At 37.9% G+C, this 57,412-nt stretch carries 60 protein-coding genes, 1 pseudogene, 1 riboswitch and 1 other annotated feature (2 of these 63 cut by a window edge); of the genes and pseudogenes, 40 read left to right on the top strand and 21 right to left on the bottom strand.

The annotated features are described in order from the left end of the window. From BMZ31_RS01190 to BMZ31_RS01180, 3 genes are all read left to right on the top strand, one after another. Positions 1–1,046 carry the 3' portion of a CotH kinase family protein gene (locus tag BMZ31_RS01190; protein WP_090829902.1) on the top strand. 46 nt of this gene lie to the left of the window's left edge, so the window shows 1,046 of its 1,092 coding nt (coding positions 47–1,092); its start codon lies off the left edge, out of view; the stop codon is at positions 1,044–1,046. A gap of 129 nt (positions 1,047–1,175) precedes the next feature. Further along, entirely contained in the window at positions 1,176–2,177 is a 1,002-nt protein-coding gene (locus BMZ31_RS01185; RefSeq protein ID WP_090829901.1) for a hypothetical protein, read from the top strand. An 82-nt stretch (positions 2,178–2,259) separates the two neighbouring features. After that, positions 2,260–2,925, top strand: coding sequence for a DUF2642 domain-containing protein (locus tag BMZ31_RS01180; protein ID WP_090829900.1), 666 nt, complete (start codon positions 2,260–2,262; stop codon positions 2,923–2,925). A gap of 112 nt (positions 2,926–3,037) precedes the next feature. Here the strand turns inward: BMZ31_RS01180 and BMZ31_RS01175 are convergent, their stop codons facing one another. Then, positions 3,038–4,351: an arsenic transporter gene (locus tag BMZ31_RS01175; protein WP_090829899.1), complete on the bottom strand. Its 1,314-nt coding sequence runs from the start codon at positions 4,349–4,351 to the stop codon at positions 3,038–3,040. 470 nt (positions 4,352–4,821) lie between these two features. On the opposite strand from BMZ31_RS01175, the gene BMZ31_RS01170 reads away from it, so the two are divergent. Continuing rightward, positions 4,822–5,967 (top strand): exonuclease SbcCD subunit D, encoded by a 1,146-nt coding sequence (locus tag BMZ31_RS01170; protein WP_090829898.1) that lies wholly within the window; start codon positions 4,822–4,824, stop codon positions 5,965–5,967. Continuing rightward, complete coding sequence (locus BMZ31_RS01165) at positions 5,964–9,101, top strand: AAA family ATPase (protein WP_090829897.1); 3,138 nt, start codon at positions 5,964–5,966, stop codon at positions 9,099–9,101. The genes BMZ31_RS01170 and BMZ31_RS01165 overlap by 4 nt, the downstream gene beginning before the upstream one ends. A 255-nt stretch (positions 9,102–9,356) precedes the next feature. On the opposite strand, the gene BMZ31_RS01160 is transcribed toward BMZ31_RS01165, so the two are convergent. Further along, positions 9,357–11,039 (bottom strand): GGDEF domain-containing protein, encoded by a 1,683-nt coding sequence (locus tag BMZ31_RS01160; RefSeq protein WP_090829896.1) that lies wholly within the window; start codon positions 11,037–11,039, stop codon positions 9,357–9,359. 211 nt (positions 11,040–11,250) lie between these two features. Here BMZ31_RS01160 and BMZ31_RS01155 point away from each other — a divergent pair, with 211 nt between their 5' ends. Continuing rightward, the gene (locus BMZ31_RS01155; protein ID WP_090829895.1) at positions 11,251–11,562 is read left to right on the top strand and encodes a hypothetical protein; all 312 of its coding nucleotides are present in this window, start codon (positions 11,251–11,253) and stop codon (positions 11,560–11,562) included. Between the two features lie 88 nt (positions 11,563–11,650). Here the strand turns inward: BMZ31_RS01155 and BMZ31_RS01150 are convergent, their stop codons facing one another. Next, on the bottom strand, positions 11,651–12,184 hold the full coding sequence (locus BMZ31_RS01150; protein ID WP_254778543.1) for a DUF3231 family protein: 534 nt from the start codon (positions 12,182–12,184) through the stop codon (positions 11,651–11,653). Between the two features lie 162 nt (positions 12,185–12,346). Here BMZ31_RS01150 and coaW point away from each other — a divergent pair, with 162 nt between their 5' ends. Beyond that, on the top strand, positions 12,347–13,150 hold the full coding sequence (gene coaW, locus BMZ31_RS01145; RefSeq protein ID WP_090829893.1) for a type II pantothenate kinase: 804 nt from the start codon (positions 12,347–12,349) through the stop codon (positions 13,148–13,150). A gap of 71 nt (positions 13,151–13,221) precedes the next feature. Beyond that, the gene (selB, locus tag BMZ31_RS01140) at positions 13,222–15,102 is read left to right on the top strand and encodes a selenocysteine-specific translation elongation factor (protein WP_090829892.1); all 1,881 of its coding nucleotides are present in this window, start codon (positions 13,222–13,224) and stop codon (positions 15,100–15,102) included. A 278-nt stretch (positions 15,103–15,380) separates the two neighbouring features. Here selB and BMZ31_RS01135 read toward each other — a convergent pair whose 3' ends face one another. Together BMZ31_RS01135 and BMZ31_RS01130 are read right to left on the bottom strand one after the other, a co-directional pair. After that, positions 15,381–15,824 carry a cytidine deaminase gene (locus BMZ31_RS01135; RefSeq protein WP_090829891.1) on the bottom strand — a complete coding sequence of 148 codons (444 nt, stop codon included), beginning with the start codon at positions 15,822–15,824 and terminating at the stop codon, positions 15,381–15,383. Positions 15,825–16,301: 477 nt separating this feature from the next. Next, complete coding sequence (locus BMZ31_RS01130) at positions 16,302–17,375, bottom strand: AI-2E family transporter (protein ID WP_090829890.1); 1,074 nt, start codon at positions 17,373–17,375, stop codon at positions 16,302–16,304. A gap of 138 nt (positions 17,376–17,513) precedes the next feature. Between BMZ31_RS01130 and BMZ31_RS01125 the strand changes: the two genes are divergently transcribed. Together BMZ31_RS01125 and BMZ31_RS01120 are read left to right on the top strand one after the other, a co-directional pair. Further along, the gene (locus tag BMZ31_RS01125; RefSeq protein WP_090829889.1) at positions 17,514–18,434 is read left to right on the top strand and encodes a hypothetical protein; all 921 of its coding nucleotides are present in this window, start codon (positions 17,514–17,516) and stop codon (positions 18,432–18,434) included. A gap of 17 nt (positions 18,435–18,451) precedes the next feature. Then, positions 18,452–18,856: a VOC family protein gene (locus BMZ31_RS01120; protein ID WP_090829888.1), complete on the top strand. Its 405-nt coding sequence runs from the start codon at positions 18,452–18,454 to the stop codon at positions 18,854–18,856. A gap of 38 nt (positions 18,857–18,894) precedes the next feature. On the opposite strand, the gene BMZ31_RS01115 is transcribed toward BMZ31_RS01120, so the two are convergent. After that, entirely contained in the window at positions 18,895–19,707 is an 813-nt protein-coding gene (locus BMZ31_RS01115) for a YitT family protein (protein ID WP_090829887.1), read from the bottom strand. 155 nt (positions 19,708–19,862) lie between these two features. On the opposite strand from BMZ31_RS01115, the gene BMZ31_RS01110 reads away from it, so the two are divergent. Then, the gene (locus BMZ31_RS01110) at positions 19,863–20,531 is read left to right on the top strand and encodes an SOS response-associated peptidase (protein ID WP_090829886.1); all 669 of its coding nucleotides are present in this window, start codon (positions 19,863–19,865) and stop codon (positions 20,529–20,531) included. An 89-nt stretch (positions 20,532–20,620) separates the two neighbouring features. Continuing rightward, positions 20,621–21,364 (top strand): alpha/beta fold hydrolase, encoded by a 744-nt coding sequence (locus BMZ31_RS01105; protein ID WP_090829885.1) that lies wholly within the window; start codon positions 20,621–20,623, stop codon positions 21,362–21,364. Positions 21,365–21,710: 346 nt separating this feature from the next. Here BMZ31_RS01105 and BMZ31_RS01100 read toward each other — a convergent pair whose 3' ends face one another. Beyond that, entirely contained in the window at positions 21,711–22,493 is a 783-nt protein-coding gene (locus tag BMZ31_RS01100; RefSeq protein ID WP_090829884.1) for a GNAT family N-acetyltransferase, read from the bottom strand. A gap of 223 nt (positions 22,494–22,716) precedes the next feature. Between BMZ31_RS01100 and BMZ31_RS01095 the strand changes: the two genes are divergently transcribed. The 4 genes from BMZ31_RS01095 to BMZ31_RS20855 all read left to right on the top strand — a co-directional run bounded on the left by BMZ31_RS01095 (position 22,717) and on the right by BMZ31_RS20855 (position 25,585). Beyond that, a complete protein-coding gene (locus BMZ31_RS01095; RefSeq protein WP_368086623.1) occupies positions 22,717–23,430 on the top strand; it encodes an SGNH/GDSL hydrolase family protein in 714 nt (237 codons plus the stop codon). 12 nt (positions 23,431–23,442) lie between these two features. Further along, positions 23,443–24,354: an ABC transporter ATP-binding protein gene (locus tag BMZ31_RS01090; protein WP_090829882.1), complete on the top strand. Its 912-nt coding sequence runs from the start codon at positions 23,443–23,445 to the stop codon at positions 24,352–24,354. Next, on the top strand, positions 24,347–25,327 hold the full coding sequence (locus BMZ31_RS01085) for an ABC transporter permease (RefSeq protein ID WP_090829881.1): 981 nt from the start codon (positions 24,347–24,349) through the stop codon (positions 25,325–25,327). Before BMZ31_RS01090 ends, BMZ31_RS01085 begins: the two co-directional genes overlap by 8 nt. Before the next feature lie 123 nt (positions 25,328–25,450). Beyond that, positions 25,451–25,585: a hypothetical protein gene (locus BMZ31_RS20855; protein ID WP_302846821.1), complete on the top strand. Its 135-nt coding sequence runs from the start codon at positions 25,451–25,453 to the stop codon at positions 25,583–25,585. Between the two features lie 76 nt (positions 25,586–25,661). Here the strand turns inward: BMZ31_RS20855 and BMZ31_RS01080 are convergent, their stop codons facing one another. The 6 genes from BMZ31_RS01080 to BMZ31_RS01055 form a co-directional block, all read right to left on the bottom strand. Continuing rightward, the gene (locus tag BMZ31_RS01080) at positions 25,662–25,877 is read right to left on the bottom strand and encodes a hypothetical protein (RefSeq protein ID WP_090829880.1); all 216 of its coding nucleotides are present in this window, start codon (positions 25,875–25,877) and stop codon (positions 25,662–25,664) included. Positions 25,878–26,110: 233 nt separating this feature from the next. After that, entirely contained in the window at positions 26,111–26,569 is a 459-nt protein-coding gene (locus tag BMZ31_RS01075; protein WP_090829879.1) for a hypothetical protein, read from the bottom strand. Between the two features lie 5 nt (positions 26,570–26,574). Next, positions 26,575–27,363 (bottom strand): hypothetical protein, encoded by a 789-nt coding sequence (locus BMZ31_RS01070; protein ID WP_090829878.1) that lies wholly within the window; start codon positions 27,361–27,363, stop codon positions 26,575–26,577. Between the two features lie 313 nt (positions 27,364–27,676). Further along, the gene (locus tag BMZ31_RS01065) at positions 27,677–28,390 is read right to left on the bottom strand and encodes a CAP domain-containing protein (protein WP_254778605.1); all 714 of its coding nucleotides are present in this window, start codon (positions 28,388–28,390) and stop codon (positions 27,677–27,679) included. Positions 28,391–28,850: 460 nt separating this feature from the next. Next, the gene (locus BMZ31_RS01060) at positions 28,851–29,204 is read right to left on the bottom strand and encodes a hypothetical protein (protein ID WP_090829877.1); all 354 of its coding nucleotides are present in this window, start codon (positions 29,202–29,204) and stop codon (positions 28,851–28,853) included. Between the two features lie 230 nt (positions 29,205–29,434). Further along, positions 29,435–30,022: a VanZ family protein gene (locus BMZ31_RS01055; RefSeq protein WP_175477969.1), complete on the bottom strand. Its 588-nt coding sequence runs from the start codon at positions 30,020–30,022 to the stop codon at positions 29,435–29,437. Positions 30,023–30,108: 86 nt separating this feature from the next. Here BMZ31_RS01055 and BMZ31_RS01050 point away from each other — a divergent pair, with 86 nt between their 5' ends. From BMZ31_RS01050 to BMZ31_RS01030, 6 genes and pseudogenes are all read left to right on the top strand, one after another. After that, positions 30,109–30,723, top strand: coding sequence for a Type 1 glutamine amidotransferase-like domain-containing protein (locus BMZ31_RS01050; RefSeq protein WP_090829875.1), 615 nt, complete (start codon positions 30,109–30,111; stop codon positions 30,721–30,723). Further along, positions 30,720–31,031, top strand: coding sequence for an MGMT family protein (locus BMZ31_RS01045; RefSeq protein ID WP_090829874.1), 312 nt, complete (start codon positions 30,720–30,722; stop codon positions 31,029–31,031). Before BMZ31_RS01050 ends, BMZ31_RS01045 begins: the two co-directional genes overlap by 4 nt. A 93-nt stretch (positions 31,032–31,124) precedes the next feature. Then, positions 31,125–31,493, top strand: coding sequence for a VOC family protein (locus tag BMZ31_RS01040; protein ID WP_090829873.1), 369 nt, complete (start codon positions 31,125–31,127; stop codon positions 31,491–31,493). Positions 31,494–31,799: 306 nt separating this feature from the next. After that, on the top strand, positions 31,800–32,000 hold the full coding sequence (locus BMZ31_RS01035; RefSeq protein ID WP_090829872.1) for a cold-shock protein: 201 nt from the start codon (positions 31,800–31,802) through the stop codon (positions 31,998–32,000). 271 nt (positions 32,001–32,271) lie between these two features. Continuing rightward, positions 32,272–32,532 (top strand): annotated as a pseudogene (locus tag BMZ31_RS20620) (DUF3231 family protein); the annotation flags it as partial. Positions 32,533–32,583: 51 nt separating this feature from the next. Beyond that, positions 32,584–33,177 (top strand): DUF3231 family protein, encoded by a 594-nt coding sequence (locus BMZ31_RS01030; RefSeq protein WP_254778541.1) that lies wholly within the window; start codon positions 32,584–32,586, stop codon positions 33,175–33,177. A 65-nt stretch (positions 33,178–33,242) separates the two neighbouring features. Here the strand turns inward: BMZ31_RS01030 and BMZ31_RS01025 are convergent, their stop codons facing one another. Then, positions 33,243–33,689 carry a Dps family protein gene (locus tag BMZ31_RS01025; protein WP_090829871.1) on the bottom strand — a complete coding sequence of 149 codons (447 nt, stop codon included), beginning with the start codon at positions 33,687–33,689 and terminating at the stop codon, positions 33,243–33,245. Positions 33,690–33,958: 269 nt separating this feature from the next. Between BMZ31_RS01025 and BMZ31_RS01020 the strand changes: the two genes are divergently transcribed. The 7 genes from BMZ31_RS01020 to BMZ31_RS00990 all read left to right on the top strand — a co-directional run bounded on the left by BMZ31_RS01020 (position 33,959) and on the right by BMZ31_RS00990 (position 40,247). Beyond that, a complete protein-coding gene (locus tag BMZ31_RS01020; protein WP_090829870.1) occupies positions 33,959–35,098 on the top strand; it encodes an HAD family hydrolase in 1,140 nt (379 codons plus the stop codon). Positions 35,099–35,415: 317 nt separating this feature from the next. Beyond that, entirely contained in the window at positions 35,416–36,054 is a 639-nt protein-coding gene (locus BMZ31_RS01015) for a hypothetical protein (RefSeq protein ID WP_090829869.1), read from the top strand. Positions 36,055–36,082: 28 nt separating this feature from the next. Further along, the gene (locus BMZ31_RS01010) at positions 36,083–37,000 is read left to right on the top strand and encodes a phosphotransferase (RefSeq protein WP_090829868.1); all 918 of its coding nucleotides are present in this window, start codon (positions 36,083–36,085) and stop codon (positions 36,998–37,000) included. 88 nt (positions 37,001–37,088) lie between these two features. Beyond that, a complete protein-coding gene (locus tag BMZ31_RS01005) occupies positions 37,089–38,276 on the top strand; it encodes an MFS transporter (RefSeq protein WP_090829867.1) in 1,188 nt (395 codons plus the stop codon). Continuing rightward, positions 38,273–38,629, top strand: coding sequence for a hypothetical protein (locus BMZ31_RS01000; RefSeq protein ID WP_090829866.1), 357 nt, complete (start codon positions 38,273–38,275; stop codon positions 38,627–38,629). Before BMZ31_RS01005 ends, BMZ31_RS01000 begins: the two co-directional genes overlap by 4 nt. A 23-nt stretch (positions 38,630–38,652) precedes the next feature. Then, on the top strand, positions 38,653–39,726 hold the full coding sequence (locus BMZ31_RS00995) for an undecaprenyldiphospho-muramoylpentapeptide beta-N-acetylglucosaminyltransferase (RefSeq protein WP_090829865.1): 1,074 nt from the start codon (positions 38,653–38,655) through the stop codon (positions 39,724–39,726). Beyond that, positions 39,723–40,247 carry a GrpB family protein gene (locus BMZ31_RS00990; protein WP_090829864.1) on the top strand — a complete coding sequence of 175 codons (525 nt, stop codon included), beginning with the start codon at positions 39,723–39,725 and terminating at the stop codon, positions 40,245–40,247. The genes BMZ31_RS00995 and BMZ31_RS00990 overlap by 4 nt, the downstream gene beginning before the upstream one ends. A 228-nt stretch (positions 40,248–40,475) precedes the next feature. Here the strand turns inward: BMZ31_RS00990 and serA are convergent, their stop codons facing one another. After that, positions 40,476–42,068: a phosphoglycerate dehydrogenase gene (gene serA / locus BMZ31_RS00985; RefSeq protein WP_090829863.1), complete on the bottom strand. Its 1,593-nt coding sequence runs from the start codon at positions 42,066–42,068 to the stop codon at positions 40,476–40,478. Continuing rightward, positions 42,061–43,218, bottom strand: coding sequence for a pyridoxal-phosphate-dependent aminotransferase family protein (locus BMZ31_RS00980; protein ID WP_090829862.1), 1,158 nt, complete (start codon positions 43,216–43,218; stop codon positions 42,061–42,063). The genes serA and BMZ31_RS00980 overlap by 8 nt, the downstream gene beginning before the upstream one ends. 87 nt (positions 43,219–43,305) lie before the next feature. Next, positions 43,306–43,513 (bottom strand) — a binding site (T-box leader). Between the two features lie 195 nt (positions 43,514–43,708). Here BMZ31_RS00980 and BMZ31_RS20195 point away from each other — a divergent pair. The 4 genes from BMZ31_RS20195 (at position 43,709) to BMZ31_RS20185 (ending at position 44,823) form a co-directional block, all read left to right on the top strand. Next, positions 43,709–43,882 (top strand): hypothetical protein, encoded by a 174-nt coding sequence (locus BMZ31_RS20195; RefSeq protein ID WP_175480285.1) that lies wholly within the window; start codon positions 43,709–43,711, stop codon positions 43,880–43,882. Between the two features lie 4 nt (positions 43,883–43,886). After that, on the top strand, positions 43,887–44,123 hold the full coding sequence (locus BMZ31_RS20190; protein ID WP_090829860.1) for a hypothetical protein: 237 nt from the start codon (positions 43,887–43,889) through the stop codon (positions 44,121–44,123). Between the two features lie 12 nt (positions 44,124–44,135). Next, positions 44,136–44,582, top strand: a complete 447-nt coding sequence (locus BMZ31_RS00965; protein WP_090829859.1) for a GNAT family N-acetyltransferase — start codon at positions 44,136–44,138, stop codon at positions 44,580–44,582. Between the two features lie 67 nt (positions 44,583–44,649). Next, positions 44,650–44,823, top strand: a complete 174-nt coding sequence (locus tag BMZ31_RS20185; RefSeq protein WP_175477968.1) for a hypothetical protein — start codon at positions 44,650–44,652, stop codon at positions 44,821–44,823. 38 nt (positions 44,824–44,861) lie between these two features. Here the strand turns inward: BMZ31_RS20185 and BMZ31_RS00960 are convergent, their stop codons facing one another. Beyond that, positions 44,862–45,194, bottom strand: a complete 333-nt coding sequence (locus tag BMZ31_RS00960; RefSeq protein ID WP_090829858.1) for a hypothetical protein — start codon at positions 45,192–45,194, stop codon at positions 44,862–44,864. 752 nt (positions 45,195–45,946) lie between these two features. Between BMZ31_RS00960 and BMZ31_RS00955 the strand changes: the two genes are divergently transcribed. Then, the gene (locus tag BMZ31_RS00955; RefSeq protein WP_090829857.1) at positions 45,947–46,684 is read left to right on the top strand and encodes a hypothetical protein; all 738 of its coding nucleotides are present in this window, start codon (positions 45,947–45,949) and stop codon (positions 46,682–46,684) included. Between the two features lie 177 nt (positions 46,685–46,861). On the opposite strand, the gene BMZ31_RS00950 is transcribed toward BMZ31_RS00955, so the two are convergent. Beyond that, positions 46,862–47,602 (bottom strand): TPM domain-containing protein, encoded by a 741-nt coding sequence (locus BMZ31_RS00950; protein WP_090829856.1) that lies wholly within the window; start codon positions 47,600–47,602, stop codon positions 46,862–46,864. Continuing rightward, positions 47,602–48,180 (bottom strand): LemA family protein, encoded by a 579-nt coding sequence (locus tag BMZ31_RS00945; RefSeq protein WP_090829855.1) that lies wholly within the window; start codon positions 48,178–48,180, stop codon positions 47,602–47,604. The genes BMZ31_RS00950 and BMZ31_RS00945 overlap by 1 nt, the downstream gene beginning before the upstream one ends. 144 nt (positions 48,181–48,324) lie before the next feature. Here BMZ31_RS00945 and BMZ31_RS00940 point away from each other — a divergent pair, with 144 nt between their 5' ends. Together BMZ31_RS00940 and BMZ31_RS00935 are read left to right on the top strand one after the other, a co-directional pair. After that, a complete protein-coding gene (locus tag BMZ31_RS00940; protein ID WP_090829854.1) occupies positions 48,325–50,511 on the top strand; it encodes a beta-propeller domain-containing protein in 2,187 nt (728 codons plus the stop codon). A gap of 180 nt (positions 50,512–50,691) precedes the next feature. After that, positions 50,692–51,132, top strand: a complete 441-nt coding sequence (locus BMZ31_RS00935; RefSeq protein WP_090829853.1) for a ferritin-like domain-containing protein — start codon at positions 50,692–50,694, stop codon at positions 51,130–51,132. A 118-nt stretch (positions 51,133–51,250) separates the two neighbouring features. On the opposite strand, the gene BMZ31_RS00930 is transcribed toward BMZ31_RS00935, so the two are convergent. Continuing rightward, a complete protein-coding gene (locus tag BMZ31_RS00930) occupies positions 51,251–51,457 on the bottom strand; it encodes a hypothetical protein (RefSeq protein ID WP_090829852.1) in 207 nt (68 codons plus the stop codon). 203 nt (positions 51,458–51,660) lie between these two features. Next, a riboswitch (SAM riboswitch) is annotated at positions 51,661–51,765 on the top strand. Positions 51,766–51,881: 116 nt separating this feature from the next. Here BMZ31_RS00930 and BMZ31_RS00925 point away from each other — a divergent pair. The 3 genes from BMZ31_RS00925 (at position 51,882) to BMZ31_RS00915 (ending at position 55,593) form a co-directional block, all read left to right on the top strand. After that, entirely contained in the window at positions 51,882–52,997 is a 1,116-nt protein-coding gene (locus BMZ31_RS00925) for a sugar ABC transporter substrate-binding protein (protein ID WP_090829851.1), read from the top strand. A gap of 84 nt (positions 52,998–53,081) precedes the next feature. Further along, positions 53,082–54,587: a sugar ABC transporter ATP-binding protein gene (locus BMZ31_RS00920; RefSeq protein WP_090829850.1), complete on the top strand. Its 1,506-nt coding sequence runs from the start codon at positions 53,082–53,084 to the stop codon at positions 54,585–54,587. A 1-nt stretch (position 54,588) separates the two neighbouring features. Continuing rightward, positions 54,589–55,593: an ABC transporter permease gene (locus BMZ31_RS00915; RefSeq protein ID WP_090829849.1), complete on the top strand. Its 1,005-nt coding sequence runs from the start codon at positions 54,589–54,591 to the stop codon at positions 55,591–55,593. Between the two features lie 86 nt (positions 55,594–55,679). Here BMZ31_RS00915 and BMZ31_RS00910 read toward each other — a convergent pair whose 3' ends face one another. After that, positions 55,680–57,041: a methyl-accepting chemotaxis protein gene (locus BMZ31_RS00910; protein ID WP_254778603.1), complete on the bottom strand. Its 1,362-nt coding sequence runs from the start codon at positions 57,039–57,041 to the stop codon at positions 55,680–55,682. A gap of 293 nt (positions 57,042–57,334) precedes the next feature. Between BMZ31_RS00910 and BMZ31_RS00900 the strand changes: the two genes are divergently transcribed. After that, positions 57,335–57,412 carry the start of a hypothetical protein gene (locus BMZ31_RS00900; protein ID WP_090829846.1) on the top strand. It continues 2,007 nt past the right edge of the window, so 78 of the gene's 2,085 nt are visible here — the first part of the coding sequence; its start codon is at positions 57,335–57,337; its stop codon lies off the right edge, out of view.

Here is a 57,412-nt window from a genome sequence, read left to right as displayed (position 1 = left end):
CAATGGATCTAAAGGAATTGAGAAGGGATATCTGGATTGATGACCCAGTTCCGGCGCAGTTAACGTTAGAAGGGAAGAAAGTAGAAATAGATGTAGCCTATCGCGGCTCGCATATCCGTGATTTTTTGAAAAAATCGTATCAAATTGGCTTCTTTCGTCCGACAAAATTTAAAGGTGTAAAACAAGTTCACTTAAATGCAGAATTCAAAGATCCTTCCATGATAAGAAATAAACTTTCATTCGACTTCTTTTCAGAAATCGGATGTCTCGCTCCAAGATCTAGGCATGTCATCCTTACAATCAATGGAAAAACAGAAGGTGTGTACTTGGAAATTGAATCTGTTGATGAAAATTTCCTTAGTAAAAGGAAACTTCCGAGTGGTGCTATTTTTTACGCGGTAGATGGCGATGCTAATTTTTCGCTTATGAGCGATTTGGATAAAGAGACAAAAAAATCATTGGAACTAGGTTATGAAAGGAAATGCGGTGAAGAACTCGATGATTTTCATCTCCAGGAATTGATTTATCAAATCAATACGATACTTCCAGAGGATTTTGAAAGTCGAATTACTCAATATGTAAACGTTGACCAGTATTTTCGTTGGATGGCCGGGATTATTTTTTGCCAAAATTACGATGGTTTTGTTCATAATTATGCTTTATACCGTAACGGTGAGACCGGCTTATTTGAAGTAATTCCGTGGGACTATGATGCAACCTGGGGGCGTGATGTAAATGGAAAAGTGATGGAGGCAAATTATGTACCGATTACTGGATATAACACATTAACCGCCCGTTTACTTGATGTTCCAAACTTCAGGAAGAAATACCGCGATATGCTTGAAGAGATACTCGAAAACCAATTTACGACAGAATTCATGATGCCGAGAGCTGAAATGATTCAAAAGTCAATTCGACCTTATATCTTACAAGATCCGTATAAAAAGGAAAGCGTTGCTTCGTTCGATCAAGAGCTAGAAGTAATCCGTGATTATATAGAAGAAAGAAGGAAGTACTTAAAAAGCAGGTTAAATAAACTGGATTAGGAGGACTTTTTATAGGCATGTGTTGATTTTGTAGAATAAGGGCTATTTACAGGTTCCATACCCCTACGAGATACGTATACATGCAGTATGAATAACCAATATGGATAATTGATAGGGAGGATAAAATAAATGGAAAGAAATCATTCAGATTCATATCATTCTTTTCTAAAAGCTTTAAAAGGCAAAGATGTAACCATCTATAGAGGAGGTCCTGAATCTAAAACTGGTAGGCTGCTAGATGTTTCTTCTGATTACATCACACTTTATGCACAGAACAATAATAACAACAATAACAATAACAATAACAACAACAGCAATAACCAAGCCAACAGTGATTCCCAGTCTAACAACCAAAACAATAACACGGTTGTTTACTATAATGTACAGCATGTGAAAAGCATTAGTGAGGATTCCAAATCGAACTCTATGGTAACGATGTCTACTGATGAAGAGGAAGAACTAGATTATATTTCAGCTGACAGCTTCATGGGTGTAATGAGTGAACTACAGGGAGAGACAGTTCAATTAAATCAAGGCGGACCTGAAAAGAAATACGGAAAGCTCGTAGGTATTTCAGGCGATTTCATTGTGATGTACACAGAAGACGATGGAATTGTGTATACAAACGTAAATCATGTGAAAAGTGTAAGCAAATATAATGATGGAAATTCAGACGAAAATACAGCAGCAAATGAAGACACAATGGAAATTCCTGGATTTGTAAGTGATGGTAATTTCCAAGATGTATTCAAGCATTTCTCTCACCAATGGGTATCAATCAACAGGGGCGGTCCTGAAGCAATGGAAGGCGTACTTGTTGAGAATGCTGGTGGACACTATACTCTTGTTAGTAACGAGGAAGTGCTTCGAATCCATCCATACCACATTAAGAGCATCAGCGGTGGTCCAAAAGGATACTTGAAACAAAATAACCAAAACAACAACTCTAATGAAAATCAATCAAATGACAATTCGAATGCAAACCAAACAGCTCAGAATAACTCTAATACGGAAAACAACTCCGAAAAAGAATCAAAAAGCCGTAGCAGTAGAGATGGCTCCTCTAGCAGGTCTAATCGTGAACGAGTAGTAAAAACGATTGACTACGTCTGGAAAGGCCGAAACAGATAATTGATCATAGCGATATGGTCCCGGTGCATTGGTAAAAATACTGGTGCACCTTTTATATCTGTAGGCGAAAGGAGCGGAACCAATGAAAGGCTTAAGTAATTTGCTAGGCAAAGAGGTGGAAATTGAGATTTCCGGAAAAACGTCCTTTTCTGGGATTTTAATAGATTTTGGGCAAGATATTATCGTAATATTTAATGGCAATGAATTTTTGTACATCCCTATATTGCATCTGCAATTCATCAAACAAAAAGCGGAACCGGAGATTACACAAATTCCCCCAGAGGATCAGCCAATCCAAAATATCACAGATCCGTTGTCCTACCGTAAAACTTTGAATAACGCAAAAGGGCAATTTGTTGAAATTTTTGTAACTGGCAATCGTTCGATACACGGTTATATTACAAGCGTACTGAATGACTATATAGTTTTTTACTCACCAATTTACAAATTAATGTTTATATCTATGCACCATTTAAAATGGTTAACTCCCTATAGTAACAGTACCACTCCATATTCCTTAAATCATGAAGAGCTTCCAGTTATGCCATCCAACATCCCACTTGCTCGTTCTTTTGATGAACAGCTGCAAAAATATATCGGGAAACTGATTGTTTTTGATATGGGTGATCACCCGGAAAAAATAGGAGTATTTAAAGGATTCGCCAATAATATTCTTCAGTTAACAACTGCAAATGGAGAAACTGTCTATTGGAAACTCATGCATTTGAAAAGTGTACATTTACCATAAAGATTCTTACTAAAAAACCTTGTCAGTGCGGACAAGGTTTTTACATTATGAAGATTACAATCTTAATGAAAGAAGGACCTTGGCTAGGCCAAAATCCTTTATGGTTATTTACCTAAAACCCTTGTCCAAAAACGAATCGAATCCAGAAGTATAAACATAATAAGGTGAATAAAACGGTAGGTGGTATAGTGATCGCTGTGACTCGAATGTATTGTTTCCATGAAATTTTCACTTTTGCTTTTCTAAGGATATGCATCCATATTAGAGTAGCAAGTGTTCCGATTGGGAGTAATAATGATCCAATGTCGCTTCCAATGATGTTGGCTAAATAGATGGTTTTTAAAATGATTGGGTCCAGGTTCATCTCCGTTAATGTTAGAGTTCCTACCATTAAGGCTGGGTGGTTATTAAATAAGTTTGAAAGTATGGTAAGAATTGTACCCATCGTAATGCTCGCATGAAATAAATTATCATCAAGCATTGGTTCGAGATTGCTGACGAGGAAATCTGTTAAGCCGATATTGTGTAAGCCGTAAATGACAACATACATATTGAATGCGAAAACGAAAATGTGCCATGGTGTCTTTACCAGAACATCTAAAGGATTGAGTCTTAAATAGATCCACCGCCATCCTAACAGGATAACAGATCCTATTACCGCAACTATGGAGACTGGGAAGTTTAAATAGGATGCTACGAATAAACCTATGCGGACTAAAAATACAAATACGATTACCAAAACCATAAGCTTGTTGTTTTGCATGGAACTAGACAGTTCTGATTCTGATTGCAAGGGGTGCTTTTTTGTAAAGTCCATTTGCCTATGATGTGAAGGGATATTTAGCGTACGGGGCAAATCTTTGTAGAAAACTAAGAATAGTAAGCTAGATAGAAAAAGTAATCCGAGAACACCAGGAACGAACATCATAGCCGTATGAAGATATAGATCCATTCCTATTATTTCCAAAGAAATTAAATTGACAATATTACTGACGCCGATTGGCGCGCTTGAAGCCGTTGCAATCAAGGCTCCGCTAATTAGATAGGGAAGCATCTCATGTTTTTTAAATCTTAGGTATTTTAGTAAAAGTAAGAGGATTGGTGTGGTGATGAGAATACTGCCATCATTATTAATGAATACTGTCATGAGAAAGCATAATAGATTGGTTAGCCAAAAAAGCCTGATTCCGGAGCCGCGTGACTTCCTTAAGAGCTGTGAGGCTACCCAATGGAAAAATCCAAAACTTTCAAGGGAAATGGCCATGATCATCGTAGCAATGATGGTAATGGCTGCACCGGTTACCTTTGAACTTATATCTCCCAAATCCGTCAATGTCACACTGCCACTAATAAGAATGAGGATAGCTCCTAGTGTGGTGGGAATCGCTTCATTTAAACCTTTAGGTCGCCATAGGACAAGGACCATCGTTACAAAAAAGAGAGAATTGTAAAGCCTACTGTGAATTGACTCATGTTTTCACCCCGCTTCCTTTCTGCAAGTAGGTCAAATTTCCTCCTCGGAGTTTATCACATATATATATCTGTAATGTATGTATACGTGCGGATAGAGGAGTTTGTACTAAGCATTTACCTTATTTTTAGTAAATTCCATGAATGACTAATTAAAAATGTAATGAGAGGAATTTTGCAATGAGGAAAGGGAGGGTTAGAGATATTCCAATGCGGATATTCACCAAGAATTACGCAAAAATCAATTTTAAAGAGCTAAGTTATGCTAATGGGAATTATTTTTACAATCTCCGATGTATTTCTATAAATATTTCATTTAAACTGTATAAGAACAAGTGTTCTGTAACATCCTGCATTTTCATAAAGTCTGAGGAGAACGACTTTGATATAATTAGAACATAATTAGAACTAGGAGAGGTGAAAGAAATGAAGTTTATTCATACAGCCGACTGGCATCTAGGCAAACTTGTCCATGGAGTGTACATGACCGAAGACCAGCGAATCATGCTTCAGCAGTTTGTTGATTTAGTAGCGGAGGAAAAACCTGATGCGGTTGTGATTGCAGGGGACTTATATGACAGATCTGTTCCGCCAACTGAGGCCGTTGAATTATTAGACGAAATCCTCTTTAAAATAAATGTTGAATTAAAGACTCCAATTGTTGCTATTTCAGGTAATCATGACAGTGCAGAACGGTTATCATTTGGGAGTTCATGGTACAAGCATAGCCAATTCTACTTAACTGGTAAATTAACAAACAAATTTAATCCAGTGCAAATAAATGGAGTTAACTTCTATCAAGTCCCGTATGCAGAACCCGGTACGGTAAGGCAACTGTTAGGTGAAGATGGGATACATTCACATCAGGAAGCAATGAAAGCATTGATTGGAAGGATAGAAAAGACGATAAACCCAAATGAACCCAATATTTTTGTTGGACATGCCTTCGTGTTAGGTGGAGCGGTGTCTGATTCAGAACGAACGTTGTCAGTGGGTGCCTCTGGTTGTGTTCATGCTGACTTATTTTCACCGTTTTCATATACAGCGCTCGGACATCTCCATAGTCCTGAAGCGATTCGTCACGATACAATCAAATACTCAGGATCATTGATGAAGTATTCTTTCTCTGAAGCGAAGCACACTAAGTCCGTTTCCATCATTGAAATGAATGAGAACGGTAGCTTTACACATCGCTATAAGTCCTTGAAACCGAAAAAGGATATGCGTGAATTAACTGGTCATCTTGCTGAATTGCTGGACCCCTCTTTTTATCAGAAAGAAGCTGTAGAAGATTACTTGAAAATAACCTTACATGATGAAGGGGCACTAATCGATCCAATCAACAAATTGAGACAGATTTATCCAAACGTGCTTCATCTGGAGAAGCGCATTGATCTTGTAGATATGAAGAAGAAACAGGAAGTGGCCATAGCACAACGGGAAAAGAAATCAGAATTGGAACTTTTCCAGCAATTTTATGAAGAGATGACTACATCTGAGTTCTCGGAAGAAAAGAAAGAGGTCATGTCTCAAGTGCTGCAAGACGTGCTGAAGGAGGATGGGAGTACATGAAACCTTTAATACTGACAATGCAGGCTTTTGGACCTTATGCAGGAATTGAGACCATTGACTTTACAAGTCTTGGAAACCGTACGATGTTTGTTATTTCCGGAAAAACTGGCGCAGGAAAAACAACCATTTTTGATGCTATCAGTTATGCGATTTACGGAAAAGCAAGTGGGGAAGACCGTAATGGACCAGAATTGCGCAGCCAATTTGCAAGTGATGATGTTACTACAGAGGTCTCGCTCGAATTTACACTAAAAAATAAACGATACCACATCATACGCTCTCCTCAACAAGAGAAAAAGAAAAAATCAGGGGAAGGCACTACGATTGTTGGGGCGAAAGGAGAATTATACAAGTGGAATGATGATGGAGAGAAAGTATTGATTGCTTCAAAAGTAAGTGAAGTGGATGAGAAAATCAAAGAAATCATGCTCATTGACAGCAATCAATTTCGTCAGATTCTTATGATTCCTCAGGGTGAATTTCGTAAACTTTTAACATCTGAAAGCAAGGATAAAGAGGTTATCCTTCAGCGTCTGTTTCATACGCAAATTTTCAAGATGGTTGAAGAAAGGCTAAAGACAGAAGCGACAGAATTAAAGAAGGCAGTGGAAGATCAAGTTCAGGCGAGGACTGAGGCAATTCGGAAAATCCATGCTAATACGAATGAAGAATTGATTTCACTAATGGAAAAAGGTATTACAAATGATGCAGTCATCTTACCTTTGTTGCGAGATGAAATTGAAAGTATGAGTTCGATGCTTGATGAAATGAAAATAGAAGTAACAAACAAGCAAAATGAACGTGATGATATCATCAAAAAGCATACTGAAGCTAAGACATTAATGAACCAATTCACTTCTATGGAAGAATTGAAAAATACTAAAGTACAACTTGAATCACAACAGAGTGATTACTCAAAAAAAGAAGATGAAATACGTCTTGCACAAAAGGCTGATGTCCTTGGGAAACAAGAAGAGTTATGTCATCGACTAAACCGTGAATTAAAAGAAGCACAGGCAAGTTTTTCAAACATGCAAGAGGAACTTCGCCAGTTGTCAGGAGTTTTAGAGGTGCAAAAAGAGGCCTTTGAGAAAGAAACTGCCAATGAACATGAGAGAATTGAAGTTGCCGAGAAAATCAGCAGATTACAGACCATGAAAGAAGACGTTTATTCTTTCGCCTTGTTACAAAATGAATACTCGACCATTAAAAATGAGTTAGGACTAAAAACTACACGGCATTTGCAAGTGGAAAAGGAAATGAACTTAACGGAAGCTACTATAAAGCAGCTACAGGAAGAAAAAGCTAAAATAGAACAGGCACAGCTGACTTATTCAGAAAATCAGCGATTAATGGATCAACTTGAAGGGGAAATCCAACGTTTAGACAAATACGAAAAAGCCCTTAATCAAAATAAGAATCTCTATCAGTCATACCACCTAAAACAGAATATTCATGACACAGAAGCAAGCCGTTATCAAGACGCAAGGGATACTTTGACTCACCTTGAAGATAAGTGGATGAGTGGACAAGCTGCCATATTGGCAACAAGATTAGTTCAAGGAGAGAACTGTCCTGTTTGTGGATCAGAACACCATCCAACTCCTGCCCATGCTATTTCAGGAGAATTGCCAAATGAAGACGATTTGAAGGCAGCAAAGCATCAAGTTACATTATCTGAAAAATCCAAAGCTAAAGCTGAATTAGAATTTTTCCAGGCGCAATCCGAAAAACAGTCTTCTGATAGAGAAGTCACTTCATATTTTTCAGAGGTGATAAAATCAAGGCCAGATTTCAAAGAAGAAGATCTTAGCGATGTGAAGAGCCATGTGGCCATGGAGAAAGAAAAACTTCAGATTGTTCAACAGCGTCTATTTACGCTTATTCATTCAATAGAAAGTGTAAAGACAGAGCTGAAGGCAACAGAAGACAAGAGAGAGCTTCTGCAAGCTGAGAAGCTTAAATTAGAATTGGAACTAAAAGAACTACATGTTAAATTTACACAACTAGAGACGAATTTAAAAAGAATGTTACACGTTATTCCAGAAAATCTTCGCTCGATTAGTTCCTTTGAAAATGCCGTTAAAGATGCAAATGAAAAGTTACTTTCTTTGAAAGAGGCTTTGGAGAAAGCCCAGCAAAATTTTGTTGGAACAAAAGAAAAACATAGCTCTGCTGCCACTAAGGTTGAAATGACCGAACAGCTTGTCAAGAGCCGCAATGCAGCTCTTGAAACGGAGAGGGTGGCTTTCAAGGAAAGTATGATTCAACAAGGCTTTCCAACATACCGAGATTATGAAGCAGCGAAAAAGACAGAACAAGAAGTAAAGATACTCGAGACAGAAATCCGTTCATTCCGTGACCGCTTAGGAGCTGTTACAGCGCAATTCAACCAATTAACTAGTTTGTTGAAGGATGTTCAAGTGCCAGAACTTCAAGTTATTGAAACGGAACTGCAAAAGGTCACAGTAGAACTTGAAGCACTTGATCAAGAGCATAGAGATCTCTTTATGAAAAAGAGGGATAATGTAGAAATTCTCACGAAGGTTGAAGCGCTCAATGAACAAATGAAGACATTAGAAGATAGATACAATCTCATTGGACATTTGTACGAAATATCTAAAGGACAAAATAGTTACAGAATTACTTTTGAGCGCTTTGTATTAGCTTCGTTCTTAGAAGATATACTACGTGAGGCAAATATTCGTTTACTAAAAATGACTAGTGGACGCTATCATCTCGAACGGAAAAAGGACCGGTCGAAAGGCAGTGCTCAAAGCGGATTGGAGCTTCTGGTTCATGACCAATATACCGGTCAGGAGCGTCACGTAAAAACATTATCCGGAGGAGAAAGTTTTAAAGCGGCCCTTGCATTGGCTTTAGGACTGGCGGACGTTGTTCAGAACTATTCAGGTGGTGTATCACTAGAAACGATGTTTATTGATGAAGGTTTCGGGACATTAGACCCTGAGTCTCTTGATCAAGCAATCGAATCATTAATTGAGATTCAAAGTAGTGGAAGATTAGTAGGAATCATCTCTCATGTGCCTGAACTTAAGGAACGAATTGATGCAAGATTAGAAGTCATCGCCATGCAAACTGGCAGCCGAACAGAGTTTGTCTTTACCAATTGATTATAGTAAAAGGCTGTTTTCGCATTGATTGTTGCTTTTACGAAAAAATCACCATCACGTAAAGATTCTTATTTCGTGCTCTTTTCCTCAATATAAAATTCTAAACTCTAAATTACTAATGGAATTAGGATAGAAAAAGCCCTAAAGCCAGCTTTTTCTTGTTACATTAACAACAAAGTTTAGGAAAAGAGCCTAGTAAAAAAACCAAACCGTGGTGGTTTGGTTTTTTTTGCCATTAATTCGAAACTATATCAATCAGACAAATACTTCAACGCAATTTCGATTGTCTTGCTTCGCCTTGTAAAGTGCACAATCCGCTTTTAGTATTAGGTCTTGTGTAGAGATAGGATTTTCTGAATTTAAAGTTGCTACTCCAAGACTTATCGTCACAAAGAGCCCAGTTGAATTCGCTTTGTGGGGAATACCTAATTTTTCTATGGCCTGTCTAATCTCCTCTGCTACTTTTCTAGCACGACCAGAGTCGGTATCGGGAAGGATAATAGCGAATTCTTCACCACCATATCGAGTGATGACATCAGCAGAACTCGTCAACACGTTACGGGCCGTCGTAGCAATTTCAAAAAGGCATTCATCACCGCTTTGATGACCATAGGTATCATTAAACTGCTTGAAATGGTCAATATCAAACAGGATAAGGGAAAGTGTACTTTTGGTCCGTTTTGCTTTCTTCCACTCACGTTCTAGGCTATTATCGAAGAATCTACGATTATAAATCGAGGTTACACTATCGATATACGAGAGTTCAGTAAGCTTTTCATTTGCTTCGCGCAGTTTTTTCTCCATCTTTTTTGTAGCAGTTGTATCATGAATGATAGCGATTGCATATTGACTCATATCGTCAAGTCTTGAAACTGTTAAAACGCCCCATACTTCCTTACCGTCTTTTCGAATATAGCGGTTTTCAATTTGATAAGAATCAATTTCACCATTTACCAATTGCTCAAAAAAAAGATTGCTCTGATCCATGTCTTCTAAATGAGAGATATCAACAAAAGATAACTTTTCTATCTCGTTCCTGGAATAGCCAAAATAAGTTTCTAAAGCGGGATTACAATCAATCGTCTTGCGCGTTTGTATATCCATTAAGGCAATACCGATGCCTGTCATGTTGAAAATACCTCGCAAGCGTTTTTGACTATGAAGTAAAGTTTCCTCTAACGTCTTCTTCAAACTATTATCTCTAAAGGTTAATTGAATAGCAGGTTTTTTCTGAAATGTGGTAGGAGCAGAGGAAACAGTGATATCAATGGCTTCTCCGTTCTGCTTTAACAATTTAACATCTGTATCGTAAACGGGTTTACCCGTTTGAAATACTTCTTTAATAACCTTTAAAGCAATTAAGTGATAATCTTCATGTAAGTAAGGAAAGATTTCTTGACCTATCAATTTTGAAGGATCATCTAAGCCTACCATTCTAGCACCCGCGTAATTTGTATAAACAATCTTTCCGCCACAATAAACAGAAATTGGATCTGGTGAATGATCAAGCAGAGTCCTGTAATACTGCTCGCTTGTCTTTAGGTTCCACTCATCTTGTTTGCGCTCCGTGATATCCTGGGCCTGGACGATGTAATATTGCGGTACCGATTGTTCGTCAAAAACGATGGAAACCGTCAACGACATCCATATAATATGGCCCGCTTTGTTGTAACAACGTTTTTCAAGAACAATACAATCCTTCTCTTTGGTTAATAATTTTCTCCTAAAACTTGTATCATCTAATAAATCCTCGGGGTGTACCAATTCGTAAAATGGAATTGTTTCCAACTCTTCAATTGTAAACCCTGTAATTTGAGTAAATGCACGATTAATGGCAATCCACTTGCCTGAAAGAGATATCATTGCCAATGCGATCGGTGCATGGTTAAATGCGTTATTTATGAGTTTATTTCCTTGTGTATTTGGCATACGATTCATCCAATCTCATGTTGAGCTAACTTTTTGTAATATAATATACCATTTTCATTGAATTCCTTCAGTAAAATAAACCTGACAATTTATGGGCAATTACTACGAATATGTGAGAATTCAGCATATTCAGTGGTTTGACAATCTGGAAATGTGGCTATTTTATGAACATAACTAGAATCTTATACACTTAGTTGTTTCTAGAGAGGAGTTCTTATAGATGAAATCCGTTTATGGTTTAATGACAAATGCAGGTAGTGGAAATGAATTCTTATATGATCTAGGTGTTTGGGAGACCGAAGAAGAGGCAGGTAACTATTTAAGAAATGAGATGCCCTATTCTTCCGGGATTTGGGTGGAGGCACTGACTGTCAATGATGCATTACCGGAAGCTTTAGAGATAGACGGTGACGAAATGGTGGAGTGTTCGATGTGTCAAATTGAATACAATCATGCAGACATCATTGAAATAGATGACGTTAACGTTTGCATTAATTGTGAACCTGCCTATCGAGAAAATATTCCTGGCTAAGATATGATAGAAAGAAGTAAAGCTTTGGATTTTGGAAATCCAAAGCTTTTTTAGAAGAAAATCGATCGATATTGTTTGTGTTCTGATGTTATTTTTCAGTCTTTTGTAGATGTAGTGGAGGAGGAATGAGCCAGCCTTTTTCTTTATTAAGTTTCAGGAATTTCGCCCCAAGCTGTGCTTTTGCCAGGTGAAATTGACCAAACATAGCAGCAACATCTTCCCTAATAGATTGCCCTATGATTTGTGAACATGTCACTAGGCCAGCTGCTAGGTCAGCAGAAACGGCTGCACTTACTTCAGGGTCTGCAAACCTTGCTCCAACCGGAATACTTTCAAGATCAGCTGCAGGTCTGTCTGGTGGTGTAGGAGGAAGTCCAACACCATTTGCTTTCAATAATTCTTCCAATTGGTGTGCTTCTGTTTTTCCAGCATCAATGACATCTTCAAGTAGTTTCTTTAAATCTCCATCCCCGGTATGATTAAGTAAAGTTTGATAGCCAGCCACCATCGCTTTTCCTGCTAAAAGATAGCTCCAAGCTCCAAATACCTCACCATAATGCAATGGTTCATTTTGTGGATTTCCGCTTAAAATTCCCATAAACACACTCCTTAGATTTTTCATGATCATGTTTTCTCCTTTAAAAGGACTAGACACAAATATTATGATTTGAATTTCTTTTGAAAGCTATACACGAGAAACCTGAATTCCAGATTTTTGAATAAGTGATAAGGATAAGTTAAAAAAATGAATTATAATGAATAAAAGAAGGTGTGGAGGGAGTATATGAAAAGAATAGGCATAGATGCAGGCGGATCTTTAATGAAAATAACTTACCAAGAAAAAGGAAATCTTCATTTTAAAAAATTTCAAATGAACGAAAAAAAACAGGCTCTTAGCTGGTTAAAGATTGCTGCTCCAGATGCTGATATTGTGCTAACGGGAGGTAAAGCAGGAAATTTACAGAAACAATATTTTAATGGCAGCAGTGTGGTTGACGAATTTGAAGCAACTTGTAATGGAGCTGTTCATTTATTAAAAAAGAACAACGAACTTCCAAAAAATCCTTTTCTCCTCGTTAATATTGGTACAGGGACATCATGGCACCTCATAAACAATGAAAAACAAGAACGGGTTTTTGGAAGCGGAATAGGCGGCGGGACATTGATGGGGCTGGGCTCTATTTTATCCACTGAAAAAGAATATCGGAACCTTGTCGAACTAGCAACTGAAGGTACAAGAGACAATGTCGATTTGCTTGTCCGTGACATATATGCTCCTAACGAACCACCCTTAGACGGCAATTTGACAGCGAGCAACTTTGCGAAAGCTTCTATGAATCTAAGTCAATCCCCATCAGATCTAGTTGCTTCTCTAATAAATATGATGGCAGAAACCATTATGTTGTTTACTGCTCAAAATGCGACCATTCACGGAACTAGCCAAGTTTATTTCATTGGAAGTACATTAGCAGGAAACCTTCCTTTTAAAAATAAATTATCTACATACGGGAAAATGCTCGGACAGGAAGTTCATTTTATACCAGGAGGAGAATATAGCGGAGCGGTTGGTGCCATGATTTCAATTTGATAAAGAAGAGTTGAACATTTTATTCAAGAAAGCTAAAGTTATGTGGTAGATAAGTAAAAGTAGGTGGACGTATGGAAAAGCGTTTTTTTACGATTGGGATGGCAGGTCATATTGACCATGGCAAAACGACTTTGACAAAGTCATTGACCAACGTTGACACTGATCGCTTAAAAGAAGAGAAAGAGCGCCAAATTTCGATTGAACTCGGTTTTGCGCCGTTGTACGAAGACAATGAAATTCAAATATCCGTCATAGATGTACCAGGTCATGAACGGTTTATTAGACAAATGATTGCCGGAGTCGCTGGAATAGACCTTGTTGTGTTGGTCGTTGCCGCAGATGAAGGTGTTATGCCTCAAACTCGTGAACACCTTGATATCCTTGGCTTCTTGGGAATTAAAAATGGGATTGTAGCCATCACAAAAATAGATCGAGTGGAAGAAGAGTTTATTGATTTAGTAAAAGAAGATATTTACGGTGAACTTGAAGGTACTGTATTTGAAAGGGCACCTTTTGTTCTTGTTGACAGCCTGTCAGGTAAGGGGACAGAGGAACTAAAAAAACTAATCATTTCGGAATTAAGCGAACAGAATATGAGAGATGTGAAGGGGGCTTTCCGCCTTCCAATCGATCAAGTGTTTTCGGTAAAAGGGCAGGGAACAGTTGTCCGAGGGACGGTTTACGAAGGTATGGTCGAAGAAGGACAGTCTTTAATGATCATGCCAAAGGGTCTTGAAGTTCGCGCTCGTCAATTGCAAGTGCATCATCTGCCTGCACAAAAAGCTCACGCGGGTCAGCGAGTTGCCATTAATCTCTCAGGAGTCGCTAAAGACGATTTGGTGCGTGGAGATGTACTTGTATCTTCCGAACATTTTATCGTGACCAAGACAATGGACGTTGCTATCCGTGTCGTAGAAGATCTAGATTATATGGTAAAGCAAAGAATGCCGATCAAACTGCATCTTGGGACAGCAGAAGTCATGGGACGTATTGTCTTTTTTGACCGAAATGAACTCAAGGAAGAAAATGAAGAAATTCTTTGTCAACTTCGTTTAGATGAAGAAATCTTAACAAAGCGTGGTGACCGCTTCATCATCAGACGACCAAGTCCGCAAGAAACAATTGGTGGAGGTTGGGTTATTGATCCTCGTGGTGATAAATATCGATTCGGATTACAAACCGTTGAAGAATTGGAAAAAAAGAAAGCGGGAACACCCATTGAACGCATGAATGCTGCATTGATGGAAGCAAAGAGTTTAACACTCAATGAATTAATGAAACGCACGGCGCTAGATGAAGAAACGTTAAGAACAAACTTAAAGAATGAAGAGTTCGTCATGTTTAATGGGAAAGAGTATACCTTATTGACATTGATTTCAGAATTGAAGACGGATATTGGCAACAGATTGGCTGAATTCCATGAAGCACAACCGATGAAGCCTGGCATGAATAAAGCAGAACTTATCCAGTCAATGAGTAAGGATTTTCCTCGTGCATTGTTAGAATATGTAGTGGAAAAAGGGATTCTTGAAGAAGACTTTAAAAGAAAAGAGCAATTTGTTGGGAAAGCAGAGTTTCAGCCGCATGTTCCAAAAAGCTGGCAGAAACGCACAGAAAATATGCTTTCAAAATTAAAAGATGATGGATTAAAAGTACTTTATTTTAAAGAATACTTAACAAATGCAGGTATTCCTGAAACATTGATTTCTGATATGAAGAGATTCTTGGAGACGTCAGGTATGATCGTACCGCTCGATGATCAGTACTTTTACCATGTGGAGCCGTTTAACAACGCCGTAGAAAGATTGCGTCAAAAAACAGGTGCCGAGTTTGAGGTTGGCGAGGCGAAGGATGTTTTGGAATTATCGAGAAAATATATCATTCCATTCTTAGAAAGGCTCGATGAAAAAGGGATTACTAACCGGGTCGAAAATAAGCGTATTTGGCAGTAGGTGAAAGGGGTTTGATTGTTTAAGTGGTGTTCAAACTCTTTTCGGATTGTTGACGAAATACCGGGGATGGGTAATGTCGTAGTAGTTTGGCAAGATTACATGAAAGTTTTGCAAAATACATGATGTTTTTCGCAAGATTCCAATGGAGTTTTGCAAGATTCATGTCACTTTTAGCAAAATAGAAATATTACGTCCAGTAAATTCCAATTCCACAGGGATACGTGAATGACTCTTAAAAAAAATTCTTCCACATACCCCTATTTTTTGTATGTTCTAGCCTAAGCCAACGGCATGTCTGCTGTTTTTCTAGTATATTTTAAAGGAATTAGCTCTTGAATTTTCGTTTTCTTTAATTCACCATCAATTTCTAAAATGACGAAGCAGTCTGGAGAGTAGTCAGAGATAAGTTCTCTACACATTCCACATGGACTTACCACTCTGATTTCTCTGTCGACTTCGTCTGAATATGGATGGCGAACGGCTGCTATAGTATGGAAACCTTTTTCACCTTCCGAAACAGCACGCCCTACTGCAATTGCTTCCCCACAAACAGTTATGCGACCAACATATGCCTCTATGTGTACTGCCGTAACGATTTTCCCACTATTCGTTCGAAGTGCTGCACCAATGTGATGTCTATTGTCTTCGTAAAGTTCGACGATTGTATTTTTTGCAGCCTCAATTAATTCATAATCTTCTTTTGTAATTTCGTATGTATTCATAAAATGACATCTCCTTATAAATAATAAGAATATTATAACAAAAATCGGTTGGTAAAATATAGAATTTTCCATGAAATTATTTTTTGGAAGTGAGACTTCCGACTTATTTGCTGATATTTAAACGGTCATAATAAAAGTAATGTATCAAACTGACTTGAAGTATGAGATAATGAATATTGGTTGCCGACTCAACCGGAAAGTGGGAATCGACTTGAAACAAAAAAATAAATTCCAAAACGATCAGAAAGTCCTCTTAAAGCTTACAGGAGAGACGGTTACAATTAGTAAATCCCAATACGTAGCTAATATGAAAAGATATTCGTACAAGATTAAGGAAAATCCCAATACATTTTACTTCGAAGACGAAATTTCGCCCCTTAACGATTAAAAGACTGGATCAGCCCCGGAAATTGGAGCTGGCCAGTCTTTTTTGGTTTATATAGGTTCCAATAAAGCATTTAGGAATCCAAAGGTATTTTATTCAGAAGGTCCCATAGTTCTCAATTTATACAGTAAGATTACGTTCCTGATTGTTACCTTTACTACAGAATAAATAGGAATAGCAACAATAATTCCGATAAATCCGTATAAGGAACCGGCTATTAATAAGATAAAAATGACAGTCAGTGGATGAAGATCCAAACTTTTTGACATTACGCGCGGTGTAATCAAATTTCCTTCTATTTGTTGGACAACAATGGCAACGATTATTACTTTTAAGACCATAATAGGGCTTGATAACAAAGCAACAAATATAGCTGGAACAATGCCCAATATTGGTCCTACAAAAGGGACAATCGTCAGCGATGTTGCGAATAGTGCGAGCACCAAACTATTGTCAATTCCGATGATTAGAAATCCGATGTAAAGTAAAATGCCATCAGATAGTGCAATGATAAACTGACCTACTATGTAGGCAGACATTGTCCGATCAATATCGCTTAAGATTCGATTACCTTCCTCTTTGTGATCGTCTGGCAGATGTTTTAAGATAGATGGCTTGAACTTTTCGTCATCTCGCAAGAAATAAAAAAGTGCAAAAGGGACGACGGTTAACACAGTGGCAACGCCTGTTAAGGCAGATAAAATACTGCCGATATTATTCTCCATGATTTTATAGAAAGAACGAGAATAAGCATTGGCTCTTTGCTCCAATTTTATTAATGCGTCCTTCGCGAAATTATTTCCCTTTACCATCTCTTTTGATTCTTGTGAGATTTCTTCTACCTGTTCAGGGAATTTATCGGAGAGTTGAGTGATTTGCTCACCGATGATGGTGCCCATATAGTAGAAGAATACATATCCACCTAGAAATAGGAACAGAAAGACAATTAAAATACTAATTGTTTTATTCATGTACTTTGAGAGCCAAGTTACGATGGGCCTTAAAATATAATAAAACAGTCCAGTAACTAAAATGGGAAAGAAGATGGAGGCGACCAGCATTTGAAAAGGAGAAACAAAATAATCGATTTTACCAAATAAAAAAATGATAAGTAGTGCTAAAATAATGGCGCTTGCGTACTTGAAATAAGATTCCTTTATCCACATGGCAGTTTCCTCCTGAATACAACTCTATCTTACTAAGTTTCCTGTTTTACCTAAAAATAAACTTAGCCACAGAGGAAATTGAAAGCATCTTCGAGAATATTGGTCTAACAACATTTTTTTATGCGAAAGGAAAAGAAAATGGACATTAGATGGACGTATGTGACCGGGATCGCAGCAACTATATTGATAATTGCTGTCACATTTGCAGTGAAAAGTTATCATCTGTCTCTTTCAGGAGCGGTTAAAGAACTAGAAGCTGAAAACATAGGGTCAACGTTAATATCAACCCAGGATGACCGTATTTATTTTATAGTCGCAAAAGATGGAAGTATCTCAGTCGCCAGCGCAAAGTACGATTATCTTTTTAAGCTCTATCATGACTTTAATGTGTTCAATTCAGAATTGAATGTGTATGAAGCTCCAGACGATAACGGTTTTTCATATACAAAGATCAAAGACATGGATAATATAATCTTTGGTACGACCGTAAAGGATGAAATCACAGCATCGATTAACATGTTTATAGAGGGGATGCAAATTTCGGAAGAGAATGTAATACCAGTTATCGAGCTTAAAAAGTATATATATGATCCTAAATTGACAAAAGTGAAAATCTGGTACAATCATTCACAAATAGCTAAAGCGCACATTCCTAGATACATTAAGTTTTTAGATGCCAATCATAATATCATAAGATTTCATCACGAGATACCAGAAAGACACAAAGTTTATTTTCGAGAATACAACCAACAGGTCAAAAGTCTAATTTTAAGAATAAATCATCCGCTCCGTTCTTCTACGGGAAAAAACGAACTTTTTGAAGTGATGGGATATGTTCGTTCTCTGGAAAAAGTTAATGTGAATCTTATGCCTTTTGAAAAGAACACGATAGAGGAATATGAGTATATACTTGAAGAAACATCCGGTGAAATGCTGAAAGGTACTATTTTTGAAGTTGACGAAAATATTGTCGGAGCCTATGTAACGAAAACGACTGTACGAAATGATTCAGGATCGGTTTCAGCAGATGAGGTCATGATACCATTAACAAAGAAATAGAGTAATGAGGGGAACGAATGAAAACAAGCTTTGTTCATCATATTTGTATCCAGACCAATCAATACGAAGAGTCCATCAAATTTTACAAAAATGCACTAGGTTTTGAACTAGTTCAAGAATCTCCTGATTTTCATGGAAGAGCCTATAATAGTTGGCTAAAGCTCGGATCATTTATGATTGAGCTCCAAACTGGTAAGCAAGAAGAGATTTTAGAAGCAAGCAATAGTAATGCTGAAGGTCTTGTACACCTTTGTCTGTGGGTCAATGACCTAGAAGATGAGGTTAGGCGGATGAAAGAACTTGGTTATGATTTCAAGCTTAAAGATGGAAACGAGATTTACCGAGTCGAAAATGGTTCACTATGTAAAATCAAGGCTCCTGAAGGAACGATTATTGAACTTCGTGATAATCGAGGGATTTGATTCTTATGTACAAAAAAGGATGGGGTTTTCCCATCCTTTTACGTATGTTTCCTATGAAACAATCCCATTACTTCTAATGTTTCTGTGATATTTACGAATGCATCCGGGTCGATCTCTTGGATTAGCGATTTCACTTCTGTTAGTTCATAACGTGTGATGACAGTCATAATCACATTGCTTTTTTCATTAGAGTATCCTCCAACAGAATCGATGACTGTTACACCTCGATAAACGTTTTCAAGCAGGTGTTCTCTCATTTCTTGTCCCTTTTTTGTAATGATCATCAGGGTGATTTTCACATGATGGGTGTGAACGGAGTCAATCACTTTTCCCATTACAAAGATTGATAAAAGCGTTAGAAGGGCAGAGTCCCAGCTAATCAAGAATCCAGAGATTAAAATGACAAATGAGTTCATGACAGAAAGTAAAGTCCCCATCGGAAAGTCTTTACGGCGCGCTAGTAACATACCGATAATATCAAACCCGCCAGAAGATCCTGATGACCTAAAAATAATGCCGATACCAAATCCTGCGATACCTCCGCCGAATACGGAAGATAGAATTGAATTTGTAGCGATTTCATAAATTGGAACTACATATAGACTGACCGAAATGGCAACTACTGAAAGAATCGTCAACAGGATGAATTTTCTCCCAAGCTTCAAATAACCAAGAACTAGTAACGGAAAATTCAGTAAGAAATTATATAATCCAGCATTAAATGGTGTAAACATACCCAAAATGATGGAAAGGCCGCTAATACCACTGCTTAAGATTTCGTGTGGGATTAAAAACAAATTGAATGCCAATGCAACAATTACGGATCCCAATATTACCCCTAAGGATTTCAATATTGCTCACTCCTTATATACAAATGTCCATTAATGAATATTATAGCCGTGAAAAAGCAGATTTGGATTTAATAGTTTATTTGAATTAAACTAAAAATTATTGAAATAATTGATAAAATAGGATAAGTATATCATGCTCAAATGAGGTGAAGTGGATGTGTGGAAGGTTTTCAATTGCAGAGGAATTAATAAGGCTTCAATTACAGTTTCAATTTGAGTTCTCAGAGGAACTAACTCCTCGCTATAACGTAGCGCCAAGTCAGAAGGTCCTGACGGTTGTAGACAATGGTGGGCAAAGAACAGGTAAACAAATGAAATGGGGACTCGTGCCGTCTTGGGCAACAGATGTAAAAATTGGCTACAAAATGATAAATGCACGTGCAGAAGGAGTAGACATAAAGCCTTCTTTCAAGAATGCGTTTAAAAGCCGTCGTTGTCTCATATTAGCAGATGGATTTTATGAATGGAAAGTAACGGAAAATGGCAAGCAGCCCTACCGTTTTATTATGAAAAATCATAAGCCGTTCGCAATGGCAGGTTTATGGGAAACATGGGCAAAGGGGGATGAACCATTAACAACTTGTACGATTATTACAACTGAGCCAAACGATGTGACTCGTTATGTACATGATCGAATGCCGGTCATTCTAAAAGAAGAAGATTATGATAAGTGGCTTGATCCAAAGTTTAGTTTGACATCGGAATTAAAGTCATTGCTTGTTCCTTACACTGCTGAGGAAATGGATAAGTACGCTGTCTCAACACTTATTAACTCACCGAAAAATGACCTTGCGGAATTGCTTTCTCCTTTAAATAGTTTATAGAGGAAGGATATCGTTTGTTGATATTCTTTTTCTATTTTTGAGTTCTTATACCGTGATGATCTTAGAAATTATAATTGGGAGTGGAGTTAATGGCAATTAAGAATGAATGGATATCTAACAAGGGTACTTACATACATTTTATTGACAATAATGATTTGAAAACCAATGAGGAACTACCTTTTATTATAGTACCAGGGCTTTCTGAATCGGCAGAGGATTATATCCCTTTAATGAAGTTATTATCTCCTCGGCGTTGTATTGCAATTACTCTTCGAGGAAGGGGTCATAGTGATTCACCACAAGAGGGTTATATGTTGGAAGACCACATCAGCGATATTGAGTCGGTGATTACATACCTTAAATTGGACGAATTTGCTCTTATGGGCTTCTCAAGAGGTGTTTCCTATACTCTTGGGTATGCATTTACGAATTTAAAATCCATTAAAGGTCTTGTATTAGGGGATTATCCAGCAATTCATTCTCAACTTCCAGAAGGATGGGTTGAGTATTTTTCTACCCTTCCTCCTTGGCGGGGGAAAGCATTATCAGATAGGATGAAGGTACATTCATTATATGGACTCCAAAAAGAATCTGAACAGATCTTGTTTTGGGACAAATTAAATTCAATTCATTGTCCGGTTTTAGTTATCCGTGGAGGAAAAGAGGGTTCGGCTTTATCAGAGGATCATGCAAGAAAGTATTTGGAGGAGATTCCAGATGCAAAGCTGGTGGTTTTTCAAGATTCTGCGCATAACATATTTGAACCTGACATGAGTAAGGTTGTTGATACACTACAACAATTCTTAAAGTCTTTAAATAGAAAAGTATACTGAGACAAACTAAATTTGTTAAGTAGATCGCTATTTTTCTTATTGCGCCCTTTGGAAGAATAAAGAGAAGTAGAAGTTTTTTAACAGATCAGGGTAGTGTAACTTGTGAATAAATATATCTATCACAATAAAAAAAGGTGAGGGAAGTTAGAAACGCTCTAAGTTTTATAAGCTCGGAGCGTTTTTCTATGCTAATTGATTTTGGTCAATTGAAGTGTAAAATCCATTGTGGTTTTATCTACTGATGGTAATTTTGTACTTCAAAAGCGAACCCGTTAAAGTTTTCTAGGGGATCTTTCTTTATCTACCGATATATAGCGATAAACACACTTCCATTATCGTATTTCTTTTAGCGGTACATCGTCCATTGGCCGATATCCTCAAAACCAAGGCGTTTGTAAATTCGGCCCGCTGCAGGATTATCATAGAACAAACAGAGTGTTTTTCCTTCAGCCATTACATCAGCAAACAACTTCTCCATAATCGCTGTTGCTAAGCCGCGACCACGATATTCTTTGTGTGTACACACTCCTACTACCATAGCAGAAATGGAGTTTTCAGCTGTTGTGGAAGCACAAGCCGTTATCTTTCCGTCGTCCATTGTGAAATAGGTTCTGCCAGTATTTGTCTCCATTGCTTTGACCAACATATCCCTAGCATTTTCTTGCATTCTGAACTCTTCGATTGTTTTGCGAAGAGCAATAATATCATCAACATCGTCCAATGTAGCTTTTTGAATGAACAGGTCGTTGGTACCTAATCTATCAGGCGATAGGCATTCAGCAAAATAGGTCACTTGTTTGCTATCAAGATTCAATTCTTTCATGGCCTCAAACTGTTCGACAACCTCTGTCTTTCCTGAAAGATAGTAAATGTCTTCGAAGTTTTGAATAATTTCTGTAAAACCTTTTATATCAAATTCTCCTACGGCATATGGAATGAAAGATTGATAGAATCGAAGCAATACAGCTTTCAATTCTCCAGAGTCATCGAAATCACCCCAAAGTTCTTGGAAATCTGTTTCATATCCGAAAACTTCTATATCGCCAATGATGAAGAGATTGATAGAAGGCTCTTTTTTTAAGAACGCAAAAGTTTTTTCATGATCCTCTTGAGAAAGTTTACGAATCATAACATTCTCTCCTTTCTGAATATTTTGGTTATATTACCAAAATAAACCTTCTGTTGCAATATTTTTTTATTAGGAATGAGCATCTTCAAAATTTGAATATCTCTTCATTTATGATTAAATTAATGTAGAAACTTGCCAGAAAGGGTGACTTCTTCTGAATAAAAAATCAATCATCTCCGTTACGGTGATCAGTTTTCTGTTCCTTTGTATGTGGTTAATTGGTTTGGGGTGGTCGATAAACGATTATTATGCGGGAAAACCAAAATCGATTACAGTGCAAAAGAAAGAAGACAAAAATGTGGAGAAAAAGAAGGCTGGAGAGATGACCATTGTAGCGTTAGGAGATTCATTAACCCGTGGAACAGGAGATGAATCTGGAAAAGGTTACGTCGGTTATGTTAAAGAAGAAATCTCAGAAAGAGCAGAAGAAAAACTGCAGTTTTTAAACCTGGGGATAAATGGGCAAAGATCGGAGCAACTTCGTTCACAAATAACACAATCTGAAGTGCAACGGCAGCTAAAAGGAGCCAATTTTGTTTTTATCACGATTGGTGGAAATGATTTGTTTCGAGGTGGACAAGGCTTGATGGATATGAATCTAGCGACCATCAATGAGACGCGAAAAAAATATCTAGATAACATACGCTTTATTTTTCAAGAAGTTCGGAAGACCAATCAGGATGCGACTATATTCTTCATTGGATTATACAATCCATTCATTGATCTGGATGAAGGGAAAGACATTTCAAAAATTATTAGACAATGGAATTATGAGAGTGCAGAAGTCAGTGCTGAATTCCCTAAAGTCGTCTTTGTGCCCACTTTTGACTTATTCGAACTGAAGGTGAATGACTACCTTTACTCTGATAAATTCCATCCTAATGCTAAAGGATATCGCTTGATTGCCCAGCGTGTCGCTTCACTAATGACATGGTAGGAGGTGTTAGACATGAGCAATGTGACATTGGCTGTTAAAGATTTGCGAAAGACCATTGGGAAAAAAGAAATCATTAAAGGTTTGAATTTCGAACTCCGCGAAGGAGAAGTTTTCGGATTTTTAGGTCCCAATGGTGCTGGTAAAACGACAACCATCAGAATGATAGTCGGCTTGATCAAACCAACATCAGGTTCGATTGAAATTTGTGGACAGGATTTGCGTGAGCATTTTTCAGAAGCAATGCAACATTTAGGGTGTATCGTTGAAAATCCTGAGCTTTATCCGTATTTATCAGGCTGGGACAACCTGCTTCATTTTGCAAGAATGTTAGAGGGAATCGATGAGCGCCGGATGAATGAAGTCATTGAATTGGTAGGATTACAAGAACGCATCCACGACAAGGTTAAAACTTATTCCCTTGGGATGAGGCAAAGGATTGGGATTGCTCAAGCCTTGTTAGGCAGACCTAAAGTACTTATTTTAGACGAGCCAACCAACGGACTTGATCCAGCTGGAATCAGAGAGATGCGGCAATTCATTCGTTTTTTAGCAGAAGAAGAGGGATTAAGTGTACTTGTTTCAAGTCATTTATTGAGCGAGATTCAATTAATGTGTGACCGAGTGGCCATTGTGTCAAAAGGGAAAATTGTAACAACTGACACGGTACAAACATTGTTGTCGAACCGAGAACGAATTGTTTGGAAAGTAGAGCCTTTGGACAAAGCGCTAGAAGTGCTCAGGGGTGAGGCGAATGTTGAAGATCGGGAAGATGGAATGATTTCAACTGAGTACGACGCGGTAAAGGCTAGCGAATGGAATCACAGGCTAGTGGAAGCAGGGGTAAGGGTTTCAGAGATGAATCGAAAACTTCCGGTACTTGAGGAATTATTCCTTGAGCTAACAGGAGGTGACAAGATTGATTAAACTCGTCCAAAACGAAATGATGAAATTGATGGCGAAAAAGAAATTGCTCGTCATCGCAGCGATTATCGGTGTGCTTGTTGTCTTATTTACATATGCTCAGTTTAAACAAATCGAGACGCAACGCGAAAAGTTGGGAACGACGGATTGGAAATCCCTCTTACAGCAGCAAATCATTGATACCCAGAATCGCTTAAGCAGCAGCCGAATCAATGATGAATGGAAGAAGCAATTGCAAGTAAGTCTTCAGCAACAACAATATTACTTAGACAACAACATTAATCCGTCAGAGCCCGGGGCACCAACGTTTATGAGAATGTTCATTGAAAACGCAAGTGACCTCTTTTTGCCACTGATGGTGATGGTGATTGCTGCTGACCTTGTTTCTTCTGAACACAGTCTTGGTTCAATTAAACTGCTTCTGACAAGGCCCGTAAAAAGATGGAAAGTTTTGCTTAGTAAATATATGACCTTATGTTTGGCGATTTCTGCTGTTATAGCAATAACTGGGATTCTTTCTTACGTAATCTCAGGTGCAATCTTTGGATATCGCGGCTGGAGTGCACCGATTTTGTCGGGATTTAAAGTGACAGCTTCAGGCTTAGATACTTCTTCGGTTCGCCTTGTTGAACAATGGCAGTTCCTCTGGATGGAATTTGGTTTAGTATGGTTCGTGGCGATTGTGGTTGGAACACTGTCATTTATGCTATCAGTGTTAATTCGAAGCACCGCAGCCGGAATGGGAATCATGCTCGCAGCCTTAATTTCTGGAGCGATTTTAAGTAATATGGTCTCATCTTGGACATCGGCTAAATACTTCTTTATGGTTAATCTGAAACTTACGGATTATATGAATGGTAAAGCACCGCCGATTGAAGGAATGACGTTGTCTTTTTCATTGATGGTTTTACTTGTTTGGTGGGCTGCTGCTTTGTTTGTTTCATTTTTTGTTTTTACAAAGAAAGATGTTTATTAGATGTTGATAAAAAGTCATTCATCCTTGAGATGGATGGCTTTTCTTTGGTGTTAGAAATTACTCGACATTGGCATAAAAACCCTCTGCTATACACAAAATAATCGTCAGAAAGGGGTGGACGAGATGACGAGAAGTCCAAACAAGGGAAGTAAGAATCAAAATTCACCAACAAATGGCGGAGCTATCGGAGCGAGCGGGGACAATAGCAAGGGTAACAAGCGCAACAAAGATCAAAACAATAAAACCGCAACAGAATAATGTGAAGCAGAGTGTTCTCATAAAAGAATGATCCGACCAAAAAAGCCGGCTATTCACTAGCTGGCTCTACTTTTTGTTACTCGTCATTTCCGGTAACTTTTACAGCGGCGGTCTCATTATTGATGTAAGTTGGTGCAACAGGTGAATCATTTTTCCCATAAAACTCATCTTGAAGTGCCATATTCGCTTCCTCAGTTGTCATTTTTGAATTCCGTTCTACATGAATTCGTCCATCATCCAAGCGTGTATTTAGCTCGATGTTTGCTTCTTCGGTGCTCAATTTTTTTACCATAAATAACACTCTCCATTATTAGAATAAAGCCCAACAAACGTAGACTCCTGCTTGAAAAATCGGTGTGATAAGTACAACATGATGAAAAATCCAAAACCATCTACCAAAAAGAAATGCTTCTGAGTCTTTAGGTTACGTTAGGATTCCCGTCAACCAATCAATAAATTCTATATAGCCCCACAGCAAGAGGTATTCAAGAATACTGAATCCATTTAGTTGGGACCAGATAATTCTTATTCGACTTTTGCCACCCCTAATGCGAAGTGATTCCAAAGAATATTTTCGACTAATTCGGCTTGTGACACTTCACAGTCAACAATAAGGACGATCTCGGAATGTTTACCTTTTAAGATTCTTTTTTTCTTTTTATAGACTATTTCAATGAATAACCTAATTGCCAACCCTAAAACAAATCCACTACCTGCCCCAATAAGGCCCCAATAAATAGGCCCCCAATCCAATTGAAAACCGATGCTTGAGCCAATAACTGAAAAAGCGGTTGCAAGCGCAATACCGATATCAATTAAAGAAGTCCCATCCGATCGATGTAAAGTATCCAAAAACTTGCGGTCCTCGGTGCGGTTGTCTAGTGGTACAGCAAAAATGCTTTGTTTTTGTATTCCTTTTTTCTCTAGAGTTGCAATGGCGATTTCTAAAAAGGCGTTACTTTCGAAGGTAGAAAAAAGCTGCATTCTTATCACTTCACCTTCTGTCCTTTTAGGATTTTAAAACTTTGGGATTGATAATTTTTCTTCAAGTGATTTCTTTGTTCTTTTTCATACAGTTTATTATTTTCGATAGTATTCATGTAAGAATCGAATATGGCAAAACCGTAAACAGATGGAAGGAATAAAAGCCATTCTGGGTTTAGGATGTTTGTTGCTTCATGAATCTTTCCTAAAAATAAGAGGGATGCGGCCTCGAGAACATGAGAATAGTAAAAAAAGATCACTAACCATATGATCACAAAAAAAGAGGTCAGAATCCTATGTAAATAAAGTTGTCCTAGACCCGGAACAAATATGGACCATAAGATAGCAAGAATTGGATTTCTCTTATCCAGATAATTAATTTCCAAGGCACCTATACTAAATGAGTTGAATGGGTGATCTTCTCGATCAGCTAATAGATAAACCTTATTCATATCTACAGTTGTTCGATAGGCATCCCAAATCCCAAAAAGGTATACAGGAATATACATGAGTAACCATCTTGTGTTTAAAATGTCTTTCGTCATATCAATATTCCCCTGAAATGAAAAAATCATCGCAAGATTAACATTTGCATTTAAATTAACAATTACTTCCCATATAAATAAGACATAACCTCTAATATATTTCGATAAAAGTAAATGTCCAAATCCAGGAAATGCAGCAGACCACCAAGCGATGATATAAGGGTTTCGTAAGTGGATTTGAGTAGTGCCTACAATGCTGACATGAGCTTTATAGCGTCGAGCAGAATTAACATTCGTGTAATTATCCATTAAGATCCCCTTCAAAGAATAAATATAATCCATGTCCACGATAGTTTTCCTAAAAGGTGGGTTACATATGCGTTATTTTAGTAATGGCTTAATTAACCTAATGCCATTATGAATTAAATTCACCTGTTTTATATTTTTTCTAAAGGGTGAGGAATGAGGACATTAATCGACCATTAATCGATACTAAGATCTAGGATATAGATTAGAAATGAGGATCGACTAGTGACAAAATTCGGCACACGCATTACGCATAGGAATATTTCTGGTTCTCCTCAAAAAAACAAGGCCTCAAATGAGACCTTGTCTAAGTTCATTACTTCCCGATAAACATTTGCACCCAGTGCTTGCCCGTAGCATCATAACCAACGCCAATGTGTGTAAAGTTAGAACTCAGGATGTTTTTACGGTGTCCTTCACTGTTCATCCAAGCTGTGACAACTGCTTGAGGAGTTTGCTGACCTTGTGCAATATTCTCACCAGCCGAACTGTAAGAAACCCCAAAGTCGCGCATCATATCAAATGGTGAACCATATGTTGGACTTGTATGAGAAAAGTAACCTTTAATCCTCATGTCATCTGCTTTCTTTTGGGCAACCCCACTTAATTTTGTGTCGCCTGTCAAGGCAGGTAGTCCATTCTTACGTCGCTCAGCGTTTGTAAGGTCGATAACCTGTTGTGCAAACTGACTAATCCCAGCTGTAGGTTTTGCTGCTGGTGCAGTCGTTTTTGGTGCAGGAGCAGCAGGTGCAGGCGTAGTTGTCCTAGGCGTAGGAGCCGTTGTCTTCGGAACCGGTGCTGGAGCCGTCGCTCGCGGTTGTGGTGCCGCCGCTGGAGGCTGTTGTGCTTGTTGTTGACCTGGAGCAGGAATCAGTTGATCCAGCAATCCCGGTGGTATCATTCCTGAAGGTAAACCCTGCAAGAATTTCTGTGCTTGTTGAGAATCCATAGGAATATACTTATACTTCGCATCTTGAATCAATACTGCTCTTGTATGAGGATATTGTTGACTATCCAAGCTTGTATTCATACTAGAAATGTTTAAATCATCACCACGACGTTTAGTTCTTTTCGTCAAATCAAATTCATTGTCTCTGTCTAAAATGCCACGGTCGTTATTACGGACCGTTCTCATCGTATTGTAACGATCTCTTCCTAAATCATAATCTTCAGTGAGTGGACCACGATGATCGATAACGTCATTCCTTACGTTCAGTGGAGTATTTACACCTGTACGATTATTATAAGCCGTATCCATAGGTGCTTTATCATTATCATTATCGTTGTTACAGGCTGCTAGTCCCAGCACCAGAACAGGAGCAATTAACAAGCCATATTTCTTTTTTATCAATCGAATTGCCTCCCTTAAAGATGATGTCTTACCCTCCTATTTTCTGTGATTTTGCCGAAACTATAGGTGGTAATTATCGTGAGAAAAGGGAAAAAAGTTTTTGGGGATGAAATAAAAAAAGCATGACAGCATTTTGCTATCATACTTTAGACTTAACTTTTTCATATCCAAATTGAAAAATGTACATAATCACCGATTTGATGAAAAATAGTCCTGCAAGTTGCATCCGACTTAATCGAACAAGAGTGAATATCCCGATTCGCTTAAATAGGCTATAAAAAGGAAAGACAAAAAACAAATTAGCTACTGCGTTTAAAAGAAGGTAAATGAAGAATTTACCATATGTAAATCTTAAAATCCAAAGCGACCCAACAAGAAAAGGACCTAAAATCAAGGGTGTTTCTCCAGTTAAATTAGGATGGATTTTTTTATGAATGACCCACCATCGCTTTCTTTCAGCATAAACACTTTCACCATATATCAACCCACACATGAACAAAGCCCCTGGAAGGAACCTTTTTATATATCTTTTCCCTAGAAAAGGGAGCGTGAGCCATGAAAGCAAAACCATGATGAGTAATATGAGTTTTGATTGACGCATCCCATCATTCCTTTTTATGAATAAGTATAATAATTAACTATCTTGCTTTCTTAAGTTGTGTAAAGACAGAAAATTTATGCTGAAGAAAATCAACATCACAGCGACGTTGATTTTGAACAGGCTTATGTATTCTTCATTTTGAAAACAAGGTTAAATAGGGGAAAGAGAAGTCCGCCAAGAAAAACTCCGAAAAGATTCAAAATTAGATCGTCGATATCAAAATTTCCACGTCTAGTTAATAACTGAAGAGCTTCTAAAGAAGCGATAACCAACGTGGTAAGCGACATCATTTTCAATAAGGTTAGTTTTTGTAATTTTGCAAGAACTCCGTAAGGCATGAACAAAACGATATTTGCCGTAAGATTATAAAAGGCAATTAAAGGGCTGACTCTACCAGATAAATAAAAGTTGACGGTTGAGAAGGGGGTCAAATTGATTTGCCCATAAAATGGATCGCTAGGTCTGTTAAACATTAGTACAAGTAAAGCTAGAGTATACAGGATGAATATTGCGTTTAGTGTATGTTTATGGACGTTGATGTGATGTTTTCGTAATAAGAAAACAAAGTAAAAGCATAAGAATGTAATTCCTACCCAAATGACAGCTATAACAACAGGGTGTAGATAGGCAAATAACTCTAAAGCAATGGGGATCATTCCAAGAAAAATGATTTGAGAAAGGCACGTAGATAAGATAATGGATTTTTTCATATAAGGCATCTCCAAAAAAATGTTTCTTTGTCCACTATATGTGCTAGTCTAAAAACATACAAGAGAAACACTTCGGAGGGATAAAAATGAAAAGATTAATCGCAATGGGTGGAGGTCTACATGGGGGCAATTATGATCCAGAATTAGAGCGGATTGTGGTAAATGGGCTCCCAAAAAATCCGAAAATCATTTATATAGACAGCGGTGATTCCTCTGCATTTGCGGAATTTTCACAGCTTTATAAAACAGAATTCGGATATCAAGTAGACTTATTTTCCAAGGGAAATAGGAACGAACTTCAACAAGCAGATCTCATCTATCTTGGAAGGGGCAGTACCATTCGACTTATGCAACTCTTAAAAGAAACAGATGTAGATGAACTGCTTCGTAAAGCATACGAAAGTGGTGAATGCACCGTCGCTGGGTTCAGTGCAGGTGCAAATGCATTGTTTGCTATGTCAGTAAGTAATGAAGAAGGAAAAATGAAAAAGGTGGAAGGCCTAGGATTCCTCAAAGATTTTGTCTGTACACACTTCAATTATGATGATCGTAAGAATGCATTTCTAAATGAAATTGGCTCGAATAATGGATATGGGCTCGACGATCATACAATGCTGATAGTCGATGATGAGGAATACAAAGCCATTTCAGTTAGAGAAGGATACACTGTATCAGAATATAATAAAGGGAAATTACTATGACACCATTTACAAAGAGAGTTATTGACATCATTGCTAATATCCCATCAGGAAAAGTCATGACATATGGACAAGTTGCTGCATGTGCAGGAAGTCCACGTGGAGCGAGACAAGTTGTGAGGATTCTGCACTCAATGAGTGATAAGTATGGCTTGCCATGGCACCGAGTTATCAATGCAAGGGGACAAATCGGTTTTCATGATGAAGAGGCGTTCATGGAACAAAAACATCTTCTTTTAAACGAAGGTATTTTATTTCTTGATGAAGCGCGTATAGATTTAAAAATGTACAGATTCGATTCTGGTGATTAGTTTAACTTATCGATATTCATTCATATGTTATTATTTTTTAATTTCTTATTTTGTAATATGATTAAAGCATTATTGATGTTAGGGGGAGTATTCATGTCCTTTTTCTACAAAGCAATCGACCATGTACAATTGGCTGCACCAAAAGGGAGCGAAGATTTGGCGAGAGATTTTTATCAAAATATCCTGGGTTTCGAAGAAGTGGAAAAGCCGGAATTGTTGAAGAAAAATGGTGGAGTTTGGTTTTCTAGCGGCGTTTGTCACGTACATATAGGGATTGATGATCCATTCACTCCTGCTAAAAAAGCTCACCCAGCCTTTGAAGTGAATGACATTGAAGCCTTTAAGAAACATTTAGCACTGAAAAAAGTAACTTTCGTGGAAGATGATCGCATACCAGGAGTAAAAAGGTTTCACGTATTTGATCCTTTTGGTAACCGGATTGAAATTGTTCAAAAAGTGTAAATGGGAGGATGGAGATTCCATCCTTTTTTCTTTGAAAAAGATTATTCTTTTAAGGTAATTGACTTGAGTAAATGTATTCAGATCTTAGGAATCGATTTGGTTCTGAAAATTAGTATGATGCAGATTTTGTCAAAAAATGAATAAAAGTATTTGACACACTAGTGTGGTCATTGGACTTGCAATTATGAATTATTACTGTTATTCTTAAGGAGAATTATTTTTGCCGATATGAGAGATAGTAATGTCTTGATGAAGATTTGAGCAAGGATAGTATTACAATGCAACGCATATTAGGAGGCAACAAACATGGAACAAGGTAAAGTAAAATGGTTTAACGCAGAAAAAGGTTTCGGTTTCATCGAGCGCGAAGGCGGAGACGATGTATTCGTACACTTCTCAGCTATCCAAGCTGAAGGCTTCAAGTCTCTTGACGAAGGTCAAGAAGTAACTTTCGAAGTTGAACAAGGCCAACGTGGACCACAAGCTACTAACGTGCGTAAAGCATAATTGACATAGCAGCGTAAAGAACAGACTCTTTCGAGGGTCTGTTTTTTATTTTGTTTTTGAAAGCGTTTTATTTTATAAATAATGAAAGCCCTGCTTCCGCAAGAAGCTGGGCTTTTTCGAGATATAGAAAATGGTTTACCAAATGATATCATGTAGGTTTAAGTATTTTGAACTGAGTTTTATTTTCAACTGAGACATTTTCATAAATTACATGTGTTAGAGAAAACTAAGAGAAAATGTATAGAGAGAAGGTTTTTGCACCCGTCTTACAGCACCAGAAATGTCGGCATTATGGTCACAATTTATTAATGATAGCGCTTCTGTATGCATGCTTAAATACTTTCTACATAACGTTAAAGATGGAGAAATTAAGCCTATTGTTGAGTTTGCTCTCCAAGCATCACTTAGCCATTTGAGTTTTCTGCGAGAATTATTCCAAAGAGAGAAATTTCCTGAACCGATTGGTTTTACAAAAAACGACGTTGAAGTAGAAGCTCCCATGTTATTTACTGATATCTTTGTCATGATGTAATTAAGGAATATGTCTGTGCTGGGCATGGCTGCGAGTGCGGTGACATTGGGAATGGTGACAAGAGTGGATGTCGTGGCATTAGAAACTGTTGTTTTTCAACAAAATCCACTTTGTCGGGAGTGGAGATGGACGGAGGTCTTGCGTAAGTCCCCTGCTTTACCAGGTTTCTTTGGTGAAAAGCGGTCACTTTCTACAATTGAGATTACCCACTTATTTAATAATGTTCAAACGAATGCGATTGGTAAAACACTAATTATTGGATTTGCTCAAGTTGCGGAAAAAGAAGAAGTGGTGAATTTTCTTTTAAGAGGTAAAGCGATTGCTCAAAAACATGTAGATGTCTTTAGCAAAATTCTTACCGAAAATGATTTACCAGCTCCCATGCTTTGGGATGCAGCTGTTACAGACAGCCGGGATCGAGTATTTTCAGATAAACTGATTATGTTCCATGTTACTGCTATGATTGCAGCAGGAATTGGGAATTACGGAGGCGCTATGGCTGCAAGCCCAAGACGTGATATTGCCATGAAGTATGCAACATACATACCAGAATACGCTGAAGATGGAGCAAACATTATGATTAAGCATGGATGGTTAGAAGAACCTCCTCTTGCGGATAACCGAAACAAACTCGCAAGGGAATAGGAAGCATACTCACAACGCACAAAAAAGATCCTTATGTGAAAAGGATCTTTTTGATATGAGATTCATTATACTGATTCATTTAAGAAGGCTTTTAACATCCACACGTGTTTTTCTAAAGTAGCATAAATCGAAAGTAGCATATCACCTGTCGTTTCATCCCCGACCTCGTCTGCAATATCCAGTCCTTCTTTTAGCTCGGAAATTACAGTGGAAAAATCAGCTGTAATGGAAGCAACCATTTGTTCTGCGCTCTCTGAACCAATGGCTTCTTTTACTGATGCTAATTCCAAACATTCCTTCATGGTAGCTACTGGGGAACCACCGATTGAGAGCAATCGTTCAGCAAGTTCATCAACATGTAATCCTGCCTCATTGTAAAACTCTTCAAACTTGGTATGCAATGTGAAGAACTGTCCACCTTTTACGTACCAATGATAATTGTGAAGTTTCATGTACAACACAGACCAGTTCGCAATTTGCTTATTGATGACGCTCGTTAATCTTTCGGGCATGAAAATCCTCCTTAAAAATAATCTTCTCTAAAAATAGTTCCTTTTATAGATGTGAAATCCAATGTCTGATTATGAATAGTCTATGACTCCATCTATAACACGCGTACTCCTTATAGATTTGCTTTTACATAAAGAAATATTCATTGAAGGAGGACATTATTGAAGGATGTTGAAAAGTTGTAGATGAGAATATACCACATTTTAATGATAGATTCGCACTCGTTTCTATGCTACATTAAAGTGGAGAAGTGAATGAGGAGGGGGATAAAATGGTGAAAGTTATTCTATTTGATGTAGATGGTGTTTTACTTAGTGAAGAACACTATTTTGATGCATCTGCTCTTACAGTTTGGGAGTTGTTTATAAGTAAAAACTATTTAAGTCTCGCTCCAGAAAGATTTACGACAAATTACAATTCAAAAGAAATTGCTGACATCCGTTCGAGAGTTTTTCAAGATGACCAGGTTCTCGAGTTCCTAAAGTCGAAGGGCCTAAATGCAAACTGGGATATGATTTATTTAACGGTAAGTTATCAGTTGATACACTTGCTAGAGCAAGTGAAGGATCAAGAATCTGAAAAAATCAAGGCATGGCTTCAAAAAGGGATTGACCGCCAGACCTTACTTGATATTGGTGATGTTTTGAACCAATACGAAGTGAATTTGAACTTCGAAAGTTTTGTTGAAGGATTTGAAGCGGCCGGAGAATCTAAACAGGGATTGTTCAAGCATCTTGATACGATAGCCTTTGAAAAGTTGAGTATAGAAACGAAGATTTTTTCTGAAGACAGGACTTTGTGGTCAGTCGGAGAACATATTTCACAAGAATGGTATGTAGGCGATGAGCATGTATTAGCCTCGACTGGAAGATCTTCTGTACAAACAGGAAAAAAAGGATTTCTTACAGATGAAATGACACTTTGTCCTCGAGAAGAAATTGATGAACTATTTAGTAAATTACTTACAAAAGGTCTCAAGATCGGCATTGGTACGGGAAGACCCGAACTTGAGACGATACAGCCTTTTACACATCTAGATTGGCTTAAGCATTTTGATGCGAATCATATTGTTACTGCCGATGACGTTTTAAAGGCAGAGATGGAGTTTCCCGATTTTCGGCCTTTGTCTAAACCTAATCCTTTTACATATGTTCTTGGATTAAATGGTCGTCACTCAGGTGCGCAAAAAAGTTTGGAGTCTAATCTCCCCCTTGAGAATCGTGACGAAATACTGATTGTAGGAGATTCCCTTGCAGATTTGTTGGCGGCTAGAAAAATCGGGTGTAAGTTTGCAGCTGTTTTGACAGGTTTATCTGGACAAAACGCACGAAGCGAATTTGAAAAAAATGGAGCGGACTACATATTGAATAACGTCCTCGAGTTAGCAGATTTATTATTAAAAGAAAACTAGAGTATGTATTAGAAGTGCGATTCTGTAGGATGAATTGCACTTCTTTTTTACTTGGGTTGTTTTCTGAAAATTAAGAACAAAGTATATCCATCTAAAACCACCGCATATTTTAGAAAAATCCAGCAAATATTCTTATTTTCCAGCAAATCATTCAAAAAACATCCCAAATATGAAAAAGCTCAACTCCGTTAAAATACATTGGCTTAAATTGAAATTTTAATGCTTAAATACCTGACTGGAAAATGGAAAATTTTATGTAGCCGTGGTTGATGTGATGCTATAATAGATAATCGAACAGAAAATTCAAACAAAAAGAGGTGTTTCCTTCGAAAAAATATTTATTTGGTGCTGTATTTGTAGTGGCATTCATCCTATACGTCGATCACTTCTATAAGAATACTGAAAGCAATACTGCTGAAAGCGCTCATCCAGTGGTTAAGAAAGATTCTGAACAACCCAAACAAGAGCAAAAAGAGGTGGAAGTTGATATTACCACAATCATCAAAAAAATATCCGTTCCTTTACCGGAAGGTATATTTGCAACTCTCCGTGGCAGATCTTTATATCTTTCACCAGATGCACAAATAACGGAACCAAGAGCTGTGATGGCATTTGTGGCTTATGAAATTTGGTATGAAAATGCGGGTAATTCGAGATTCGATCCCTCAATGAAAGATATGGAACAAACATTAAAAGATGCAAAAAGCGATCAAAACAGAGCGTTTCATAGAGAAGAATGGGTGCGAAAAGGAATAAGTGAAGAACAGTATTGGCAAGAATTCGAAACACAAGTAGAAAAAGAATTAAGAACTTGGAAATATCTCCATCATATGATTGGAGAGCCTTCAGAAGTGGGAGGAGCCGAGTTCAAAAAGGCCATGAATGACTTTATCGTCAAAACATTCATTAACCACCAAACCGTCATTCAAATCAATGAAAACATGATCTCTTTTTAAAAGCATAAACCCATTTTAGGAGGTTCATATGTTAGTAGATTTACAACTAGTTAAAGGAAGAATTCCTTTCTTACAAAATGCAATCGAAATGGAAGAAATCAAAAAAGGATATTCTTTTGATAAAAAATACGTGGTTCACAATCAAGATGGTCAAAAGTATTTGCTAAGGACTGCTACACTCGATAAATTAGAGAGAAAACAAGCTGAGTTTGAGTTATTGAAGGAAATGAAACGACTAGATGTGCAAACATCTAAACCTATTGATATTGGAAAGTGGGAAGACATGCAACTTTGTTATTACATCCTTTCTTTTATCGAAGGGAAGGATGCACGAGAGGCATTGTCGGGCTTAACGATAAAGGAGCAATACACAATAGGTTATACAGCCGGTAAAGACATGGCGAAAATCAATACATATCCTGCTCCAGCTTCCGTCGAACCATGGGTTGAACGGATTGTTAAGAAACATAAACGATACCTCGCTGCATATGCAACTTGTGGCGTCGAAATCCGTCACGTTGATAAGATTCAAGCCTTCATTGACGAAAACATCCACTACTTAAATAATCGCCCAAATATGCTCCAACACGATGATTTCCATGTAGGAAATCTCATTGTGAATGAGCGTCAGTATGCAGGAACGGTTGATTTTGATCGTTATGACTGGGGAGATCCTTACTTCGATTTTGTAAAAGTAGGATTGTTTAGCAGTGAGGTTAGTGTTCCATTCTGTAAAGGCCAATTAAGCGGCTATTTTGGGGAAGAAATCCCAGAAGATTTTTGGAGAATCTATTCCATTTACATGGCGATGACCATTTTTTCTGCTGTTGTATGGACTGTGAAAGAGTCACCACATCAAATAGATGAAATGATGAAGCGAGTAAATAGGATTTTAGATGAACATGGTTATTTCGACAACGGCACTCCTGTGTGGTTTTATAATTAAATCTTATTATCGTGCATTAGAATTTCGTCATTTCACTTATCATAAAATGCAATTAAACTAAAGGTATGCTCAAAATGAGGGTGAAATCATGAAAAATAGAGCGCTTTATTTATCGGGTACCTTTATAAACGGGTTCGGAGATGGCATCCAACAAGTTACGATGATGTGGTATATTTATCAGCTTACTGGTAAGGCATCTTCAATTGGATTGATGATTGCCATCTATTATCTACCTAGCATGATATTGACTCCGTTTGTTTCTGTATATGTTGATCACCGTGTTTCAAAAAAGTTGGTTGTCATAACCGATTTCATTAGATTCTTGCTCGTTTTTATAATGGCTGCAAGTATTTTTCTTAATATGGAGTCCGCTGCGATTTTCTATAGTCTGCAATTTCTGTTAGCCGTCTGCTATACCGTCTATAAGCCGGCTTCACAGGCATTTATTAAGGAATCATTCACAGACATTGAAATTCCTTTCGTCATATCAAAAGCATCCTCGCTGAATGAAGCTGCACTGATTGCTGGTACGGGTATCTCTGGAGTTCTACTTGTCAAATTATCTCTAACAGTGAGTTTCCTTGCCAATGCGCTTACTTTCCTGATTGCCGCTTTGTTCTTTTTCTATATGAAGTCTGTAAGAGTTCGGGAAACGAAAAATTTAAAAATCGTTTTTATCCAAGAATTAAATTCTGGGTGGAAATTTATCAATCTCCATGAGGGCATGAAATACTTACTATTCTTGTCTATTTTGAACAGTATCAGTATCCAAATGACCACTACGATCATGTTGCCATTAGCTATGCAATTTGGGGGTTCAAGTGAATTATATTCTTTCTTTGAAATGGCATTTGCTGTAGGCGGAATCTTATCAGGAATAGTCATTACCTATTTTCTACAGCAATTAGAGAGGAAAATTGTGCTTTTGACCATGGGAGGAATGATGACAGGTGCTATCCTGCTAGCGGTGATGAATGCTCCTTCATTGGCTGTGTTTAGTATTTTTGTCATTGGCTTGTTTACAATGGGCCATCTCGTTACAATACAAACGCTTATTCAACTAAACACTCCTAGAGAATTTATCGGCAGGGTCGTTGGGTTAAGAACGATTCTTGCTTCTTTTATAAAAATAACCTCAGCCCTCGCAACAGGTTTCCTCATTTCTGAAATAGGCATCAAGATGATACTAATGACATTTGCGGGGATGATGTTCTTGAGTTTATTTACTTTTAGAAAGATGAAAAAAGTGCAAATACCTGGAGCAACTTATGAATGATGAGAGTTATAGAGATTGGTGATATCTTGAAGACATGGGTTTTAAGATTAAAAGAGAATAAAATTTTAAGAAATATGATTTTGCTTGGTCTCCTAATCGTGTTGTATTGTCTCCCTCAAGATTGGAGTTACCTCGAGTTGATTTACGTGATGATACTGTTTCTGATTGCCTTCATATCTACATATATTGAGAAGGAATCCATTTCAAAAGGATTATTTCTCTCGTTGTATGTTACAAGTATTATCGTGATAGTTAGTTTAGCGACGGTTAGTTTATTTCCAGCTATATCATCTATTAATTTGATAGTGGTTATGGGGTTTACTGGTTTTTTGTGTACCTATTTAATCGGTTAAGATGAGAGAAAGCAGGAGGGAATATGAAAAGGAAAATCGTTTTTACAGGCGGAGGATCCGCCGGGCATGTTACGCCAAATATGGCTATAATGAATGAACTTGATAAGAATAAATGGGATATTCAATATATTGGCTCTAAAAATGGTATAGAAAAAGAGTTGATTGAAAAGTTGAACGTTCCTTATCATGCTATTTCAAGTGGTAAACTGAGACGATATATGAGTTTTGAAAATATAAAGGATATTTTTAAAGTAGCCAAGGGTTGCTTTGAAGCGCGAAGTATTATTAAAAAAATAAAACCTGATCTTATTTTTTCAAAAGGTGGTTTTGTCTCTGTTCCTGTCATAGTAGCCGCAAGTTCTCTCAAGATCCCAATATATATTCACGAAAGTGATATGACGCCAGGGCTTGCGAATAAGATATCGCAGAGATTTGCATCGAAGATTTTCACTTCATTTGAGGAAGCAAAGCTTCATTTTCCTAGTGAAAAAACAATGGTAATCGGCTCTCCTATCAGGAACGAAATCCTTAAGGGTTCTGCCCAAAAAGGAAGGGCGTTCTTGGGTTTTCATGATAAAAGCCCGATTTTAACCATCATGGGAGGAAGCTTAGGGGCTAAGAAAATTAACGAAACAGTCAGGGCATCGCTGGATGATTTAGAATCACAGTTTCAAATCGTCCATTTATGTGGGAAAGATAATCTTGATGCCAGCTTATTGAGTAGAGCGCGTTATAAACAGTATGAATATGTTCACGATGAATTATCGGATATACTTGCAGCGACAGATTTTATTATCACTAGAGGCGGCTCAAATGCCATCTTTGAATTTCTTGCACTGCGAAAGCCGATGATGATTATTCCGTTAAGTAAAAATCAAAGTCGTGGTGACCAAATTCTGAACGCAAAGGCATTTGAAGAAAAAGGCTATGCCATCAAGTTAGAAGAAGAAAATTTAGACAGCGTGGCTCTATTAGATGGATTGAAAAATTTAATGGATAATAGTGATCATATGAAGGAAGCAATGGCGGCTTCGAATCAGAGTAATGCATTAAACGTATTGGTAACTGAAATAAATAGAGGAGATTCAAGATTATGAGAGGGGTAGAAGTTCTAGCTTATCAGGAATGTTGGAAAGATCTCTTTATAGAGGAAGCTAAATTGCTCCAACAGATTTTTGGGGATGAATTAGTAGCCATTCATCATATCGGAAGTACATCTGTGGAGGGACTAAGTGCTAAGCCCATCATCGACATGATGCCGGTTGTAAAAGATATTTCACGTGTAGACTTGTATGATAAAGAAATGATCGAGTTAGGCTACAACCCAAAAGGTGAATTTGGAATCGAAGGTCGCCGTTACTTCAATAAAGGGGGAGACGCGCGTTCCCACCATGTACATGTTTTCGAGGTTGGAAGTCCTAATATTGTACGTCATATTGCTTTTCGAGATTATTTACGAGAACATCCGGAAAACGCAAAACAGTACGGGGACTTAAAATCAAGTTTGGCAGCTGCATTTCCGAATGATATGGAGTCATATATCAATGGAAAAAATGATTTCGTGAAAAAAACGGAGCGAGATGCGGTGAAATGGTACGAATCTAGGGAGAAAAAATAAGATTTAGTGGGTTTTATTTCTTTATATGTAAAATTGTGTATTGAACTTGAGTTGGTAGGTAATTATGTAAGCCATTTTCAAATATGTAATCGCCTGTTTTTTGAGCCTATCTGACATTTACAAAAATGTTTTCGCAAACGTCACGCAGAAGTCACATTCATACAAACACCCCAAATCCATACCCAATATCCGAGAGCCCATCGCACAAACAGCGAGGGGCTCTATTTTTTATATACCGTTCAATTCAAGCAATTGAGCTGCGGCTAATCCTTCGATGGCCTCTAGTGAACTTAAGATTTCATGTGTTATTTTCTTATCAAGTGTAAGCACCATAATCGCTTCGCCACCGACATCAGCACGACCAACTTGCATCGTGCCAATATTGATGCCATAATCGCCGAGCAATGATCCGACCTTTCCAATCATCCCTGGTACGTCTTGATGTGTAATGAATAAAAGGAAATTTTCCGGTTTCACATCAATTCGATATTGGTTCATCTTAACGATTCGACCACCGTATCCATTTAAGACAGTCGCACCGATTACTGCACGACGATCACCCTTATGGACTGTGAACTCTATTAAGTTTGCAAAGCCCTTGTTCGCCGTATTCTTTTGCACATTATGGGTCACACCTTGCTCTTTCAACAAGTGAAGCGCATTAATAAGATTTACCGAATCGCTCAAGTGGTGAGCGAGTAGACCTTTGATCATTGCTCTTGTTAAGAGGTCGGTATCTTCATCTACTAAATCCCCATAGTAGTTAATTTCAATCTTTTCCGGAGCGGCATTCAGCAATTGAACCGCTAACTGTCCAACTTGTTCTCCGAGCTTCATATACGGTTGCATTTTTAACTGTGTTTCACCAGAAATCTGAGGCATGTTTATGGCATGGCGAATCACTTTTGATTCAAGAATTTCAATAATTTCCTCGCTGACTTCCAACGCAACTTTTTCCTGTGCTTCTACAGTAGACGCACCTAGGTGAGGTGTCATGATGATTTGGGAATGATGAAGCAATCCTCCATTTGTCGGTGGTTCGGTTTGAAACACGTCTAAGGCTGCCCCAGCGACTAGACCAGTAGCAATAGCCTTTACCAAAGCATCTTCATCGATAATGCCACCGCGGGCGCAATTGACGATTCTGACACCTGGTTTCGTTTTGCTTAAGTATTCTTCGTTAATGAGAAGCTTTGTCGCACTTGTCAATGGAGTATGAATCGTAATGAAATCAGACTCGGTAGCTATCTCATCTAAAGATGCTTTCTGAATTCCAAGCTTTTGTGATCTTTCCTCAGTGAAATAAGGATCAAAGCCGAGGATATTCATTCCGAAGCTTTTCGCACGCTTTGCGACTTCTGTGCCGATTTTACCCATACCGATGACACCTAAAGTCTTTCGGTATAGTTCGACCCCTTGAAATGCGCCACGATTCCATTCACCTTTTGACGTTATTTCGTGTGCCTGTGGAATATTTCTTGCCAGTGCAAGTAACATTGCGAGCGTATGCTCAGTCGCTGCAATCGTATTAGCACCGGGCGCATTAATCACGACCACGCCTTTTCTTGTGGCAGCATTTACGTCTATATTATCAACCCCAACTCCAGCACGGGCAATGACTTGAAGGTTTGTTGCGTGCTCTAGAAGTTCGGCTGTAACTTGAGTTTGGCTTCGAACAATGAGTGCATCATACTGGCCAATGATTTCGCTTAGCTCCTCAAATGGAAGAGAAGGCTGTTTTTCAACGATAAAATGGGGATGCTCATATAAATGGATAAGTCCAGAATCACTAATATTGTCGGTTACGAGAACTTTATACATGATCGATCCAAACCTCCTGTGCTTTTGAAGTAGCAACACCAAGTACTTGATTTCCTTGTAGCTTTTGTAAACTCATTTCAAAGGCGGACAATACTTTAAGGACGTCAAAAGGCGTGCAATATCCCATATGACCAATCCTAGCAATCTCTCCTTTTAGCTTTCCTTGACCGCCAGCTAGGCTGACAGCAAAGTCTTCCTGCAACGACTTTTTGATTTGTTTGATTAACGGATTTCTCGTTTCAAATGCTGTTACAGTAGGGGAAGCAACCGTATCTGAAGTCAAAAGCGGTAATTCTAAGGCTTGAAGACCTCTACGAACCATATTTCTTAAAAGTTCATGCCTGAGAATCACATTTTCAAGTCCTTCTTCTTCCAACATATTACAGACTTCCAAAGCTCCATAGATTAGGGATACAGCTGGTGTGAATGGTGTTGATTTTTCTTTTTCATATGAAGAATGGTAGCGATTCAGATCTAAATAGAATCTCTTTGCCTTACATTCCTTAAATGCAACTACTGCACGCTCACTGCTTGCGACAAAGGCGAGTCCGGGAGGGAGCATAAGCGCTTTTTGTGAACCTGCCACAACAACATCGATATCCCAACCCACCATATTCACGTGTATGGCACCAATGCAACTTACCCCATCAACGATGAAAAGGGCATCACTATGATCCTTTACGACTTTTCCTAAATTTTGAATTGGATTCAGTACCCCGGTAGAAGTTTCGCAATACGTGGCGATCACTGCTTTCAGTTTGCAATTGATTTTTTTCAAAAAACTCTCAAGTTCATCTGGTGAACAAGATCTTCCCCATTGAATGTCGAGGCGATGTACTTCGGCGCCAAAGGCTTCACATATACTTGCAAAACGATCACCAAAGGCTCCGGTGACTATCACCACAACGTGATCACCTTCTTCAATCACATTTGCAGCCGCCGTTTCCAATGCCGCCGTTCCGCTTCCTGAAATAATGGTCACAGGATTAGCAGAGCCGAAGACCGGCATTAACCTTGTTGCAACTTCCTCAAGGAGGAGTGGGAATTCCTGACTGCGGTGACCAATCATCGGCCTATTCATCGCGTACTTGACCCTTTCCGGAATGGGGGTTGGTCCTGGAGTAAACAAATATTGCTGATCGATTAGCATTAACGACGACATCCTTTCTTTTTGAAGGTAAAGAATTCTTGGATAAAAATAAAAAACGCCCCTCATAACAGACATAGTTGTCGTGTTATAAGGGACGTGGAAATACGTGGTGCCACCCTTGTTCGTTACAAATATCGTAACCTCAATAAAATTAACGGCTTACACCGTGCCAACCTACTTATTGTTCGGTTCGCCAGTTCAGAAGCGCTCGGTACATTAAGGACAGGCATCGGTTCACAGCTACCACCGACTCTCTGAAGCCAATCGTTAACACCATCTTCGTCATCACTTTTATTATTTGATTTTGAATATACTGAACATTCTACATCGCTTATTTAACGTTGTAAAGGGATAAAATTATTTTTTATAAAAAGAACACTTATAAACTATATTGTGGGAAAATTGACAAAATGACTAATATTTTACAAAAAATGAGTCCGCGATTAATGTAGAATCGTCTGTTTGTTAGGAAGGAAATGAGGTGGCTGTAGTGGAGGAGTTTTTAAAATATGAAAGAAATACAGAATTCGATTTTGAAGAATTAGTGATTCAACACGTGAATGACATTCGCAAGTTAATTTACTCCTATGTAAAAAATCATCAAACAACGGAGGATTTAGAAAAACTATTGGAAGTATTCCGCAGAAAAGAAACTTGCTTATGATTATTTGGAACCTGCTTCACAAAAGACGGTGAAAAGCTGGAAGTGGGCTGACGTTTATAACTTCACAGCAGAAAGTACGAAGGAAATTTGGGATGAAGAGTCTGAACAACATACTAATATTAAAGGGATAGAAACTCTCGAGGTTACTTTTAAGACCACAGATGACGGCGCGTTAGGCCCACTTCATGTATATCTTGATAAAAAAACAAAGAAAGTCCTAGGAATAGCATTGAGGAAATAATCAAAAAGGTGGATAAAGATGATTTCATTAAAACCTATTACAAAAGAAAATTGGCGTGACGCAATTAACTTAGAGGTCCATGAGCAACAGAAAGAATTTATTGCATCAAATACGTATTCTATCGCTCAGGTCCAATTTTTAGAAGATTTTAAGGCCATGGGAGTCTATTTAGAAGACAAAATGATTGGATTTGCCATGTACGGAATTGACGAAGATGATTACCATTATTGGATTTACAGACTGATGATCCAAAAAGAACTTCAAGGCAAGGGGTATGGTCTCATGGCCTTGCAAGATGTGATTGCGGATATTAAGCAGAACAATAAGATGCAAAAACCTCATATTACAATCGGCTATCATCCTGAAAATGAAGGTGCAAGGCATACTTACAAAAGGGCGGGCTTCGTTGAAACAAGAATCGCTCCTTGGGGAGAGCAATTAGCATTGCTGAAAATATAGTTTGTGAGAATGTCAGAAATGGCATTCTTCTTTTGTTATTAAATTACTATGTTAAGAGGAATTATTTATGTTTACTTTACCTGAAATTAGATTAAGAGAATTGACTCTCGAAGATATTGAAGACCGCTACCTTTGGTGTTTGGATTATGAAGTGACGAAACACCTTAACATGCCTGATAAATATCCTCCAATTAGTAAAGAAGAAACAAAAATACGGCTTCTACCAGATGCATCTCAATAAGATTTGGCTTCGGGTAGAAATTGATAACGTAAGAGCAATCAAGTCATATAAAAATATGGGATAAGTAGACTTTTACTAATGATTTGTGAATCTTCGAGAATGACTCGGATGCTTGCCTCTTCTGTGAAATCTTCTATACTGATGGAATCGCCATTTTCGTTACTGAATTTAGTGTCAACGGTTATTTTAACTTGGCATGCATACCCAATATCTTCTCGTTCAATAAAATTGCTTTTGTTCAATTCCTGTGCGCAATCCATTGCTATTACGTCTTTTTGAATGCTTTGAATTTTCCCTTTAAAGGATTTTGAACCTACGCAACTTGCCAAAAGCAATGTGAAAAGAAAAGTCGCTATTATTTTTCTAGCCATTCACTTAACTCCTCAGTAGTTTTAAGAGTGCCTTACTTATGACTCTCTTTTTCAATAACACCCACAATGGTGTCGGTATCCTTTTGATTCAAATCAGCAATGCGGAAATCATCCTGTACAACCATAGATGACTTCATGTCAGCGGCTATCCATATCGAGTAAGAGGCGGATTTGTCCCCATTATTAGAATCTTTCTTAAAAAATCCAAATTGATAGTCAGGGTTTCGTGCGATATCGATAGCTCCTTTTTCCCAACTTGCATTTTCAAGGATTTTACTTATTGCTTTTACCTTTTCCTCATCCTCGATTATGTTAAATCCTCTTCCATATTCTTAGTTTCATTGAGCTTAAAAAACTTTTATGATTTGGTCCTCATTCTTTAGGCAACCAGTCACAATCATAATAGCAATTACTACGACCAATAACATTCAAAAACGCTTCATATAATGTTCTCCCACCTCTCAGCGCTACCATCGTGAACATTGAGAATATCTGCCTCTGATTGAGCGTGCCGTATCAAAAGTATTTGCACGTATTCCTCCTGCAAAAGTTATTGGTCTCAGATATTGTCATAATTTTACATTATCATCAAAGCATTTAAAATACATATATTTTTTTCATTCGTTACTGCAAAAATGGAATCATAAGGAATGTTGGCGGAAATATTTGTCATGTGTTATATTTAAGTTAACTTAAATATTAATTTCATTAATGTATATAGATTTAGATGTAAAAAAAAGGGGAGAAATCACATGTGGATTTCAAAAGAAATATTAATTGTGATTGAAATGATTTTGATAATCATGGCAATTTGGAGGATTGTAAAGTTTATTGGTTTCTTTAGGCAAACTAGCTCTTCCTTAAATTTTGAAGAAAGAGTGGAAGAGTCTTTTAAGAAGCAATTCAAAAGTAAGATCCTAGTCACGCTACTTACGAGGGAAGTTTCTATCTATTATTACCTTTTTACCAAACAGCCTGCTGTTGATAATGGTTACACTTACTACAAGAAAATAGGTTATGGCGGCATAATCGGAGCATTTATTGGAGTGATGGTACTTGAAGGGATAGGAGTTTCTTACTTTCTTCATAGCTGGAATAAAGCTCTAGCAATTATTCACTTGATTATGAGTATTTATCTTATTGTATATCTTGTCGCCGATTTCAAGGCAATTAAAAGAAATCCAATAACCTTAAAGGATGGTAAATTAAGAATTAAACTAGGTTTAAGGATAAAGGCCGAGGTAGATTTAAATAATATTGAAAGTATTTCAAGTAGTAGAATCCACTATGAGGAGGATAAAAAGAAGCGGGATGTATTAGATTTGAATCTGATTGGGTTCGATGATCCTGATTTTGAAATCGTTTTAAAAGAGCCAGTTCGGATAAAAGATTTTATCGGCAGAGAATATCCAATCAAAAAGATATACTTATCTATTGATGAAAAAGAGAATTTTTCCAATGAATGTACTCGTTTGATTCAGTCAGCATAGTAGAGAGAACGCCTTTATTCTGGTAGGTCAGTTCAGTTACACAAATAAACAACAGATATACACAAATAAAGCGTTCAGTTACACAAAAAAAACTTACAGTTACACAAAAGAACGGCAACTCAAATGAAAAATTCAATAAAAAAGGGGAGTTTCATAAGAAAATCCCCCTTTTAAAGATTACCAGCTTCTGCCTGCTCCTCCACCACCTGAGGACCCACCTCCGCCTCCTCGTGAACCGCCGCCACCTCCGCCAAAACCGCCACGTGACAGTATGGAGAGAAGGAAAAAGGAGAGTGTTCCTCCAAAGAACATGAAATCAAGAACCACTAAGCCGATTACAATTACTATGATCAGCCATGAGGGAATTCCGAATCCTTGCGGTTGGGGTTCAGGTTCAGTTCCTTCTCCTAGGGTTAAGCCTCCCGTCACTTCATTTGCCAAAGCCTTATACGTGTTAACAATACCGACGTTTGGCTGTCCTGCTTTAAAGTGTGGGATTGCATACGTGTCAAGAATTCGTCCAGCTTTTCCATCAGGTATCGTGCCTTCTAAGCCATAACCGACTTCAATTCGAATATTTCTGTCATTCAAGGCGACAACCAGTAATACGCCGTCATCTCTTTCTTTACTGCCAATGCCATAAGACCGGAAAGCTTCATTCGCATACTCAGGCATCTCCATGTCACCTGTTGATTCAACAGTCAACACGGCGATTTGAGCTCCTGTTTTGTTTTCAACCGCTCGGCCAAGACCAATTAGTTGTTGCTTTTCATTGGGACTTAGAACGTTGGCAAAATCCTGGACATAAATGTCTCCTACAGGAGACGGAAGTTCCGATTCTGCGGCCAATGCCAGTTGACTTCCTGGTAGAATGAAAATAGTGGCAAATAAAAGGATAAGTATCCTTTTGAAAAACATTATCCATTTCCTCCGAAGTCTACTTCAGGAGCATTTTGGGATCGAGGGTCCGCTCGGAAGTATTCTTTCTTATCGAAGCCTGTGATGTTAGCGACAATCGCCCCAGGAAATCTTTTGATTTTTTTGTTGTATACGGCCACTTGATCGTTGTAATCCTTGCGAGCTACTGAAATACGATTTTCTGTACCAGCCAACTCGTCCATTAACTGTGTAAACTGAGTGTCTGCTTTTAAGTTTGGATAGTTTTCTACCACTACGAGCAATCGACTTAATGCATTTGAAAGCTCAGCATTGGCGGTTGCTTCCTCTTCAGGAGAACGAGCGCCAGCTAAGCGAGCGCGAGCGTCAGAAATTGCCGTAATCGTTTCCTTTTCGTGAGCGGCATAGCCTTTTACCGTATTAACGAGGTTTGGAATAAGGTCTAGCCTGCGTTGTAATTGGTTTTCAATTTGAGAATACGCTTGGTCAACGTCTTCTTCAGCGGTGACAAATCCGTTGTAGCTGCCCATCAACATGAATATGAGAACGGCAATAATTCCAATGATGATGAGCCATGATGCTTTAAATCCTTTTTTCATATGTGCCACTCCTTGTGAATGATTTCCTACGTATCTTTCCCTCTCTAGTAAGACTTTTAAACCAATCAATTATTTTTATCAAAAAGAGAGGGTAGGCGAAACCTACAGAAACTTCTTTCGTCTAATGGGTTAGGAGGGATTAAGATGAAGAAATATTGGACCGTAGGAGGTATTATTCTCGTATTTACGGCATTAATCGTACTATATTTTTTTACTCAGCTTAAGATTGTAAATGCATGGGATGCAAACGAAGTAAAAGTTGTACTGACTAATAAAGTATGGAAAATTCACTTCTCTGAAAAAATTACAAAGAGCAGCCTGAAACCAAGCCTCATTTACGTGACTGATGATAAAGGATTGAAGATTAAAAATGAGTTATTTCTAAGCGATGATCAAAAAACGCTCTACATTGGGCCGCCAGAAAAGGGCTATAGTTTAGAGTCTAAAATGTATACGCTTCATTTGGAAAAAGGAATTAAGTCGACACTGGGAAGAAATTTATTATTATCTAAAAAATTAATGTTTATTGTAAAAGAAACATTACCAACCATCGGATCAAAATCAAAACTAAATCAATATTTTTTGTCTGTTTTAGATGATGAGAAAAAAAGGCAGGGGTTTTTTGGCGGTGGAGTAAAAGAGGATGCGAAAAGCTCAGGTGATATGGCTAACTCGGAAGGGGTTGCTAAACAAGATGTTTCTGAGACAAACGTACAGGTGCAAGGGATTGACGAAGCCGACGTTGTCAAAACAGATGGTAATTTGATTTATCAGGCAAGCCAAAATCGAATTGACATCATTCAAGCTCTTCCAGATATGAAAAAAGTCTCTACCATTGTGTACACGAATGAATTCATGCCCGCTCAATTATTTTTACATGAAAAGCAACTAATTGTACTAGGACATCATTATGGTTATGAAGAAAAGACTAAAAAAGAAATGGCCACGGCAGATATGATTGCTCCAATGCATGATTCATTGGAAGTGTTAATTTATGATATGAGTAAACCTGAAAAACCAAAACAAATCCGGAAGATCACGCTGGAGGGCTCACTTTCAGCCGCACGGAAAATGGACGGTATGATTTATTTGGTTACCAATCACTCCCCTGATTATTGGATGCTAAATGAAAATGAGGAAATCGATATTCGTCCGAAATACTTTGACTCAGCGGCAAACTCAGAAATGAAAGCAGTCGATTATAAAAAAATTCATTACTTCCCTGATTCGAAAGCTACCAACTATACGATGATTGCCGCTTTTGACTTAAATCAGCCTAAAATGGAAGCAAACGTGTCAACTTATTTAGGTAGTGGGGACCAAATGTACATGTCAAAGAAAAATATCTATATTGCTGTTCAAAATGCATTTGAGGAACCTGTGGAAGATATGACGAAGATGGTAGCACCCGATACGAATATTTACAAATTTTCAGTGGATGGCATGAACGTGAAATTTCATAGTTCAGCGGAAGTTGAGGGTACGGTGTTAAATCAATTCTCAATGGACGAACATGATGGTTATTTTAGACTAGTCACGACAAAGGGCTTTGCATGGGATGAAACTCAGCCTTCCACTAATCAACTTTTTATCCTTGATGAAAAATTAAAGATGGCTGGCAAGTTGGAACAATTAGCTAGAGGTGAACGTATTTATTCAGCGAGGTTTATGGGTGATCGGATTTACATGGTGACCTTTAAAGAAACAGACCCTCTCTTTGTAATCGATGCAAAAGATCCGAAACAGCCCAAAGTTTTAGGGGAATTAAAGATTCCAGGCTTCAGCAACTACCTGCATCCATATGATGAAAACCATATAATTGGTTTTGGACAAGATACAAAAATTATGGATGACAAGAATTCCACAACTGGACCAAGGATTATTACGGATGGGATGAAAATTTCATTGTTCGATGTAACGGATTTGAATCATCCAGAAGAAAAATTTACGGAAATCATTGGTGGAAGAGGAACGTATTCCCCATTGAACTATGATCACAAAGCTCTTCTTTTTAACAAAAATACAAATATGTACGCATTCCCAATAAGTGTTTATCGAAATCATGAGACGAATGAATATGAACAAATATTCGAATTCCAAGGTGCCTACGTATACAATATTGATCCGTTAAACGGAATAAAGTTGAAAGCCAAATTGACTCACGTAAAAGAATTACCGATATATGAAGAATACGGAACGGGTATTACGCGTATGGTTTATATCGGAGAAACATTATATGCTCTTTCTCCTGACAAAATAACTGCGCATAATATGAAGGATTTTAAACAGATTGGGGAACTTTCTCTATTTGACGCAAATGCTTCAAAATAGAAACGGTAAATCAGAATTCCAGAGAGTTCATTTTCCTTTTTAGAGGGGAAATGGACTCTTTTTATGCGTAAATTTGTGCTTTATTATGAGTTGATTTTGATTTTAGATTGGCGTTTTGTACCTGCACCTTAGCCTACAAATGGGAATATAATATTATTATTTTGCCGAGGAGGCTTAGGTATGTATAATCAATATGAATGGTATCGCCAAACAAATAAGTTGTTGAATGACATAGAGAAAGCCATAAATGGACAATACAGTGCGATTCAGTGCTATGCAAAATTGGCCCAAATGGCCCCAAATGAAAAAGAACGCAATCAGATTTTGGAAATTCGTAAAGATGAAAAGCGACATTTACGACAATTTAAACTAATCTATCAAAGTTTAACAGGAAAACAAGCTGAACCTAAATTGCTTGAAGGCTGCCCTAACAACTACTTGGATGGGTTAGAATTTGCTTTACTAGATGAGCAGGAAACTGTGGATTTTTATCATGGCATTGCAAGTGAAACAAGCAATTCCTATATCAAAGATGCCTTTACAAGAGCGGCTTCAGATGAGCAAAATCATGCAGTATGGTTCTTATATTTTTTGACGAAACACTGGAAAAAGAAACGATAGAAACCGAAAATATTCAAACTCTCGATATTCTCACAGATGAGTGGTTTTGGACTGACATCAAATGAAAATAAATCGGCAAGGGTAGATCCCTGCCGATTTATTTTACTACTAAAGATTCTTAGAACCAGAATCCTCTTCTACGACATCTGTTGTTTCTGTTTTCGTCTTCAACACCTGCAACGCGGTCATCCTCTAAACAACGGCGTACTGCACGACAAAAATCATCCCCATTAATTGTTCCTTGGAACCTAACGTCACGATTTCTATTTCGATTTCTGTCTGAAACTCCAGCAACATTGTCTCTATTGTTTCTTCTGCGACCCATTTATTTCACTCCTAATCTAGTAATTTTATTTTTACCATGTATTCTATGAATCATAAGGACAAGGTGTACAGGCTATGGTCTATCATTTAAAAAAACGTGAATTATAAAATTGATTATTATAAATTTTCGAAATACTATTGACAATGGAACAATGTCATATTAAATTTAAACCTATATTAAAAAATTTAATTTCATATCGTTTTCTCTTATCAAGAGTGGCGGAGGGACAGGCCCTGCGATGCCCGGCAACCTTTCTAATTGGAAGTGGTGCTAATTCCTGCAAAACGTAACGTTTTGGAAGATGAGAGAGGAGTAGCCACTTATGTGTTGAAACCTCTCTTTCTGGAGAGGTTTTTTGTTTTGTTTTGGGTCTTTTTAAGGGGAGATGGAAGAATTACAAACACACATAAGGGGGAGAAAGAGAATGAGTAAGAATTTTTGGAGGAGTACATTTGTTTCTGCGATTGCTGCAACACTTTTGTTGACAGGTTGTGCATCAGGAGGGGAGTCTAAGCAAACGAATGGAAAAGCACTATCCTCACTTGAAGGAGTGCCTGCACGTTTTACGAAGGATGATCAAGTGAAAATCAAGGTTATCCGTAAAATCGGTGGAGATGATCATACGGCTCAGTTCCTTGCTGGTGCCAAGCAAGAGGGTGAGTCACTCGGATTCAAAGTAGATGTTTTTACGGCAAATGGAGATACAGCTAAATTTCACGATGCCATAAATCAAGCATTGCAACAAGATTATGATGGTTTCGTCATTTCACATGGTGATGATGCTGCCACAGTTGAGGATGTGAAAAAACTTACGGAAGCTGGAAAAAGCGTTGTTACCTTCGACTCAAACGCAGATCTAGCACAGGTGAATGGGGTAACACTGACTTCACAAGATGATGAAGCACTCGCAAAACTTGCGCTCGACCAACTTGTGAAAGACCAAAAAGGCAAAGCAAACATTGTTTATCTTTGGGTTGATGGATTTCCACCGATGGTGAGAAGAAACAAGGTTTATCAAGATACTTTGAAAGCCAATCCTGAAATCAAAGAAGTGGAACGTTTTGGAGTTGCGGCTGCGGATACAAGCACGCAAACACAAAATGCGGTAGCTGCGATGCTTAATAAACATAAGAAAGGCGAAATTGATGCCATTTTCGCCACTTGGGATGCTTTCGCGATTGGAGCAGCACGTGCCATAAAAGAAGCGGGACGTGATGAAATTAAAATTTACGGTATAGATGTTTCAAATGCAGACCTTCAAGAAATTCAAGGGAAAGAGAGTTCTTGGAAGTACACAGCCGCAGTTGATCCAAAATTAATTGGAGCTGTGAACATCAGATTACTAGCAAAAAAATTAGCTGGTGAAGAAACACCTCAAACGTACGATCTTGAAGCTTCACTTGTTTCACAAGAGCAACTTCAAAAATCTAAAGAGCCTGTCAATATGGTAAACCTTTCGAACATCATTGATGGATGGGGGAAATCGGACGCATTTGAAGAAGTGTGGATGAAAACGCTGAAGGAACACTATAAGAAATAAACGGAAGCAGACACTTTCATTCTTCGAGAGTGTCTGCTTTTCAGAGAAAGAATTATACATATGTTGTTAGAAGGAGGAAACATCATGGCAGAAGCAGTTCTCGAAATGAAAGATATCACCATTGAGTTTCCTGGGGTCAAAGCTTTAAATGAGGTGAGCTTTACTGCTCGAACAGGTAAAGTCCATGCTCTGATTGGGGCTAACGGAGCAGGGAAGTCCACCTTAATGAAAGTCCTGTCTGGAGCCCACCATGATTATTCGGGTGAGATTCTATTGAATGGTGTGTACATAAATATCCGTACTCCGAGGGATGCACAAACCCATGGTATTCAAATTGTTTATCAGGAAGTTGACACAGCCATTGTTCCATCCCTCACGGTTGGCGAGAACATTATGCTTAATGAAACCGTACAGGGAATGGAAGGGAGGCAGTGGATAAATTGGAAGCAACTTTATTCAAAAGCCGCAACGCTTCTAGATAACTTAAATATCCGCCTGTCTGTAAAAAAACTAGCGAAGGATCTGACATTAGCCGAAAAGCAACTTGTTCTTATTGCCAAAGCCATATCAACGAATTGTAAATTCTTAATTTTAGACGAGCCGACTGCACCTTTAAGTAATCATGAAACGAGTGAACTTTTTAGAATCATTTCTGACTTGAAGAAAAGAGATGTTGGAATCATCTTTATCTCTCACAGGATGCCTGAAATTTTTGAAATATGTGATGAAATTACCATTATGCGAAATGGAGAATTCATTTTAGAAGAAAAAATTGATCGCATCTATCAGGCAAAAGTAATTGAGCACATGCTAGGTAGACCACTCAAGGAACAATTCCCTAAGCATCATGCCAAAATAGGTGAAACCATTTTGGAAGTGAAAGAGTTAAATGACAGGGAAAAAGTAAGAAATGTAACTTTGCATGTAAAGGCTGGAGAAATTGTTGGACTTGCCGGTTTGGTCGGTGCAGGTAAAACGGAACTATGTAAGACCTTGTTCGGAGATAATCGAAATACTACAGGACAGATTACCCTTCATGGAAGAATAGTCAGGCTCCGAAGCCCGCATGATGCTGTGAAAAGTGGTATCGCCTTGGTGCCTGAGGAAAGACGAAAAGAAGGTATCTTAGTTCATGAAAGCGTCGTATCAAACCTAACCGCAGCCAATCTGAAAAAGTTTACGGGATGGCTTGGATTTGTAAATCGAAAATCTGAAAAAGCGACTGCGAAAGAATATATTAAACGCCTGGGAATCAAAACACCAACAGAAACAGCAAAGGTTCAAAACCTATCTGGTGGAAATCAGCAAAAGGTGGCGATTGGGAAGTGGTTAGTCGCAGATGCGGACGTTTACATTTTTGATGAACCGACTAAAGGGGTTGATGTTGGTGCAAAAAAAGACATTTTTCAACTGATTGCAGAACTTGCTAATCAAGGGAAAGCGGTCCTTTATGCCACATCAGAGCTGTCTGAAATCATGGGGATTTCGGGCAGAGTATATGTTCTTTATGACGGAACAAGTGTCAAAGAATTAGAAACAAGTAAAACATCTGAAGAAGAAATATTATTCTATTCTACTGGAGGGAAATAAAATGGAAGCGAAAGTTCCATATCAGACTCATGTAGCCACTAAAAAACCCTTCGAACTATTTCAGTTTTTTTATAAGTACGGTACGATTATCACTATTGTCGCCCTAATCATCGTTTTCTCAATAGCAAACCCCTCCTTTTTACAGGGAGATAATATCGTCAATATTTTGCGGTCCATATCAATCGTAACGATTATTGCTATTGGAATAACCATTTCTCTTTCTGTTGATGGCTTTGATCTTTCGGCAGGTTCTGTTGCATCCTTATCAAATGCTATCGTAATCTCGATGTTTGTTTGGTTTTCACAAAACACTTTGATTGCTTTGCTATCAGCTATTGCAGCTTCACTAATTGTGGGTGCAATCAATTCCTGGATGATTGTAAAATTGAGGATTCCAGATATGCTGATGACACTTGCAATGATGTTTATTATTCAAGGAAGTGCCTTGACGTATACAAAAGGAGCCACTATTTCCGAGAATATGGTGTTGGCAGATGGAAACTTCTCAACTGGTACAATTAGCCCTTTCTTTGCAAAAATAGGTCAGGTACCATGGATCATCCTGATTATGGGGATTGTTGTCATTAGTGTACATGTGTTTTTAACCTACACCAAGCATGGAAGATACATGTATGTTATCGGGGGAAACAAAGAAGCGGCAAGATTGTCAGGTATTCCTGTTAACCGCTATAAAACGATTGCTTACCTGTTGTCCGCTTTCTTTGCTTCTATTGGAGGAATCGTTCTTGCTTCTCGGGTAATGACGGCTGAAATCAATGCTGGCGCACCTTATTTGATGGATTCAGTTGCCGCAGCATTTATTGGTTTTTCCTTACTTGGTGCAGGTAAGCCAAATGCTTTTGGAACGTTTGTGGGGGCGGTATTAATCGGTATCCTTCAAAATGGCCTTGTGATGATGTCTGTTCCATATTATGCAATGGATATTGTGAAGGGGGCTGTCCTAGCCTTTGCACTTGCCATTACATACTATAATCAAAATCACTAATCTTATAGAATCCTGCAAAAAAAGCCGCTTAGGGATGACCTAAGCGGCTTTTAGCATACACAATTAAAATGAGTTTCTCGTTTCCATTAACTTCTTTTTTCAAGTTCTAGGAGAAGGTTAGAGTTTTCTTGTATGTCACGATAGATACCTTCAATTTCCTTTGAAATAGTGTCTTCACGATTTTTGATGGAAACGAGCATTTTCTCTGCATCTTTTTGTCCATTTGTTATGTTATTCAACGTTGATGCAAGTTCGTCGCTTTCTGTACGAATGGAAAGGATACCGGAAGAAACATCTTGAAGTTCCTCGTTTTGTTGATTCACTTTTTCATCTGCTTTTTGCATCAGTCCATCAAAATCCTTGAATGAAGAAAAGCTTTCTTTAATCTTATGTTCAATCAATTCCAATTGATCAGAAATGCTTTTTGATGCATCTGAGGAGGCAGTAGCGAGTTTTCCGACCTCTTTCGCAACAACAGCAAATCCTTTTCCTTGTTCTCCGGCACGTGCTGCCTCGATAGAAGCATTCAATGCAAGGATTTTGGTTTGCGCTGATATTCCAGAAATGGTTGAACTAATACTGCTCACGACTTGTGTTAAGTTTACCAGTTCCTTTAATAATTCCGAAGTTTCCATCATATGAGATGAAGCTTGTTTATTGTCGTTTCGCATTTCTTCGGAACTCTCTACAATTTTTCCAATCGTATTACTATAATTGTTAATTTTCGATTCCATCAATTCAAAAACAGAAAAAAACTGAGACAATTCCTGTGTGTTTGAGGCAAACACGGTTTCTAATTGCTGAATCGAAGATAAATTTTGATTCACACTTTGCTTAATTGTATTTGTCGACAGATCCACGTCACCTAAAGTGTCTTTCATAGCCTGAACAAATACAGGAAGTTCCTCGTTTGTTTGATGGTATTCTGAAACACCAGATGAAGACTCTTCTGGAAATTCTTCTAAACTACTTAAAATATCATCGATGGCAGGGCGATCAAATTGAGATTCTCCAATATAACTATACGTGATCGCATGCGTTTCATCCAAGATATAAGTACTTGGAATCGCAATACGGAAGCTATCCCATTTGATGGGTACGAAAACTTCATATTCTTTTATAACGATTCTTTTTTCATCAGATAAAATGGGAATCTTAATACCTTCTGCATCAACATAATTTTGAATCGCTTTCATATTTTGACCTGCAATAGCAATCAAATTGACGCCTTTTTCTTGCAGGGTATCATAATAGTCATTCAGCTGGACCAGCTGTTTTCGGCAATTCGGTCACCAAGTACCTCTTAAAAAAGTAATAATGACTGGCTGTTTTGAAAAATCGGATAAACGGATCTTTTGATTATTTGTGGCAGGTAGTTCAAATTCAGGTGCTTTTACTCCAACGGTTAATCCCTTATTAGCCAAGAGAATACCTCCTTTAATGTTCATACATATGTAGTCAAAATCTAAAAAAGACACACAGGTTATATCGGCATGTTCTTCCAATCTGTTAATCGTATGATTCATTGTGTTCATTAGGATGATGGACGAATGCTGAAGGTGTGTTGAAACAGCTTATAAACATAGCAAAGTAGTCCATAACGCTACACCTCATTATTTATAAATGAAAACAATTATCAATAAAGTGTTGTTTAATAGATTGATAATATGTATAATGATAATCGTTATCAATGCAGTGAAATAATTATCGTTTTATGAAGTTGTGTTAAGGGGAGAGTCAAATGACAAATAAACCTTGGAAAGTTATGACTACAGTAGCTCTTGCAGGTGGTTTACTTATATCTGCGGGCTGCACGGAT

The organism is Bacillus sp. cl95 (assembly GCF_900115925.1).
GTDB lineage: Bacteria > Bacillota > Bacilli > Bacillales > Cytobacillaceae > Neobacillus_A.
The sequence above is the reverse complement of the archived record's forward strand: the minus strand, read 5'-3'. Positions and strand labels throughout refer to the sequence as shown.

Excerpts from the sequence above, each read along its gene's own strand:
- BMZ31_RS01185 (WP_090829901.1), top strand. The coding sequence starts at position 1,176 with ATGGAAAGAAATCATTCAGATTCATATCATTCTTTTCTAAAAGCTTTA.
- BMZ31_RS01180 (WP_090829900.1), top strand. The coding sequence starts at position 2,260 with ATGAAAGGCTTAAGTAATTTGCTAGGCAAAGAGGTGGAAATTGAGATT.
- BMZ31_RS01175 (WP_090829899.1), bottom strand. The coding sequence starts at position 4,351 with ATGGTCCTTGTCCTATGGCGACCTAAAGGTTTAAATGAAGCGATTCCC.
- BMZ31_RS01170 (WP_090829898.1), top strand. The coding sequence starts at position 4,822 with ATGAAGTTTATTCATACAGCCGACTGGCATCTAGGCAAACTTGTCCAT.
- BMZ31_RS01165 (WP_090829897.1), top strand. The coding sequence starts at position 5,964 with ATGAAACCTTTAATACTGACAATGCAGGCTTTTGGACCTTATGCAGGA.
- BMZ31_RS01160 (WP_090829896.1), bottom strand. The coding sequence starts at position 11,039 with ATGAATCGTATGCCAAATACACAAGGAAATAAACTCATAAATAACGCA.
- BMZ31_RS01155 (WP_090829895.1), top strand. The coding sequence starts at position 11,251 with ATGAAATCCGTTTATGGTTTAATGACAAATGCAGGTAGTGGAAATGAA.
- BMZ31_RS01150 (WP_254778543.1), bottom strand. The coding sequence starts at position 12,184 with ATGAAAAATCTAAGGAGTGTGTTTATGGGAATTTTAAGCGGAAATCCA.
- coaW (WP_090829893.1), top strand. The coding sequence starts at position 12,347 with ATGAAAAGAATAGGCATAGATGCAGGCGGATCTTTAATGAAAATAACT.
- selB (WP_090829892.1), top strand. The coding sequence starts at position 13,222 with ATGGAAAAGCGTTTTTTTACGATTGGGATGGCAGGTCATATTGACCAT.
- BMZ31_RS01135 (WP_090829891.1), bottom strand. The coding sequence starts at position 15,824 with ATGAATACATACGAAATTACAAAAGAAGATTATGAATTAATTGAGGCT.
- BMZ31_RS01130 (WP_090829890.1), bottom strand. The coding sequence starts at position 17,375 with ATGTGGATAAAGGAATCTTATTTCAAGTACGCAAGCGCCATTATTTTA.
- BMZ31_RS01125 (WP_090829889.1), top strand. The coding sequence starts at position 17,514 with ATGGACATTAGATGGACGTATGTGACCGGGATCGCAGCAACTATATTG.
- BMZ31_RS01120 (WP_090829888.1), top strand. The coding sequence starts at position 18,452 with ATGAAAACAAGCTTTGTTCATCATATTTGTATCCAGACCAATCAATAC.
- BMZ31_RS01110 (WP_090829886.1), top strand. The coding sequence starts at position 19,863 with ATGTGTGGAAGGTTTTCAATTGCAGAGGAATTAATAAGGCTTCAATTA.
- BMZ31_RS01105 (WP_090829885.1), top strand. The coding sequence starts at position 20,621 with ATGGCAATTAAGAATGAATGGATATCTAACAAGGGTACTTACATACAT.
- BMZ31_RS01100 (WP_090829884.1), bottom strand. The coding sequence starts at position 22,493 with ATGATTCGTAAACTTTCTCAAGAGGATCATGAAAAAACTTTTGCGTTC.
- BMZ31_RS01090 (WP_090829882.1), top strand. The coding sequence starts at position 23,443 with ATGAGCAATGTGACATTGGCTGTTAAAGATTTGCGAAAGACCATTGGG.
- BMZ31_RS20855 (WP_302846821.1), top strand. The coding sequence starts at position 25,451 with ATGACGAGAAGTCCAAACAAGGGAAGTAAGAATCAAAATTCACCAACA.
- BMZ31_RS01080 (WP_090829880.1), bottom strand. The coding sequence starts at position 25,877 with ATGGTAAAAAAATTGAGCACCGAAGAAGCAAACATCGAGCTAAATACA.
- BMZ31_RS01075 (WP_090829879.1), bottom strand. The coding sequence starts at position 26,569 with ATGCAGCTTTTTTCTACCTTCGAAAGTAACGCCTTTTTAGAAATCGCC.
- BMZ31_RS01070 (WP_090829878.1), bottom strand. The coding sequence starts at position 27,363 with ATGGATAATTACACGAATGTTAATTCTGCTCGACGCTATAAAGCTCAT.
- BMZ31_RS01065 (WP_254778605.1), bottom strand. The coding sequence starts at position 28,390 with ATGAATACAAGCTTGGATAGTCAACAATATCCTCATACAAGAGCAGTA.
- BMZ31_RS01060 (WP_090829877.1), bottom strand. The coding sequence starts at position 29,204 with ATGTGTGGGTTGATATATGGTGAAAGTGTTTATGCTGAAAGAAAGCGA.
- BMZ31_RS01055 (WP_175477969.1), bottom strand. The coding sequence starts at position 30,022 with ATGAAAAAATCCATTATCTTATCTACGTGCCTTTCTCAAATCATTTTT.
- BMZ31_RS01050 (WP_090829875.1), top strand. The coding sequence starts at position 30,109 with ATGAAAAGATTAATCGCAATGGGTGGAGGTCTACATGGGGGCAATTAT.
- BMZ31_RS01045 (WP_090829874.1), top strand. The coding sequence starts at position 30,720 with ATGACACCATTTACAAAGAGAGTTATTGACATCATTGCTAATATCCCA.
- BMZ31_RS01040 (WP_090829873.1), top strand. The coding sequence starts at position 31,125 with ATGTCCTTTTTCTACAAAGCAATCGACCATGTACAATTGGCTGCACCA.
- BMZ31_RS01035 (WP_090829872.1), top strand. The coding sequence starts at position 31,800 with ATGGAACAAGGTAAAGTAAAATGGTTTAACGCAGAAAAAGGTTTCGGT.
- BMZ31_RS01030 (WP_254778541.1), top strand. The coding sequence starts at position 32,584 with ATGGTGACAAGAGTGGATGTCGTGGCATTAGAAACTGTTGTTTTTCAA.
- BMZ31_RS01025 (WP_090829871.1), bottom strand. The coding sequence starts at position 33,689 with ATGCCCGAAAGATTAACGAGCGTCATCAATAAGCAAATTGCGAACTGG.
- BMZ31_RS01020 (WP_090829870.1), top strand. The coding sequence starts at position 33,959 with ATGGTGAAAGTTATTCTATTTGATGTAGATGGTGTTTTACTTAGTGAA.
- BMZ31_RS01010 (WP_090829868.1), top strand. The coding sequence starts at position 36,083 with ATGTTAGTAGATTTACAACTAGTTAAAGGAAGAATTCCTTTCTTACAA.
- BMZ31_RS01005 (WP_090829867.1), top strand. The coding sequence starts at position 37,089 with ATGAAAAATAGAGCGCTTTATTTATCGGGTACCTTTATAAACGGGTTC.
- BMZ31_RS01000 (WP_090829866.1), top strand. The coding sequence starts at position 38,273 with ATGATGAGAGTTATAGAGATTGGTGATATCTTGAAGACATGGGTTTTA.
- BMZ31_RS00995 (WP_090829865.1), top strand. The coding sequence starts at position 38,653 with ATGAAAAGGAAAATCGTTTTTACAGGCGGAGGATCCGCCGGGCATGTT.
- BMZ31_RS00990 (WP_090829864.1), top strand. The coding sequence starts at position 39,723 with ATGAGAGGGGTAGAAGTTCTAGCTTATCAGGAATGTTGGAAAGATCTC.
- serA (WP_090829863.1), bottom strand. The coding sequence starts at position 42,068 with ATGTATAAAGTTCTCGTAACCGACAATATTAGTGATTCTGGACTTATC.
- BMZ31_RS00980 (WP_090829862.1), bottom strand. The coding sequence starts at position 43,218 with ATGCTAATCGATCAGCAATATTTGTTTACTCCAGGACCAACCCCCATT.
- BMZ31_RS20185 (WP_175477968.1), top strand. The coding sequence starts at position 44,650 with ATGTTTACTTTACCTGAAATTAGATTAAGAGAATTGACTCTCGAAGAT.
- BMZ31_RS00960 (WP_090829858.1), bottom strand. The coding sequence starts at position 45,194 with ATGGCTAGAAAAATAATAGCGACTTTTCTTTTCACATTGCTTTTGGCA.
- BMZ31_RS00955 (WP_090829857.1), top strand. The coding sequence starts at position 45,947 with ATGTGGATTTCAAAAGAAATATTAATTGTGATTGAAATGATTTTGATA.
- BMZ31_RS00950 (WP_090829856.1), bottom strand. The coding sequence starts at position 47,602 with ATGTTTTTCAAAAGGATACTTATCCTTTTATTTGCCACTATTTTCATT.
- BMZ31_RS00945 (WP_090829855.1), bottom strand. The coding sequence starts at position 48,180 with ATGAAAAAAGGATTTAAAGCATCATGGCTCATCATCATTGGAATTATT.
- BMZ31_RS00940 (WP_090829854.1), top strand. The coding sequence starts at position 48,325 with ATGAAGAAATATTGGACCGTAGGAGGTATTATTCTCGTATTTACGGCA.
- BMZ31_RS00935 (WP_090829853.1), top strand. The coding sequence starts at position 50,692 with ATGTATAATCAATATGAATGGTATCGCCAAACAAATAAGTTGTTGAAT.
- BMZ31_RS00930 (WP_090829852.1), bottom strand. The coding sequence starts at position 51,457 with ATGGGTCGCAGAAGAAACAATAGAGACAATGTTGCTGGAGTTTCAGAC.
- BMZ31_RS00925 (WP_090829851.1), top strand. The coding sequence starts at position 51,882 with ATGAGTAAGAATTTTTGGAGGAGTACATTTGTTTCTGCGATTGCTGCA.
- BMZ31_RS00920 (WP_090829850.1), top strand. The coding sequence starts at position 53,082 with ATGGCAGAAGCAGTTCTCGAAATGAAAGATATCACCATTGAGTTTCCT.
- BMZ31_RS00915 (WP_090829849.1), top strand. The coding sequence starts at position 54,589 with ATGGAAGCGAAAGTTCCATATCAGACTCATGTAGCCACTAAAAAACCC.